General features: G+C 42.0%; 29 protein-coding genes. 13 read left to right on the forward strand and 16 right to left on the reverse strand.

From position 1 onward, the window contains the following. The first annotated feature begins 420 nt into the window (after nt 1–420). Nucleotides 421–1,713, forward strand: a complete 1,293-nt coding sequence (locus ACM0OX_RS22660) for a hypothetical protein (protein WP_414517241.1) — start codon at nt 421–423, stop codon at nt 1,711–1,713. A 1,082-nt stretch (nt 1,714–2,795) separates the two neighbouring features. Continuing rightward, entirely contained in the window at nt 2,796–3,965 is a 1,170-nt protein-coding gene (locus ACM0OX_RS22665; RefSeq protein ID WP_414517242.1) for a PAS domain S-box protein, read from the forward strand. An 11-nt stretch (nt 3,966–3,976) separates the two neighbouring features. Here the strand turns inward: ACM0OX_RS22665 and ACM0OX_RS22670 are convergent, their stop codons facing one another. Continuing rightward, on the reverse strand, nt 3,977–4,666 hold the full coding sequence (locus ACM0OX_RS22670) for a CPBP family intramembrane glutamic endopeptidase (protein ID WP_414517243.1): 690 nt from the start codon (nt 4,664–4,666) through the stop codon (nt 3,977–3,979). 833 nt (nt 4,667–5,499) lie between these two features. Between ACM0OX_RS22670 and glpK the strand changes: the two genes are divergently transcribed. Beyond that, complete coding sequence (gene glpK / locus ACM0OX_RS22675; RefSeq protein ID WP_414517266.1) at nt 5,500–7,035, forward strand: glycerol kinase GlpK; 1,536 nt, start codon at nt 5,500–5,502, stop codon at nt 7,033–7,035. A gap of 195 nt (nt 7,036–7,230) precedes the next feature. Further along, nucleotides 7,231–8,205: an N-acetyl-gamma-glutamyl-phosphate reductase gene (gene argC / locus ACM0OX_RS22680; protein WP_414517244.1), complete on the forward strand. Its 975-nt coding sequence runs from the start codon at nt 7,231–7,233 to the stop codon at nt 8,203–8,205. A 131-nt stretch (nt 8,206–8,336) separates the two neighbouring features. On the opposite strand, the gene ACM0OX_RS22685 is transcribed toward argC, so the two are convergent. From ACM0OX_RS22685 to ACM0OX_RS22710, 6 genes are all read right to left on the reverse strand, one after another. Further along, the gene (locus ACM0OX_RS22685; RefSeq protein ID WP_414517245.1) at nt 8,337–9,326 is read right to left on the reverse strand and encodes a DUF1350 family protein; all 990 of its coding nucleotides are present in this window, start codon (nt 9,324–9,326) and stop codon (nt 8,337–8,339) included. Nucleotides 9,327–9,493: 167 nt separating this feature from the next. Next, nucleotides 9,494–12,373, reverse strand: a complete 2,880-nt coding sequence (locus ACM0OX_RS22690) for an isopeptide-forming domain-containing fimbrial protein (protein ID WP_414517246.1) — start codon at nt 12,371–12,373, stop codon at nt 9,494–9,496. Between the two features lie 195 nt (nt 12,374–12,568). Next, nucleotides 12,569–16,450, reverse strand: a complete 3,882-nt coding sequence (locus tag ACM0OX_RS22695; protein WP_414517247.1) for a TonB-dependent receptor — start codon at nt 16,448–16,450, stop codon at nt 12,569–12,571. Continuing rightward, nucleotides 16,447–17,883 (reverse strand): hypothetical protein, encoded by a 1,437-nt coding sequence (locus tag ACM0OX_RS22700; protein ID WP_414517267.1) that lies wholly within the window; start codon nt 17,881–17,883, stop codon nt 16,447–16,449. The genes ACM0OX_RS22695 and ACM0OX_RS22700 overlap by 4 nt, the downstream gene beginning before the upstream one ends. A 269-nt stretch (nt 17,884–18,152) precedes the next feature. Beyond that, nucleotides 18,153–18,716 carry a hypothetical protein gene (locus ACM0OX_RS22705; RefSeq protein WP_414517248.1) on the reverse strand — a complete coding sequence of 188 codons (564 nt, stop codon included), beginning with the start codon at nt 18,714–18,716 and terminating at the stop codon, nt 18,153–18,155. A 177-nt stretch (nt 18,717–18,893) separates the two neighbouring features. Then, nucleotides 18,894–21,422: a beta strand repeat-containing protein gene (locus ACM0OX_RS22710; RefSeq protein ID WP_414517249.1), complete on the reverse strand. Its 2,529-nt coding sequence runs from the start codon at nt 21,420–21,422 to the stop codon at nt 18,894–18,896. Between the two features lie 829 nt (nt 21,423–22,251). On the opposite strand from ACM0OX_RS22710, the gene thrC (ACM0OX_RS22715) reads away from it, so the two are divergent. Both thrC (ACM0OX_RS22715) and ACM0OX_RS22720 read left to right on the forward strand, forming a co-directional pair. Then, a complete protein-coding gene (thrC, locus tag ACM0OX_RS22715; protein WP_292737139.1) occupies nt 22,252–23,562 on the forward strand; it encodes a threonine synthase in 1,311 nt (436 codons plus the stop codon). An 89-nt stretch (nt 23,563–23,651) separates the two neighbouring features. Next, nucleotides 23,652–23,927, forward strand: a complete 276-nt coding sequence (locus tag ACM0OX_RS22720) for a ubiquitin-like small modifier protein 1 (protein WP_292722931.1) — start codon at nt 23,652–23,654, stop codon at nt 23,925–23,927. Between the two features lie 260 nt (nt 23,928–24,187). On the opposite strand, the gene ACM0OX_RS22725 is transcribed toward ACM0OX_RS22720, so the two are convergent. Further along, the gene (locus ACM0OX_RS22725; protein WP_414517250.1) at nt 24,188–24,541 is read right to left on the reverse strand and encodes a hypothetical protein; all 354 of its coding nucleotides are present in this window, start codon (nt 24,539–24,541) and stop codon (nt 24,188–24,190) included. 131 nt (nt 24,542–24,672) lie between these two features. After that, nucleotides 24,673–26,340 (reverse strand): iron uptake porin, encoded by a 1,668-nt coding sequence (locus ACM0OX_RS22730; protein ID WP_414517268.1) that lies wholly within the window; start codon nt 26,338–26,340, stop codon nt 24,673–24,675. 256 nt (nt 26,341–26,596) lie between these two features. Between ACM0OX_RS22730 and ACM0OX_RS22735 the strand changes: the two genes are divergently transcribed. After that, nucleotides 26,597–28,954: a hypothetical protein gene (locus tag ACM0OX_RS22735; RefSeq protein ID WP_414517251.1), complete on the forward strand. Its 2,358-nt coding sequence runs from the start codon at nt 26,597–26,599 to the stop codon at nt 28,952–28,954. 101 nt (nt 28,955–29,055) lie between these two features. Here the strand turns inward: ACM0OX_RS22735 and ACM0OX_RS22740 are convergent, their stop codons facing one another. Beyond that, the gene (locus ACM0OX_RS22740; RefSeq protein ID WP_194041136.1) at nt 29,056–29,250 is read right to left on the reverse strand and encodes a hypothetical protein; all 195 of its coding nucleotides are present in this window, start codon (nt 29,248–29,250) and stop codon (nt 29,056–29,058) included. 885 nt (nt 29,251–30,135) lie between these two features. Between ACM0OX_RS22740 and thrC (ACM0OX_RS22745) the strand changes: the two genes are divergently transcribed. Then, complete coding sequence (gene thrC / locus ACM0OX_RS22745) at nt 30,136–31,227, forward strand: threonine synthase (RefSeq protein ID WP_414517253.1); 1,092 nt, start codon at nt 30,136–30,138, stop codon at nt 31,225–31,227. 87 nt (nt 31,228–31,314) lie between these two features. On the opposite strand, the gene ACM0OX_RS22750 is transcribed toward thrC (ACM0OX_RS22745), so the two are convergent. Further along, on the reverse strand, nt 31,315–31,776 hold the full coding sequence (locus ACM0OX_RS22750) for a hypothetical protein (RefSeq protein ID WP_414517254.1): 462 nt from the start codon (nt 31,774–31,776) through the stop codon (nt 31,315–31,317). Nucleotides 31,777–31,908: 132 nt separating this feature from the next. Here ACM0OX_RS22750 and ACM0OX_RS22755 point away from each other — a divergent pair, with 132 nt between their 5' ends. The 3 genes from ACM0OX_RS22755 to ACM0OX_RS22765 all read left to right on the forward strand — a co-directional run bounded on the left by ACM0OX_RS22755 (nt 31,909) and on the right by ACM0OX_RS22765 (nt 34,353). Then, nucleotides 31,909–32,814, forward strand: coding sequence for a YihY/virulence factor BrkB family protein (locus tag ACM0OX_RS22755; protein ID WP_414517255.1), 906 nt, complete (start codon nt 31,909–31,911; stop codon nt 32,812–32,814). An 80-nt stretch (nt 32,815–32,894) separates the two neighbouring features. Continuing rightward, entirely contained in the window at nt 32,895–33,401 is a 507-nt protein-coding gene (locus tag ACM0OX_RS22760; RefSeq protein ID WP_414517256.1) for a DUF4112 domain-containing protein, read from the forward strand. Nucleotides 33,402–33,420: 19 nt separating this feature from the next. Beyond that, nucleotides 33,421–34,353 (forward strand): alpha/beta fold hydrolase, encoded by a 933-nt coding sequence (locus tag ACM0OX_RS22765; protein ID WP_414517258.1) that lies wholly within the window; start codon nt 33,421–33,423, stop codon nt 34,351–34,353. Between the two features lie 664 nt (nt 34,354–35,017). Here the strand turns inward: ACM0OX_RS22765 and ACM0OX_RS22770 are convergent. Beyond that, nucleotides 35,018–35,530: a hypothetical protein gene (locus ACM0OX_RS22770; RefSeq protein WP_414517259.1), complete on the reverse strand. Its 513-nt coding sequence runs from the start codon at nt 35,528–35,530 to the stop codon at nt 35,018–35,020. A 338-nt stretch (nt 35,531–35,868) separates the two neighbouring features. Next, nucleotides 35,869–36,969, reverse strand: coding sequence for a D-alanine--D-alanine ligase family protein (locus ACM0OX_RS22775; RefSeq protein ID WP_414517260.1), 1,101 nt, complete (start codon nt 36,967–36,969; stop codon nt 35,869–35,871). A gap of 302 nt (nt 36,970–37,271) precedes the next feature. Between ACM0OX_RS22775 and ACM0OX_RS22780 the strand changes: the two genes are divergently transcribed. Further along, nucleotides 37,272–38,963: an NAD-binding protein gene (locus tag ACM0OX_RS22780; protein ID WP_414517261.1), complete on the forward strand. Its 1,692-nt coding sequence runs from the start codon at nt 37,272–37,274 to the stop codon at nt 38,961–38,963. A 96-nt stretch (nt 38,964–39,059) separates the two neighbouring features. Here ACM0OX_RS22780 and def read toward each other — a convergent pair whose 3' ends face one another. After that, a complete protein-coding gene (gene def / locus ACM0OX_RS22785; RefSeq protein ID WP_414517262.1) occupies nt 39,060–39,590 on the reverse strand; it encodes a peptide deformylase in 531 nt (176 codons plus the stop codon). Nucleotides 39,591–39,699: 109 nt separating this feature from the next. Further along, entirely contained in the window at nt 39,700–40,941 is a 1,242-nt protein-coding gene (locus ACM0OX_RS22790) for an HhoA/HhoB/HtrA family serine endopeptidase (protein ID WP_414517263.1), read from the reverse strand. 165 nt (nt 40,942–41,106) lie between these two features. On the opposite strand from ACM0OX_RS22790, the gene dnaA reads away from it, so the two are divergent. Beyond that, nucleotides 41,107–42,489 (forward strand): chromosomal replication initiator protein DnaA, encoded by a 1,383-nt coding sequence (gene dnaA, locus ACM0OX_RS22795; protein WP_414517264.1) that lies wholly within the window; start codon nt 41,107–41,109, stop codon nt 42,487–42,489. Between the two features lie 274 nt (nt 42,490–42,763). Here the strand turns inward: dnaA and ACM0OX_RS22800 are convergent, their stop codons facing one another. Continuing rightward, nucleotides 42,764–42,913 (reverse strand): hypothetical protein, encoded by a 150-nt coding sequence (locus ACM0OX_RS22800; protein WP_414517265.1) that lies wholly within the window; start codon nt 42,911–42,913, stop codon nt 42,764–42,766. Nucleotides 42,914–43,370: the final 457 nt, after the last annotated feature.

Below are 43,370 nucleotides of genomic sequence, written 5' to 3' on the forward strand. Positions count from 1 at the left end.
GATTTTGGTTTTATACAAAGATGTGTGTACACCGTAGCCGCTTGCGGGGAGGGGTTGGGGGTGGGGTGTTAGGGACTTTTGCAAGAGGTCTAATTATCTAGAAAATATCTCCTTAGCACAACCCAGCAAACTAACGTCAATCTTGGGTTTCGTCTCTAGTCGCCATGAAAATTACAGCCTCTCCACCACCCCGCCTAACAGTGCAATTTAGACGGGGTGATTTGTCGTAAATATTTTTGGATTAGTAATATAGTATAAAAATATACTTTAATATCAGCCACGAGAAAGACGATAAGCTAGGATTAAATTTCTGGCTGACAGTGGAATTTTGAGAGTGTCAACCAAATTCTTTCTGTTGTTGCCAAAACCGGATGCTCCCCACTCACACCCCCTATTTTTCTTGAAAATATCTGAAAATATATGAAATTTAGAACCTGCAAATATTCTTTCGCACTCATCCTAGTCAGCTTCGGTTTTGTGCAGATAGCTGATGCTCAAACTCCTGTAGCTGCAACCTCCAAGCTATCTCAAGAAGTTTCTGTACTTCGGAAACAGGGCCCAAAAGGGTTAGAAGTATTTCTTAAATCCCATGCTAATACGTTAAATACCGCTTCTTCAGGAGCAGTTCTACCTTCCCCTGCACTTCGGGTAGCTTTAGATGAACTTTGTCAACAACGGGACTGTTACGCCTCTCGTTTATATTGGTACACTGATATAGAACAAGCCAAAGTTGCTGCTAGAACTAGTGGTAAACCCATTTTATCTCTGCGGTTATTGGGCAGGCTGGATCAAGATTTGAGTTGTGCTAATAGTAGGTTCTTCAGGGTAGCACTGTATCCGAATGTTGAAATTTCTAAGCTGCTTCAAGACCGCTTTATTTTGCATTGGCAATCAGTACGCCCTGTACCCAAAGTAACTATTGATTTTGGCGATGGACGCAAATTGGAGCGAACGATTACAGGCAATAGCATTCACTATATATTGGATGCATCAGGTCGGCCAATCGATGCTATTCCAGGATTATATAGTCCCAAAGCATTTTTGCGACAGCTACAGCAGGCTGAATTAGCAGTAAAAAATTACAGTAAACTTACACCAAGCGATCGCGAGTCTTATTTAAGAAAATACCATAGCGATCGCTTAAATTCTATCCAAGCCCAATGGGTTGCAGATTTATCGCGCCTGGGTATCCAGTCTCCCCCTAAGTTGGTAGAAATTCCCAGTAATCCCAGTCAACCACCGACAGCAGAAATAGCAAGCTCTCTAGCTGTTTCTAAAATGAGAGTTGAAACGCCAATGCTAACTGCTCTCCAGTCTGGTGCTGAACGAAATCAAAACGCCTTAGCTGAAATTACTGACGAGAAAGTTTGGAACAAAATCGCTCAACTCTATGCCGCCGATGTCAAGCTAGATGGAAACAGCATTTCTTTAATTAGAGCTAAAAAGTCTCAGTCTGCCAACACTCCAAAAGATAATTTGCCGATAATAGTGAAAAATTTTGAAGCCACAATGGCTTTAGATACAGTCAGAAATGAATATATGCTGCATAGCCAAATTCATCAATGGTTTATGCAGGGTAAGCAAACCAGAAGTGTGGAAGCGCTCAATGAACAAGTATACGGACAACTATTTTTAACTCCTAGTTCTGACCCTTGGTTGGGGCTTTTCCCCAGCGATAGCTACAGCGCCATTGATAATGATGGCATTCGTTAGTAGCTCATAAACTGATGTAAGTAAAAAGGAGTGATGAGATTTTATAGCATTGACACCTCACCCATCACTCCTCATAACTTGCGCGTTGATTAGCTGTTACGCATTGTTAAATTACACCAGCTTACTACTTCATTTATCCTCTAACTAAAGAGGCGGATAATTATTAAGTTAATACGTGCTTTTGTATACAAATATTTTTAACTTATTCATATCTATCTTGGCAATTCTAGATATAGTAGTTCGACTATTGCTTGTTCTGGGTAGTTTTACTCTTGCCTATGCCAGATACTCCCATAATGAATTTGAAAATCGAAAGGCTCAGATTCCGAACTTTTGTAAGAAGTTGTGAATTTTATTAATAGACAACGTATTCAGAATCACAAATAAACTTAACTTATATTCTATGTCTTTAGTAGTAGTTGCTTGATTCTTGTGATGGAAGTTGGGGAAAGTCTTATCAGTTATTCTTAGTAACAATGGAAACAATTATCATTAGCACTAAATCATTCATTGGGGGAATGACAAAAAGGATTAAACAATGATATTCAGAAATTAAGGTTGAGATGCAGGGTTTTCCAACTGTGATATCTTATCTAATTTCTTTGCTAGTTATCATTTTGACTGGCTTATCAGTTTAGTCAAAAATAAATTAGCATAATCTTAGAACGGGAGATTTGGCACTCGTATTTAGCTGAGTTTACAAAGTTTTCCCACCAAAGGTAGAAGTAATACTTAGCAAAATAGCGTAGAATTTCTTGTAAAAAAACATCTGGGTGGCAAAAGTTATCAATGGACACTTTATAATTTGCTAGATTCAATTTACTTTGAGAATCTAGATTGAATGCTAAACATGTCATTTAAAAACTAGCCCATCTGTAGCGAATGTGGAATATAACTTGTCGAAAACCTCAAATAGATGTAGTCAAATAAATGTAGTTTTATAAGTTCAATTACATAAAAGTTGCAGTTTACAACCAGTTAAATTTATCACTCAATAAAATTAAGAATGCTGCAATTTTTATAATGATCTACCTAGTAGATTTTTTTGCTCAACCTCTGCAAGTAAGTAGCGGGGATTTAAGGTGAACATAGAAAAATTTATCCAACGCACGGAAGTATTGCACAAGCGTTTAGCAGATTTATACGAAACTGCTAGCGTACTACCTTGGATTTCCCCGGATTTGCTGCCGCAAGCTTTCAAGGAACTCTATAACACCTCAAAGATAGTACAGCTAGCGGCGGAGGAACTTGATCAGCAAAATGAGGAACTAATAAAAACACGAAATTGGCTAGAGGCAGAACGCCAACACTACCAAGATTTATTCGAGTTAGCGCCAGACGGCTATTTAGTAACTAATACAGAAGGAATCATCCAAGAAGCTAACCTCACCGCAGCTAAGTTGTTAAATGTTTCCAAGCATTTTTTAGTGGGCAAACCAATAGTTAACTTTGTCCTTCTAGAAGAACGTCAGCAAGTTCGCAACGAACTGATACAGCTATCGCAATCAGACAGAGTTAGAGAGTTATTGGTACGTTTGCAGCAACGTTATGGCGAGTTCTTTGATGCGGCTTTGACAGTGACAGTTGTCCGCCATCAACAGGGTAAGGCAATTTCTCTGCGCTGGATGGTGCGTAATATAACCGAGCGTCAGCAATTAGAATCAGCAAGAGTTAAAGACAAGAGTGACATTTTCAACAATCGCCCCCTACATGAATATGATAAAGGAGAAACTATTCCCCTCAACCCATTAGTAATTTGGTATGTTTCTCAGGGTTTGGTGAAACTCAGTACCTACTGTGAAACGGGTGAAGAAGTGCTAATCGGATTGGCAACACCAGGAATGGTTTTTGGTTCTAGTTTGACATCTTTAGACATTTACCAAGCAACAGCGCTTGCTGATGTTGACTTAGTGTCAATTTATGCAACAGAACTATCAGCTTCTGCAACACTGAGCCATACACTTCTACCAAAAATTAAGCAGCGGTTACAGCAAACAGAATCTTTTTTAGCAATTTGTGGCAGACGGCGAGTACAAGATCGCTTACAGCATCTATTACAACTTTTGAAACGAGAAGTGGGTGAAACTGTACCAGAGGGAACTCGCCTAAATGTTCGCTTTACTCACGAAGATATTGCTAGCGCTTGCTGTACCACTAGAGTAACAATTACACGATTGATGGGGAAATTGCAAGAAGAAGGTATAATCAGTTTCGACTTAAAAAAACATATTATCTTGAGAGATGTCGATTGATTACATTTTTGTTAAGCAAATATCAGTTGCCAGCCAATCATAAAAATTGCTATATCTGCAAAAACATGGCTGATGTATCCGGGCCAGATTGAGGAATAATTTAAGTAGCACCATGACCAAATCGCCCCTGCTAGAAACACCCCCAATGAGCATAATGTTGTCGCATGCCAGTCGAAGTAAGCTGCTAAACCAACAACGTGATGAATCGTAAAAAATAGTGCAGACAGTACTACAGCTAAAGGACTTGATACCAAAATTTCACATTTACGATAAACAAACCAACGCCAGACAAATTCCTCAAGCAAAGAGTTGACAAATATCCAATACACTGAACCAACTAAGTAAATCACAAAACTGTTCAATCCAACTTGTGTAGCTCGATCGCGAACATATTCAACATCTATCCATTTTGCTCCCAGTAGCCAATAAACAATCAAGATGATGCCTAGCATCAATAGCCCTAATCCGACTCCAGCCAATAAATCGCGTCTTTTAGGATATTCAAATTTTAAATTCTCTTTATCAACAAATAATAACCAAATAATGGGTAGTACCAACAACCAGATTTTAGATAATAAAGCTACTAAATGTCCTTGAAAGCCAGGGAGTATATATAGTTGAGTTGTAATACCAATACTCGGAACTGGCACAAGTAACAACAGAGCTAGTAGTGCATTATGATTTTGGTTAGCTTTTAGCATGGAGAGATTTATATTGTATTTCGATGGTTTTAACTTTTAAACCACATCTAGTTTTAAATCCATAGTTTTTATATCAAGTTAAGATGATTACTTTTAATAAAATTTATATTAACGAGGTTTACTCTCAAGACTTTCCGTGAAGGCAAGAGACGCGATGAATCGCCGTCTCTACAATAATTAGTCTTTTGTGGAGACGGCGATTTGTGTCTTGATGATGATTTTTCACATTTTTGTGAACCGTATTGGTTTACTATTAATTTTTATATGCAAACTATAAAACATGAGTATCATAATTAGACTTGAATAAAGTGACACTTTGTATATTGCCACATAAATTTAATACTAAAACTTCTATGAATTTGTGTGTAATATTCCTGCGATCGCAGCATTTTGATAATACTGTGCTGATACAGCACTTTGCAACTAAATGAGGTAAAGAACCAAGGATTCACAAATCAAATTATTCTTCTCTCTCCTGCCTCCTGCCTTCTCCCAAGGGGAGACGCTAAAAGCGATCTGCCTCCTACCTACCTCAAAACCAGGGACTTTGTGCCTCATGCAAAAGAAAATTGCTGTATATTTGTTTACACACAATTAAAATTCACAGTGTATTGCAATGTTGTGAAGGTCTGGGATTTGAGGCGGAAATCAATACTGATTGTCCTAAATACAACTTTGCGTAAAATTGTAGTATTTTCAACTTTATGGAGACGTAACGCTATGCAAACAGGGAATTCAAAATGTACCCAAAATAATGTATATGTGATTGAAGGCGTATTGCTAAAATCGCGATGTCTAGGTTGGGCTACGCCTACGCAACATTAAAAGCGGCTATGCACACATTTGGCAAAAAAATTCCATCATTGGGCTACATTTTAGCACTGGATTTAGGTACGACAGGCAACCGCGCCTTTGTATTTAACGCAGACGGCAAGATTGTTGGGCAGGCATATAAAGAATTAACTCAGTATTATCCTCAGCCAGGATGGTTAGAACATGACCCTCAACAAATCTGGCAGGATACCTGTTGGGTGATGCAAACTGCAATTGCAAATTCCCAGATTGTACCATCAGCGATCGCAGCTTTGGGACTAACTGTACAACGCGAAACCTGTTTGATTTGGGACAAAGCTACTGGTAAACCACTCCATAAAGCGATCGTCTGGCAAGATCGCCGCACTGCTCCCCTTTGCCATCAATTACAAGAGCAAGGTTACGCTGATGAAATTTACGATCGCACCGGATTAATCATTGATGCCTATTTTTCTGCTACCAAACTTAGATGGCTATTAGACAATTTTCCAGATGTTGACCTGAATAATGTCTTAGCAGGTACTATTGATAGCTGGGTATTATGGAACCTCACAGGTGGAAAAGTCCACGCCACTGACCACAGCAACGCCAGCCGTACAATGTTGATGAATCTCAAAACCTGTGAGTGGGATGAGACTTTACTGGATCTATTTCAAATTCCAGCGCATATTTTGCCCCAGATTCAGCCGAGTTTAGGAGTATTCGGAGTTACTGATGCGACTTTGTTGGGTGCTGAAATTCCCATTACTGCCATTTTAGGAGATCAGCAAGCAGCTCTATTTGGTCATGGCTGCGATCGCCCCGGTTTGATGAAATGCACTTACGGGACTGGTAGCTTTTTGGTTGCTCACACAGGAAAAAAAATTGTGCGATCTCTACGAGGGGCTACGCCTACGCACCATAAACTTATTTCGACAGTGGCATGGACACAAGCAAATACCAGCAATACTTTAGATGTCGGCTATGCCTTAGAAGGCAGTATGTTTACTAGTGGTGCTTGTATTCAATGGTTGCGCGATCGCCTGAAGCTGATTAAAACTGCTGCTGAAACTGAAGCGATGGCCAATCAGGTAAAAGATAATGGCGGAGTCTACTTTGTGCCTGCATTTAGTGGACTGGGCGCACCTTATTGGGATATGAGCGCTAGGGGAGCTTTTTTCGGCATTACCGCCAGTGTACAACCAGAGCATCTAGTTCGTGCCGTGTTGGAAGCGATCGCTTATCAAGTTCTGGAGGTGGTGCAAGCAATTAACGCATCTAGCAGTACTCCAGTTGGGCGATTAACCGTAGATGGTGGTGCTTGCGAGAATAATTTTTTGATGCAGTTTCAAGCTGATGTGTTAGGTATTCCAGTTGAACGTCCGATAATGCGCGATACCACTGTTCAGGGTGCAGCATTTGCAGCAGGTTTAGCTGTAGGATTTTGGGAGAGCTATGAAACACTGGTGGAACAACGGCAAATTGAGCGTGTGTTTGAGCCGAAGAGTGATTTCCCCTTGTCCAAATTTGGTACTTGGCAAAAAGCAGTGAAACGTACTCTAGCTTGGGAGGAGTAGCCCTTAACAAAAAACGAGTTAAAGGGAAAATTCATATCCTGAAACGGGAAGGCGAAGGAACAAATACTATCTCCTATCGAACTAATTCTGAGCTTTTTGGTGTGGATGGTGAAAGCAGGTTAATTTCATTCAAAAATCGATCGTTAAAATAACTCTTACTTTGTCAAAATATAACTTCCATATAATAAAAAACGCATGACTACTAAACCGAAGATTTTCATTGATGGAGAATCAGGAACCACAGGCTTACAAATTTACTCACGCCTGAACCAACGGGATGATATCGAGTTAGTTAGCATTGAAGCATCTAAACGTAAAGATGCAAATGAGCGAACCAAACTAATCAATGCTGTTGATGTTATCATTCTCTGCCTGCCTGATGATGCAGCCCGCGAAGCTGTTAGCTTAGTCAGTAATACTAGGGTTAAGATCCTTGATGCTAGTAGTGCCCATCGCACGGCTAAGGATTGGGTATATGGTTTCCCAGAACTAAATCCAGGACAGCGAGAGAAAATCGCCAGCGCCCAGTTTGTCAGCAATCCGGGCTGTTATCCCACAGGATTTTTAGCTTGTATCCGTCCGTTAATTGCTAAAGGACTCCTGAACAGTAACTTTCCCATCACCGTTAATGCAGTATCAGGTTACTCTGGTGGCGGAAAGAACCTGATCAAACAGTATCATACCTTCCACGAACAGCAAGCCGGGGCAGAATCACTCTACCCTTATGGCATCTACGGTTTGCAGTTTGGGCATAAGCACGTCAAAGAAATGCATCAGTATTCAGGGTTAGCATCACCGCCGCTGTTCGTACCAGCCGTGGGAGATTTTGAGCAGGGGATGTTAGTACAGATACCTTTGCCACTGGGAAGTTTAGATAATCCACCATCAGGTAAAGTTATCTATGAAGCGATCGCTGACTACTACCAAAGTGAAAAGTTCGTGCAGGTTGCTCCATTCCAAGATTCTACACTGCTCAGAGACGGAACATTTCTAGATGCGATTGCACTGAACGGTACTAATATTGTTCAGGTTTTTGTATTCGCCAATGACACCACCAAAGAAGTCTTGCTAGTTGCTCGTCTTGACAATCTGGGTAAAGGCGCATCAGGAGCGGCAGTCCAAAACCTAAACATCATGCTCGGTTTTCCAGAAGAGTTGGGATTGTCATGAAAAAGGGTTAAACGGTGAGGAGTGGGGAGCAGGGGGGCAGGGGAGCAGAGGGGCAGAGGGGCAGAGGAGCAGAGGAGCAGGGGAGAAGTTGTAGTAAGTTTTTCCTGTCTGCCTCTTGTGCCCAATGCCCATTATCTTGATTTTTCTTTCAGTTCTTCAAGCAATTGAATTACATTATGCTCAAATGCTTTGTTTCGCTCTTGAACTGATTCAATTAACGGTTTATCAAAAAGATTAACGACATACTTAGCTAGCTGAATCCCTAGAGGTCTTAAATGTCCACCTGCTAGAGTTTTCCGAAAATCTTGCGGTGGCTTTTGCAGAATATTAGTAAACCATTCACAGGTTGATTTAGCAATATTGTCTGATTTGAAACAGACTAAACCCATGATATTAAATAGCCCACTATCCTTGATTAAATGCTGGGTTTCTTCAACAGTTGGTTTCACACCCCAACCAAGATTGTCGATGATATCCGCTAAAAATTGAGGACGAATTGCACTCCCTGTGTCAGCAATGGCAGGTGCTAATAGGATAGATACCTGTCCTTTAATGAAGACACTGTTAATGTTGATATTCTTATGCACATAAGTGTAAATTAATTTTTTAACTTCATCCCTTTTTCGCGTTAGTTCATCAAAGAGAATGTTAATGTCTGCAATCACACTTTCTATCTGTGACTCATCGGAAGTTTTAAATAGTAGCTTCCGAATAAACTGTTCTCTCTCTTGAGCATCTGGAGGTAAAGCAGTAAATCCTTCTAACAGCGAGATATATTTACAGCCAAGGCTATGTCCAATCCAAGAAAAGTTTTTATCATCTAGATAGGCTTCATAATCATATCCTGCAACACTTGCCATTTTCACAAGCTCTGGCAGAATTTCATACTGTTCTCTCATGAGAAAACCAGCTTCTACATAATGGTTAAAAGTAAAATTAAATGGCAAAAGAATAATTGTATATCCCTGCTCGAATAGAGATTGAAGCAGATAACGATAAAAAAGCATAGGGCCAAATGTACCAAAGAAAGCCCCAGCAATAAATTGAATTACCCCTTTAGGCTTTGGATGTAAAGCAACCCAACTGTGAGAAACTGGTTTAAATCTCAGTTTTAAATTCATATTTACCATGACTTATTTGTAGGTATATGCTGAATCTCCAAACTGAAGTTATTGCTTTTCGGATTATTCAAAAGATTTTTTTACAAAACTGCGATCGCTTCGTTACCGAATAACCAGAACTCTCCTAATGGCCTGGCCTTAATTCCCCTAGTTAGCCGTGGTTAAAACTATTTCACCTTAGCGCGGAAGCGGACAAAACCATAAGAATTCGCTGGTGTGCCAGATCCAGTAGCTGCGGGTAGATTGGGAAAACTTGGGACTGTAATATTGACCACTACTGCCCCATTGGTGTTAGTACCACAGTATGATGGTGTACCTGAGTCATTAGCTGTATAAAAATACCCGCGATCGCTATCTCCTACATTAGTGAGATAAAGTGTAGGTGTAGTAGAACCAATAGCTAGGGCAATTCCTCGATCTGCTGCTGGTAAGCCACCATCACTAGGAGTCATGCCATTAAAAGCAGTAGGAATAAAATTAACATTATTCGGAACTAAATCGCAGAATTTCACATTAGTTGCATTACCAAGACCATTGGAAAGGAAATATATAGTGTATTCCAACTCATCTCCCGGTTTGACAGTGCCAGCATTAATTAATCCTCGCAAGTAGCCAGCAGGCCATTTAGACTCGTTATCATCAGTAGCATAAGGTTCTGGTACATAGTTACTGGCATTAGTAGCAACGTCACTGCGACCATCCACAATATCAGTTAAATCTTGGTTGTTGAGGCGGGTAATGCGTTTAATTAACAGCAATTTAGGGTTAGAATTAATAACATTTAATACTGTAAATAAAGTAGGATCGTCATCTGCTGTACTGGCAGGACTATTACCAGTATCTACACCATTATCAGTAATTTGTAAGAACGAATTACCGAGAGTAGGTGGATTATTAGTAGCACCAGCAGAGTCTGCATCTGTGAACACTGTACCAACAGTTCCTGTAGGATTATCAGGTGTGTTAAAATTAGCATTTGCTTGGTTACTAATTGGATTACCGCCATTGGCATTATTAATCGTGGCAGTAATTTTAATGGTGATAGTATCGCCTACACGCAGAGTTCCAGAATTTGTCACAGCACCAGCGCCGTTGTAACTAGGATTGAGAGTGATGTTATTTCCCGCAGTAACAGTTGAAATTACCTTACTTACAAAGGTTAACTGTGAGGGCAATGAGTCGTTAATGACAAAGTTAATTGCATCGCTATTACCTGGATTTAGGTTGGAGTAAGTGATGGTATATTCGATGCGATCGCCTACAGTCACAGTTCCGCTACTATCATTGTCTGCAAGGAAGCGAACAGATTTGCTTCCTATGACATTTGCTTGAGTGCTAGTAGTAATTACCAAGGGAGTATTGATTGCTTCACTTGGAAAATATGTCCAAGTATCTATTCCCTTATAGTCACCATAATTACTACTAAATTCATGTTCTCCTGACACACTATTAATCCCTCTAGCAGCATTACGCGGGTTAGTAGCTCCCGTACCATCTAAGTTAATCGCCGTGCCGTTAGCAGAAGTATAATTGCTGTCGTTGTAATAAACGGTCGTCGATCCAATCTGCTGTCCATTTTGATCTACAAGGTTAGGAAAAGCAGCCGGAGGGTTTTCCATTGTAATTTTAAACCCTAGCGTATTATTTTCGGCATCCAACATGGGAAAGTGATATTCACCCGACCGTGTTGTAATTATGGCATTGTATGGTAAGTTTCCTGGTCGAGGTAGGAGATTTACCCCATTTGCATCCTTTCCATTCCAAAGCACCACATTTGAGCCTAGAGATAGCACATTTTGTAGTACTCTATCGCTACTAGGGTCATAAATACCATCAGTGTTGGTGTCAATAATTATTTGATAGCTACCACTTGAACTGGCATTGAAGCTAAAATTGCCTCCCACACCCACAGAAGTTTGGTTCCCACTACCTCCATTACCCCCAGTAAACTTGAACGAAGTCGGTACTATCGGAACATTTGCTGCAATAGGAATACTCAAAGCATTGAGGGTTGCAGTGTCGGGGCGATTGAAGAAAACTAGGTGAGTAATGTCTGTTGTAGTATCAGTAACATTCGGACTTTGAACTTTTACATTGCCATAAAAGTTGAGTGTGCTGTTTGGGTCTGGCGGGGAATTGATAGAGTGATAAAGTGTAGAACCGTTACTGTCAATATATCCCCGGCTATTAGCAAAAAATATGAAGCCAAAAGGATCGACTCCATTCATGTCAGTTTCGTAACGATACCCATCTTTAGTTTGAATATAGAGCTTAGAGTTAAGTCCTAAACCAGCAGGAGCGCCATTTAGCCCAGCATTTCCTCCCATATTCATAGCGATATAGTTGGTAAATACTCGCCCTTTTTTAACACCGTTACTATCTCGAACTGTGATATCCCAAGCAGCCACTCCTGAAAGTTGAGTACCATTTGTAGGAAATACCGCCGTTGTAGTTCTTGGGGGCGGATTATTATTTGTAGCACCACTTTTATCAGGAGAATGAAATTCAACTTCGTAAATACCTGTTTCTGTAGCGACGAAACTACAAGGGGTATAGCCACCGATATTAGGTAAAGGGCCGGCCGTTTCTTTGGCAACAGTATTAATCAAACCAAAGCCATTCGTTAGAACATCACAAGAGCCATTTTGACTACCAAAGGGACTGCGGTAAACAATATCTTGTGGGTCTGAAAAACTAGTAATCACACTAGAGCCAAGATTAACTGTTTCTCCTTGTTGAACATAAACTTTGAGTATAGTTTTCCGAACAATACCTGCCAGTGCTAAATCTGACCATTCCAGGTAAGGTCTATATCCACCATCAGAAACTAACTCTTTGCTGCCTTCAGCCCAGCTAGGTTGGATACTAGTTCCGAAAATACATAAAAAAAAGCCCAAGCTACTGAGCCATAATTTTTGACGGCTAATTGTTAACGGCTTTTTCATAGTTCTTTTTAGTGGATTGTCCGCAATCAGAGAAAATTTATCATTTTCATCAATATTTACTGTGGCGATCGCTTTTAATTTATTAAGTAAATATCTCATCATTTAGTTCCAATAAAAATACATAATATGTGAGTAATGATATTGAGTTTATAAATATACAAATAGCAGCATGAAAATTAAAACGTTTTTGCACTAGATTCAAAGCGGATAAAAATCGTTACGACAATAGTATTCCCACAAGGAAGGGTTAATTCGTAAGAGACGTTCATTCCAACGTCTTTACATCAAATAACCCTTTTATATTTCACGCCTTTGTATCCCCCTCATTGCAGCCTTGAGTTTACCCACCAAAGTTTTCATCGCTGATTCCTGTGGCTGGCGCGCTACAGGTTTTTGTTGTCCAAAGCCGTCAAACAATTCATTCAGCTTAACCGTAAAGCCCAAATACGCCCCACCTGCGGAACGTGTTCCTGAGAAATCTCGGTCATCAACTTTCCCAAAGACATAACCAGCCGAAACGCGCAGGTTAGGCGTGAGGTAATAGCCTGTTTCAAGAACAAAGCCTGTCTCACTGTAGCTAGACTGACTAATTACACGAGCCTCACCCACCAAATCCCAGCTATATCCCAAACGATAGGTAGCGCGTACTTGGGCCAGATTTACTGTGCTAGTACCGGCTAAATCGTTAGCTATGTAAGAGGTACTGTTACGCAACGCATACTTCCCGTAGAATTCCCATTGCCAGTTAGGAGCGTAAATCGCTTCTAAAGCAAAGGTATGGTCTTGGGAACCCGTACCACTTCCTAACAGGATTGTGTCAGGGATAGTTGATGGATTTTGGCGATATTCATAACGCAATAAAGCATTAAATTTATCGCTATTGGGGTCGCGGTAAGCTAAACCCAACTTGAGGTTAGCAGTATCTCCCAATCCTGAAAGCTTTTGATTGGAAGAACCGGCTTGTTGATAACGTACTAAAGCTGTGAGAGCCGGAGAAATTTTACCCGCAGCACCTGCGGTAATTACTGTATTACTCCCACCAGAAGAGGAACGATGTTCATAACGGGCACTAGCTTGAAACTGCGGATTATCGCTGTATTCCAGCCCTACACTGTAGCTATCACCACCATCAAACCCGATCGCAGATGCTGCTTGACCAAAAGCGTAGGGTTGGGCATATTGTTGACCTGCCGCCGTGCGTCCAAAGAAGTTGCCAAATACGTGTTCGTAAGCAACGTTCAGCCGCAATCCCGAAGCAATAGTCCAGCGGTTATTTAGACCAATTGCACCTTGGGTAGTCACTTCGTTAGCACCACCCAAAATTGAGTAGCGACCGGTCAAGGTAGTATCCGATCCGAGTTTGTGTTCGCCGTTGACACTCAAGCTAGTGACGGAATTACCCGAATATTGACCGCTACTGTAATACTGTTGGGCTAGACTAACGCTGACACCAGGAATTACCGCCCAATTCAACCCCAAAATGGTACGGTCTGGGTAAACAGTATCTTTTTGGGAAGATAAGCTGAGTTCATTTTGGGCTTGGAAGGTCAGGTTTTTAGCAAGGGGAACTGAAAAACGCGATCGCAGTTGATCCGAATTACTACTCAAGCTACTGTCGGGGATACGGTCTTCCCGACGACGATGAATCCAATCCAAATCGATAGTGGCTCTACCTAAGCGTTGTTGAATCCCAGCGGAAATCGTCGTCAGTGAATTATCAACCTTACTACCAGGTATCGCCTCATAACGCGGTGCAAACAGTTCTTCAAAGGTATCTAGAGGTTGGGGAGCAATCCCAAAATTGTCTTCGCGATCGTATTGCGCTCTGACGTTGGTAGTTGAGGTGAGTTTAGCTGTAACCTGCGCTCCATAACGGGTTTGTCCGGGGACAAAGCTGATAGTGGAATTATTGGCAAAACCCGTATCAGCAAAGCGATAATAGGCACGACCTTGAATCCCATTAGTAATCTTTCCTTCAACTTCTAAACGGTAAGCATCACCTCTGACTTTTCCCACAACATCAGAATCATTCGTAGAATGGGCATATTCTGCGATTAACTTACCGTTATCACCCAAAGCAATCAGCGCATCTGCGCCGTAGAGTTGAAAGTCGCGTACCCCGTGATTTTCTTGAACGTAAGTTGCTCCTATCCAACTTTCCTGGTTAAGTTTGCGGGAAAGATTATATTGCAAACGACCAGCATAGATGCTCCCGTCAGAGTCTTCGCTGTCATATTGATAGCTAACAACAATCCGACGTACCAATACTTGTCCGGTTCGATCGATATCGGTACGAAGAATCGGTTCGCGGAATAATAAAGTACCGCGATCGTAGTCGATTTCGTAGTCTGGGCCTCGGTTAAGTTGTTTGCGTTCTAATACAGTCCCAGGACGATTGAGTTCTTCTAACTCGATAAAGACATTTTCACTACCTGCTTGTAATAGTCTGCGAGAGAGGAAGTAATAGCCACTAGTACCATCGGGAGCAATAGTATCTCGTTGAAACCCTTCTAAGTGGTCGCCATAGAAACCTGTAATTTGTAGGTTTCCTAAGTTGTAGTTAGCTTTAAAACCGTGGAGTTGACGGGTGATAGAAGTAAATTGCTGCGATCGCCGCGCAAATTCTTCTGTGTTATAGTCACCCCACATCGCATAATCAGGATCGGAGCCAGGGGTACGAGCTGAACGCTCAAAACGCAAAAATACACTGTCAATGGAAGGAGCAACTACATCAACTTTTGAGCTATCGCCGTAGACAGGATAGTTTTGCTCGCTGAATTGGTAAGTTCTAAACAGGCGATTATCGCAGTTGCAATCTTCATTGAGGTTACGAGAACTGTTGTATGCGCCTGTAAATAACCATTCCCCGATCGCACCAGTGGCAAATATCGCTGAATGGAAATCTAATTGGGTTCCGTTGTTTTTGTCAGGGGGGAGGAAATCACGGAAACTGCCATAATAATTTGTACCTCTAGCACCCAAACGTAAATCTATGACTCCAGTAACTAAACTCGGACGTAGTGCTGTTTCAAATTGTAGTTGGGTGAAGGCTTCTAAATCATTTGCGATCGCGCGAATTGTCACAGTTTCTGCCTTCAGTTGCGATCGCAACGTCGCTGTAAATTGCCCCGCTTTCGCCTCCACTTGAAATCCGGGTTCATCAGGCTTGAAGTCTTTCCCGACTAACTCCCCAGCAGTGGGTATGAGGGTGACAACAGCATCACGATTTGAGCGATTACCACTTGCATCGATGAGTTGACCCCGAATTGTCGCCGTAGAACGTCCATCCGCCGGGATACGAGACTCAACTGTTTCTAAAGTTAATTGCTTCGGCGCTCCCCGAACTGCGACTTGCACTGTTACAGGGGGTTCTGTTCCTCCAACAACTTGTGCAGAGATGGTGTTTGCACCTTCTTTTAACGAGACACCATACCATGTCTGCGTTACTAAATTGGTGGTAGCATCAGTTTCCGTCCGTCCTACTAAAGAAGGATCTACCAATGCGCCATTTACCCGCAACTCCACTTGACTACCAGCAGGAAACTGCACAATTACCGTACTAGCTTGTACATCTACAACACTGTCAGCCGTCGGAGTCAGGATTTTGATTGCTGTCGAGATAGGGACAGTGGGAGACACAGGAAGATTTTCATTTACCCCTTGTCCCTTTGTCCCGGTGTCCTCTACTCCTGCAATTTTGCCTAATCCTCTAGGCAAACCTACAGAAGTTGCTGGTTGAAATGGTTGTATTTCTGTTGGAGAAGCATGAAATAGTGTTTCAGTATTTTTGCGTTCGTCGTTCTTATCCTCTATTTCTGATATTTTGCCTAAGTCTCTGGGCAAATCTACAGAAGTTTCTGGTTGAAATGGTTGTATTTCTGTTTCACTTAGCTGGACATTTGGAATTTCAGGAGCCGATGCTGAAGAAGTTGAAGCAAATTCGAGAGGTGGAGAATTTAAAGCCTCTCCCTTAGAAGAAGAGAGGTTTTCCAGATGCGCTGAAAAATTAGGATCTTCGACACTCTTTTCTGCTTGCGAAGGTGAATCAGGGAAAAGGAGATTTTCACTAGTGATTTCTGCTTTGACAATTGTAGGGTACAAAACAAGGCAGAAAGCTACTGGCATCACCCCCATCAATCTCAGGTTAAATGTAGTTAAACAGTGCAGTCTGGTTTTCATTTCTTGACTGGCTCCTGAAATGTTGGGGTGACAGCGAAGTTCATGCGTACTAAGCCACCAGGCTCTAAATGCACTAAGCGAGATTGGCTATTTCGTTCGCGGAATTTTTCGTTATGAGCTAGGGTGTAACCCGCGACACTGCTGAGGTCTAGTACACCTGTGTGGTAGCCAGGTAAGGCATTAGCTAGAGAGAACAAACCATTAGGATCTGTAGTGATGCGGTTTCCATCCTCCAGAAAAATCACTGCATTGGGTACTCCAGGCTCACCACGCTGTTGTTCACCATCAAAGTTTTTATCAACAAACACCCGACCGATAATCGTGCCACAGTCAGAAACGATTCCTGGACGAATTTTCAATTGGTGGGTTGCTGGGCCATCCTTAGTACTAAAACGGTTATCAGCTCGTTGAGCATTAACGATCGCAGTGTTACGACCAGTACCACGTAGCGCATCAGTTGTTATTTGAGCCGCGTAGGCAATATTCAAGACTTTCTCTGGGGAAATTGTTACATCTGTGCGGAATGTGACTGTGTTACCGTTGCGTTCTGAAGCGATCGCGACTGGTTGACCATCTAGCTCTCCTTGCACAGATTTCGGCAAGAATTGGAATCCTAAAGGTAGGTCATCGGTGACAAATATATTACTCAAACCAGCATCAGCAAGATTTTTTACTGACAGGCGGTAGATTACCGTATCTCCAGGTTCAGCAGTAGCGCGATCGCCTGTTTTGATAATCTGTAACTGATTGGCTTGACACAAATTTGTAGTGAATTCAAAGGCTAATAAATCCAGTCCCACTGTTTCTGCGTTGGGAACTAAAACAACTGTTTGCTCTAGTCTGGTTTCACCTGTAAGACTGATTGGTTGACCATCTAAAGAACTAGCGACATATCGGACGACACCATTACCTTGTGTTCCAGTGTTAGCAAGGATTTCAATCTTGACCCGCCGCTGTTTATAGATAGAATTTGGTGGTGGATTAACTACAAAAATGTAGGTTCTACCTGGAGCGGTTTGACCCTTATTCGGATCGAGTAGGAAATTGTAGACACCCGCAGGGTTATTCGTAACGAAGTAGGGATTACTATTCTCGGTATTCGGCGATTTCCCACCAGGAACGTTGTTATTAGGAATATCTGGTAACTCTGTTCGAGTCAAAGCAACCAAACTGCCCAATTCTGTCCCCGTTGGATCGCTAGAGTTGGGTTCGTATACCCCAACTGAAAAACCTGTATAGTCAGGTAAAATTGTCCCAGCGCAACCTAAAATCCGTCCTAATGGATCGAGTAAGGGGATAGGACTAACATTAATTTGCTCAGAACTTCCTTGATATTGATCATTACTAACAGAATCTGTATAAGTATAAGTAGCTTGATTTATTAATGGCAAAGACGCAACCAGATTGTTAGTCTGTTGCGCGATCGCTGGCATAGATATAGTAGTATGCAAAAAACTTCCCAGAAGAACAGTAGCTGTTAACCGTCGCCACCAGCTACCGCTAGAAGTAATTTGCTTTTGGTTTTGAGGACGGCTCACTTACCACATCTCCTCTGAAATGTCAAGCTTGTTGTTAATAAAAGCACTTATTTATTTGGGAAAATCCAGTTAAGCTAAAACTCTTTTAAAATCTCGTTTCCAGATGGAATCTAAAAATATTCTTGATTGCGGCTCTTTTCCGAGTTAGCAAGGCGGCGTGTTAATCAGCGCACTTGGGTTTGATAAGTTGCCTTGACTGTTGTCTTCGCTGCAAGTGATGGAATTTGCAAACGGATATGGGTGTAAGCAATGGCTGGGGCTGGTTTGGTTTCCACTTTGCCGCCAGGAAGAGTAACTTTAACAGTGGGATTTTCGACGAAGCTACGTCCACCATCGATGCTGTAAATTACTTTGGCATTTTTGGCGACATTGGTAGAATTCAGTACGTAGACCATTCCTTTGGGAATAGGTTGATTAAAAGTCAAATTTTTCACTAGGCGATCGCTCTGATTTTCGCCGCTCAATGTATATCGCAATACATCTCCTGGTCGCACCACAACTTGACCTTTCAAAGGTTCCCATTTCTGGCTTTGCTTACCCTGTTGATCTTGTACCACCACTTGCTTTTCTGCTTCTAAACGCAATTGAATTTGCCCTTGAGTTTTGATATTCTGAGCAACAGCACTTTCTGAATGCCATACATTTGCAATTCCCGGAATTTGACCGACAAATGGAACTGTAACAATGAGAGCGAATGCTCCTAAACCTGCAAGAGAAACACGCTTCATATAAATAACCTCAAAAAAATTCCAGAATGTGAATTGTTGACTTATCTTTCCCAGCTTTTGCTAAGAAAGAGTCACTCTCCTATTTGCTTGCTGTTTGGGGTTGGGGATAAGGTCAAATGGTTCGCAGACTCTTCTGTACTAGAGTCTGCAAATTTCGGAGTCCCCAATCCCAACGAATTAGTTCACCTTGCGTTGAAAGGTAAATGTTCTTTGAATACCCGGTGCGATCGTGCCCGTGACAGTATCCACATACTTAGCAACATCAGTGTTTGCCGTAGTTCCAGTCTGGTCAATACCAGAGTTAGTAGCTGGATTACCACTGAAAAATTGAATGGTTGCAGTCCCGGAATCCTTAGCTGAACCAACAATGTTGCTAGTATCAATTTGACCGCTGGCATCGTTGTCTAATGCCCAGTTATTTGGGAGTTTCGTACCATCTTCAGTAATTACAACTTTGTTAGCATTCAAAATCACATTCCCAGTTCCAGATTGAGGATCGGAAATATTTGTGTACTGAATTTGGTATTCAATAATGTTTCCTGGCGCAGGCTTCTTCGGATCGATACTGAATGTGCCATCATTCCCCTGGACTACAGGCCCAGTTCCTTGTAAAACTCGTGACTGTTTCAGCAGTTTTAGGAAGCCAGTGTACACGCGATCGATAGTAATGTTAGATGAATCAAAGGTATTATCGTTGCCAGTATCCTTAATTCCATCACCGTTGGTGTCCGTCGTGTAATTGTCAATCGAAGCAGTGATGGGTACTGGGAAGCCTCTATTAATATCAGTAGATAACTGCGTACCTGGAGGTAAATCAACTTCTACACCATAGTTGACACTTGCACCAGGAGCAACGTTGGGGATTGTAATTGCTGTACCAGGTGTTGTAAACACTCCCGTTGCACTATTGTAAGTATAAACAGCAGACTGACTACCGTAAGTAATAGTCACCTTCGTATTATTCGGTAAATCTCCTATATTTGTTGGTTTAGTTGGCTCTATCTTCAAAACACCTGAGTCAGTACCACTATTCTTAACAGTGTTGGTGAAGCCAACTGATTGTGGATCAAGTGTACTACCAGGTGCTGTACCAGCAGGAACGAGAGAAGATTTGTTGGTGAAGTCGTCGTCGGTTCCACCTGACGGCCCAGTAGCATCCGGGGCATTTTGCGGCCCGTTGAGTAACGCCGAAGCAATAGGCGCTTGCACTGTGAAGACGTTCGCCTCACCACCTGTACCAGTACCACTGTTGTTATTACCTGCGTCAGTTCCAGTTTCTGGAGATGCTGGAGTATTAATATAGCCATCATCAACGTTGGCAGGCGGTAGAGTATCGGGAATACCATCACCATTGGTATCTGTACCCGTAGGAGGTGTCATACTACCTGGGGAACCGTCATAGTTGCTGGGGTTTTGGTCGCCGGAGTCGTCGTATACTGGGAAATTGCTGCTGGGTGTTTGACCAAATAATTGGGCAATGTTAGCGACGGTTAAGGGTGAAGTTGCAGTTGATTCAACGGCTAGCTGAATCGAGAAGCCATTCACCGTTGTACCAGGAGCGATGGAAGTAATGATTGCTGGATTATTGATAAAACCAACGCGAGTAACTGAGGCCAAGGCTGGTGCTGTCGTAGTCCAACTAGCTGTATTAGCATTAGTTGTAACTGGATTAGTGGTGTAGACAGTTTGCCAACCAGGAGGTGCAGTCGGTGCTACTGCTAAATCTGTACCCGCAGGAATCGCATCAGAAACCAAGATATAAGTGCCAGCAGCACCATTAACATTGATGCTTGTACCCGTCAAAGCTGATGGTGTAATTCCCTGTCCTGTGGGATCGTTGGACTCAACTCGCAAACTCAAATCGTAGGTCAATTTATCATCTGTAATCGCAGTTGTGCCAGCATTGTTATAGCCACTGCGAACCTTCAGAATGGTGGCTAAAGCATATGTCTTCACCGTTAAACCAACTTTAATTTGCTCGGTGGCGCTAGCTTCCCGTGTACCATTAACTGGTGTGCCAGATACCTCACCAGCACTACCATCGGGGTTATCTACGGTGAATATGTCACCACCATCAGGACTCCGCAGTTGGTTTTGGGCATCACCAGGAGTATTACCAAGAGTAACGGTAATGACATCATTGGTTTGAGCGCCAGATTGTACAGTTACTGGGACACGTACTAACACAGTACCGTTAACCGGAACAGAAGGTGTGTCTACGCCACCTTGAGGGACGTTTATCCAAGTTTGACCACCATCAGTGCTATATTGCAGGCTATTAACTGTACCACCATTTGGTAATGTACCAGAAACTGTACCCGGCCCAGTTGTTGTCGCTTGGTTGGGAATGTGGAATTTGGTGGGGTCATTACCTACGTTAGTCAAGGTGTAGGTGTAGATTAGTAAGTCGCCAACTGCAACATTACCGCCATTGTTATCTGTGACTCCAGAAGCTGTGACGGTGATACCAGCAACCTCTGCCACGGTGACAACGACAGTGTTAGAAGTAGCGTTGATAGTTGTCCCTGGACTGTTAGGATCTTCGTAGGTTGCTGTTGCAGTGTTACTGATAGATGTACCCGCAGTCGTTCCGTCAGCTAATACGGGTGCGAGAAATTGGAAAAGGCTACCAGTTAATAATGCTGTTGCTACTAGAAATTGGTAAAGTTTACGCTGCTTATTTACAGATTGATTTCGATTTACCATAGAAGTAGTTTGTTTGCTGAACTTGTATCTCAGATTTTGAGACAGGATAAAGTTCGGCAATCCCTTTTAAGGAATTACCGATTTATGGCTGCCCAAAACATTGAAGTTTTGGGAATGCATATTTAAGGAGTTAAATTATTGACACTCCTTGGAAATGATATTGAGACAATAACCAGAAAAACTTGTCTAGTTGTTTTACGCTTACCCTTGAGAATCAAAGCTGGCAATCGCAAATATGTGTAATTTATTACTGTATTTTGCTTAGTTAGAGATGTAAATAGCAATGTAGCTTTTAAAGCAAAAAAAATCTTCCGTATAAATAAGTAACTTCTATAGCTGTGAATGAGCCCATCAAAGCTGAAAAATTAACTTTATTGTGGCAACACACATGGCAATTTTAGTGGGTTGATTCAGATGCTAAAAGCACTAAAACTTATATATAAAAATGTTTTTGAGACTTTGTTATCAGAAATATATACTGCCCTGGAGAGTCATTTAGATCAAAAAAATTGAAAATTAACTAAGCTATCTAGATCGCTTAAATAGGATAACAATTTCAATAAATGCAAGTTTGTCATAAAAAAATGCTATTTATTCATAGCATTTTCCAGTGTTAATGCTGAATAATGGAAGCTATTTTATTTTTTCATAACATTAAAGACATACGTGTAAATACTAAAAATAGAGATTACTAGTATTAAAGTTTTACAAGAATCATTCCTCTCAATACCAAACATACCCGATAATTTTTGTCGGGTATGTTTGACTGGTATTTTTGCTCGTGTTAGTATCAGGCGACAAGTGACAGACAAACAGGGAAAGCTAGTTTATGACTCAGGCAATCAAAACCCAAACCCAAACCCAAACCAGCACTGCCTACTTTCAAGCCTTGAAGTGTAAGGAATGTGGTGCGGAATATGAACTCAAAGCCAGTAATGTTTGTGAGTTATGTTTTGGCCCGTTAGAAGTCAAATATGACTACAATGCCCTACGTCTGACTGTCACTCGTGAAACAATTCAAGCTGGGCCCAATTCAATTTGGCGCTACCGTCCCTTTTTGCCTGTTGCAACCGACAATGTTATAGATGTGGGAACTGGTATGACTCCCCTAGTTCGTTCCCACCGTCTTGCCCGTCGCCTGGGTCTAAATAAGCTTTATATAAAAAATGATGCCGTGAATATGCCCACCCTGAGCTTTAAGGATCGGGTGGTGTCAGTCGCTCTATCCAGGGCGCGGGAGTTAGGTTTCACTACTGTTTCTTGCGCTAGCACTGGTAATTTGGCAAATTCTACAGCTGCGATCGCAGCTCATGCCGGTTTAGACTGCTGTGTGTTTATCCCCGCAGATTTAGAAGCTGGTAAAATTATCGGTAGTCTAATCTACAGTCCCACCTTGATGGCAGTCAAGGGCAACTACGATCAAGTCAATCGTCTCTGTTCTGAAGTTGCTAACACACATGGCTGGGGTTTTGTCAACATTAATCTGCGTCCTTATTACTCTGAAGGTTCTAAGACGCTAGGTTTTGAAGTTGCGGAACAACTAGGCTGGGAGCTACCGGATCATGTTGTTGCTCCCTTGGCATCTGGTTCGCTGTTTACCAAAATTTATAAAGGATTCCAAGAATTTATCGAAGTTGGTTTAGTAGAAAACAAGAGCGTCCGTTTCAGTGGCGCTCAAGCTGAAGGTTGTTCGCCAATTGCCCAAGCTTTCAAAGAAGGACGCGACTTTATTAAGCCAGTAAAACCGAATACAATTGCGAAATCACTAGCGATCGGCAACCCAGCAGACGGCATTTATGCTGTGGAGTTAGCTCAGAAGACTGGTGGTAATATTGAATCAGTCAATGATGCCGAAATTATTGATGGCATCAAGCTGCTGGCAGAAACCGAAGGCATCTTCACAGAAACGGCTGGTGGTACAACCGTGGCCGTGCTGAAAAAACTGGTAGAAGCTGGCAAAATCGATCCAGATGAAACTACCGTGATTTACATCACCGGTAATGGTTTGAAAACCCAAGAAGCAATCCAAGGCTACGTTGGCGAACCCTTGACTATTGATGCCAAACTCGATAGTTTTGAACGTGCACTAGAGCGATCGCGTACTCTCGATCGCTTGGAATGGCAACAAGTTCTCGTTTAGTTAGGAGTTAGGAGTTATGAGTTTTTTATATTCATAACTCTTTACTCTTAATTTTATTCCTAACTCTCCACTCTTCACTTTTTACTTCTATGGCTGTAAAAGTTTTAGTTCCTACGACTCTTCAGAGTTTTACTAATAATCAAGCTACTTTAGAATCCAGCGGTAGCACTATTGCTGAATTGTTAGATTCCTTAGAACAAAGCTTTCCTGGTATTAAATCTCGGTTGTGCGATGAACAAGGTAAGTTACGTCGGTTTGTAAATTTTTACGTCGATAGCGAAGATATCCGCCATTTAGATGGGATAAACACAACTCTTAAAGATGGCGATGAAGTAAGTATTGTCCCAGCGGTTGCCGGTGGTTAATATACAAAACACCAAATAAGGTAGAAGCCTAACTAAACAAACCTTTGCAAGATTGCTTCGTTCCCAGTATCAGGCTGGGAACGCCCGATAATAGGGTTGCTGTCTCTCTTACTCGCGGCAGAGATAATACAGCTACTATTTCCAGATGACTATAGGTGGAAACGAGATTTTTCTGCCAAATTATGGCTTAATTGGCTTAAGTTGCCATTAATAAGCAATGCCGCACAACTTATCTTGTGGGACTGGTTTTGCTTGGCTAACTATACAGCAATTATCTGAGTAATTCTTTGTTGCCAAGATTCATTGTTATCAATAGTTAAGATAATCCGCTTGTAGGATTCATCTCGCAATTCAATGGTTAAATAATTTGTCTCTCGATTTACATACCAAAACTCTTTACCCCGGTTAGTGTAATAAGTGCCAGCCTTAATCACTCCAGGAACAAAGCTACCAGGGGCACGCAATTCTCGCCAATTACTTTGGGGTTCGGTTGTTGTAACTTGTTCAATATGCGCTAGTGATATTTGCCAAAGCTTATTCAAACGAACAGCTAGTAGTTGTTCTTTAAACGTAAATTCTATCTGCAATTTATCATCAACTATACTGAGGTTCATGATGGAACTTTTCGTAAGTAATTTTTTATCTAATATTACCCGTTAAAAAAGGGCTTTTTAATGTTTTTTGCGCCCAGTTGCGTATCATTATCTGTCAATACTTAAGTTTTATAATTTATCTGCAAGTAGAATTAAAAACTAAAAGTACTACGCAGAATGCCGATAGTCACTGAGTCACTATCTGGTGTGTTTCCAGGCTGGATAAGATGAATTATACCTGGTGTAAGACTGATATTATCTGTTAGCTGAAAACGATAAAATGCCTCAATTTGAGTGGTTGTACCTGGTTGTCCACCTGCACGTCCTAAACCTGTATTGATAAAATCAGGGACATTATTTCCTATAGGTAAATCGCTACTAGTGATTTTAGGAGGTTGACCGACATAAATTCCTCCTAAATTTCCTTTAGCAAATAAATCAGGAAAATTTAGAAACACCATATAATTTGTCGTTTCTACACTTCCCGATTGCCCAGGAATATAAGATTTAGTATAACCACCCCACGCACCTGCGCTAATGCGGGGAGAAATTTGCCAAGTAAGAGTTGCACCGACGGCGTTAGTTTGTAGCGGTGCTGATTTTCCGGTAGTGGTATTAACTGTAGTTAAGCATTCATCACCAACAAAGGTTAGCAAACAACCATCTGAAGCGTAATTGTTAACGTAATATAAACTTAAATCTAGAGTATCGGTTGGTGTCAGCAGTAATTGCACACCTGTAGTGGTGGTTCCATCAAATAAACCGCTACCTTTCCCGGGATTTCCTGGTTGATAACTAGTATAAATTGCTTGCAAACTAGCGCGTTTAGCAAATTGCCAATCAATAGCTATACCACCATGACCATATCCCATATTTAAAATTGGGTTTCTTTGGGCAAAATAAGATAATGGCCCTGTTGCAGCACTTTCTACCCGATTGGGGCCTCGGAAAGCAGCTGGCATACTTACGCCTTCTGTTCCTACCATTACTGCTAATTTATCTGTCACTAGCCAATGAAAATTTAGATCGCTTACAATCAAGCTATCTGTAGGAAATTCGTAGCCAAGAAAAACATCATTCCGAGAAACGCTATTGGTAAATCTAGGTGCAGTTTTTCCGTTACCATCTAAAAGACCTGTAAACAAGTAACTACTCGGAGTGATTTGACTAGTTAAATACAGCTGCGCTAGGGAAATAACATTAATATTTGTCCCTGCATCATCTGTATCTTTTTGTCCATCTCTAGGATTAACATCACCACGATTCTTAGTTCGTCCTTGAATGCCAACTATCAGTAGTCCACTGAGTTTAGTTGTTGTTGAGAATTGGTTGGCTTCAATTTCAGCAGTTTTGGCTTCTAAATTATCGACACGACCCCGCAAAGTTGCTAATTCAGGGGCAAATTCTGACTGTAATTTTTGTAATATTACTAAATCTTCGCGAGTGACTAAATCGCTGGTGGCTGTAGCGATTAATTCGTTGACTCTATCTAAACAAGCGTTTACACCCGCAGCAAATTCATACCGAGTTAAGGCGCGATTACCGCGATAGCTGCTATCTGGATAGCCGGCTATACAACCATAACGTTCTACCAAAGACTGCAAGGCTTGGAATGCCCAATCATTGGGTTGTACGTCCTTGAGTTGAGATACCGATGTAACTTGGGACATCGGTTCTTCTGGGGAGAGGGAGGGGGATGAGGGAATAATATTATCGCCCTTAACTCCTATCTCCTGAGTAGTTTCTGGATTGATATACTCTTGTGCTAATGCTTTTTGTGCAACTCCATTTACTCCCGCAATTAGTAACCATGCGAGCATCAAGGTTTTGCGATGACTGCGGCTAATAAATCTACCTTTCAATTTTTTACACTCTGCTCACATACTTAAGTGAAGAGTGTATTCGCGATCATCTAGGGTTCACATGGGGACATTTACGGATTTTGTCCCAAATTAGACTTAATGCTTCTGGGCAACTTTTGAAAGGGCGAGTATAACAGGGTATTGGGGAATGGGGACTGGGGACTAAGAAAGAGTTTTCTCAATCCCTAATCCTCAATTCTCTAATCCCGAATCTATGGCAAATCGTTCACGCAAGCTGAAGCCAAAAGCCTCTAAACTAAATCAACCTCGTGCTGGTGCGATGAAACGCGTCGTTAAAAAACCCCAGAAAAAGCTAAAACGAGGAAGTTGGTTGTCATCAATATTAGCGATCGCAATTATCTTAAGTAGTGCTAGTCTAATTATGGCTTTTGCCTGGATTAGTGTTCTCTTCATCTTTAATCCAGACGAAGTAAGCTGGCTAAATAAAATTTTACCTGCATGGGCACAAATCCCCCTTGGTAAACACGAACGCCCCAAAACTCTCAAACAAATTCAACTCGATTTGAGTAAAAAAAACCAAATATTTGGGGAAACTCTGCCTTTACATCAGGATGTGAAAACCTCATTTTTACTACCAGTTTTTCAACAACGTGCTAATTGTCAATCTGATTGTGAAGAACTGGTGGAACTCAGGGTTTACGAGCGCTCAGTTGAGTTAGAGTTTAAATCTCAGTCAGAAAATTACTACTATCTAGCAACTCAATTACCTATAACTGGCCCAGATGAATCTTTTTTGATTTCTTCTTTACTTGATGGAACATCAGAACCCCAGGATATCAGTACTCCCCTACCTTTAACTGAAGTGCAACGCTTTGAAGGTAAGACACCATCATCAGGGGTTTGGTTTGATTTGCGGGGTAAACGCCAACAAGGAACTAGTTCTATCCGCTACGGTTACGTCGTATACTACAATCCAGAACGCACCAATTTACTACAAATGTTGTCTTGGACTAGTCCTAATGGACAATTGCCCAAATGGCAGCAGGTAACTGGTGATGGTACAAAAGAGTTAGTTGTCGATCAAACAGTAGGTTTAGAACCGCACTTACAGGTTTACCAAGTCAAACCTTTGAAGTTATTCCTCAAACCAATTCAATTGGAGGCGATTAGCCTCAAATCCTCGACCTTCAAGGATTTTGGATATCAAAGTGCCCTGTCAATTGCTCGTAGTGGATTGTGGACACCAGCTTTTGAATGGTTGAAATTCATTAAGAAACAGCGCAAAGGAGTTTTACCAGAAGCGGCGCAAGCACAAATGGATTTGATTCGCTTGCATTCTCAACTTACTAAAACCCAAGCCCAAAAGATTTGGGCAAGTCCTAGTCAAGAAGTGCTGGCAGATTTGATTGATGGTCGCTGGGAGAAAGCTTTACAGGTGTTTGAAGCGTCGCCACATAATGCCCAAGAAATTGCTACTCTACTCAAAGCTGATAAAAAACGGTTGTGGAATCGCATAGCAGCAGCTTTGCAGGTGAACCCAAATAGACGAGAGGTGCAAGCTTGGTTCGCGTTGATTTTAGCAGTTCAGCGGGGAGAAGGACATGCTAATTCTTGGTTAAAGGCGCAACCAAAAATTACCAAAGAGAATCTTGACTATATTCAAAGTCTGTTGGCAAGACTCAATGGTGAGGGTACATCGCAAATATCCTCTATTCACCCTAGTCAGATTGTTGGTACGGTGCAACCAATTACTCAAGTTACCAACACCGAATGGCTGCAACCAAATTCCCCAGCAAATTTGAAACTTACAGATAAGCAAGTTTGGTATCAGGTGGAGGTGAGTGCATTTAATGACGGGAAACGCTGGCTAAATTTCCCCTTTGAGAATTTCAACCCCCCGAAAACTAATGCCGCCAAATTTTTCTGGAAAACTTTGGGAATCACTTCTGACCCGGAAATCCAGATTGTAGTCTGGTTGCCAAATGGAGAACAAAAAATTACTATAGCCGCTATCAAAGCGGTGCAACTACGGGGTAAAGTTTTGCGCCTATTAGCTGCTGGCCCAAAAATTCCAGATAATCAAAACGATGTTCTTCAACCCAAACCTTTAGCTTTGACAAATGCAGCACTGGAATGGGTGCAACCATCTCCTATTACTCTACGAGAGCTGCATCAACAAAATCCCCTAGGGGTGAAAGTAATGCTATCGAGTCTATGGCAATCTTTACAAAAATCCGGTGAAGTTCCGGCTGGTGCTATTCCTAGCTTTGAACAGATGCAGGAAAAATTGGGTGATTGGCCCGTTCAGGTGATTGATTTAACAAATAACGCTCAATCAGAAATAATCCTGACTATCTCACCAGAAGCAATAGCATCCTTAAATCAGGGGACATCTGAAATTCAGGGAGAAAACCCAGAGCAACGCCGCGACCGGACTATAATTTTGTCTGATGTAAATAAAGTCATTTACACCGATTTTACAGGAAATTACTTACAAAGACTCTCTGCGATCGCCAAGCTTTCAGGGGTGCAATCCTTAGCTTTACTGGTAGAAAATGCTCATAACTACAGTTTGAGGCGCTGGTCAGAGAAAAATCAGCGCTTTGAATAACGCACCCCTGACTCAAATTTCCCCTTTACTCAAATTGAAATTAAAGAGGAGAAAAGCGTAGGCGTAGCCCGTCGTAGACATCGCTATCTACAAAACTGAACTTATTCTTCTTTTTGGTTGGTTTCGGCTAAACGTTGGTGCTTCAAGTTTTCCAATTGCTGCAACAGAGAGTCTACCTCTGCTTGTAAATGCATCAATTTAGCTTGCTGATCGTCTTGATAATAAGACTTGGTTAACTTACTGACCCAGGCAGTCTGGGACTCGCGATCGGAAACACTAGATAAATAAGTAGGCATCGCTAATTAAATCCACTATTTAACTCACACCATTAGAAATATTATAATAATGCTCTTTTAAGCTTTATTACATTATTGTATATTTTCAATCAATTACTCTAATGGATTTTGGGTTCAATCATAAAAGACGGTGATTAGAATGGCTGTGTTCCAAAAAAACACTGACCCAAGTATGTAAAGCTTCCTTCCACTAGACGCTACTTAGGAATAGTTAATTTATAGTTTGTCAATTATGGTTGTACAAATGATTATCGCCGTTTTTAGGGAATTTACGCAAGAAATTATATGTAGACTATATCAAGAATTACGCTAAATTATGAAAAAACGTAGGGCGAAGCACTTGCACTTGGTGCAGTATCTCGTAGAAAGGGAGGTAGAAGGATATTCTCAAAAAGAGACAGCCTCTTAAGTATTTTCCTATCTTCACTGAAGCGAATAGGGTAGGAAAATCCACTGATATACTTGACTAAACGAAGGCACTAAAAGCGGCTTTAACCACGGATAAATCAGAACTTCAGAGAGTGATGAGGTAAGTCTGTGAATAGGGAATAGAAAAAAAGGATAGATACGTACTGAGTCTTTTTCAAAAGTCAAATAAGAGTTCTATAGATTTACAGATGACTTTTCACCTCGTCAGTATCCTCTAAGCTAATTTGTTGAAGCGAAGGTCGCCGTGGCGGTTTATGATAAATTAACGTTCTAAATAAAATAGCAAGTGAAACGCCTGCACCACAAATAATATTCTTAACAAGATTCTTTTGGATTAGGGAACTCTGAATCGGCAACTGGTAACGAAAAATCTACTTTCTTGCTCTTTCCATTTTGCACTTCCCGATCCTACCCTTTCTAAATATCCAATCCTTACATTAAGAAATTTTAAATCCCGTGACTTTGAGCCTGTCTGTTGCTACATCTCATCGCCAACCCTGGCCCGGACTGATAGAAGCCTATCGCGAATACTTGCCTGTCAGCGAAGAAACACCGATTGTCACTCTATTGGAGGGCAACACACCTCTAATACCAGCGCCAGCGATCGCAGAACGCATTGGCAGACAAGTACGGGTGTTTGTAAAATATGATGGTCTGAATCCCACCGGCAGCTTCAAAGACCGGGGGATGACTATGGCAATTTCCAAGGCCAAGGAAGCAGGGGCAAAAGCAGTAATTTGTGCCAGCACGGGCAACACCTCAGCCGCCGCCGCCGCTTATGCCAGACGGGGAGGCATGAATGCCTTTGTACTGATTCCCGACGGTTATGTGGCGCTGGGCAAATTAGCTCAAGCGTTGTTGTACGGCGCAGAAGTATTGGCAATTAAAGGTAATTTTGATCAAGCGCTAGAAATTGTCCGCGAGATGGCCGAAAGCTATCCGATCACTTTGGTGAATTCAGTCAATCCCTACCGCCTAGAAGGACAGAAAACAGGAGCCTTTGAAATTGTTGATGCATTGGGTGATGCACCAGACTGGTTGTGTATTCCCGTGGGAAATGCGGGAAATATCACAGCATATTGGATGGGATTTTGTCAATATCATCAAGCCAGAAAGTGCGATCGCTTACCCAAGATGATGGGATTTCAAGCCGCAGGAGCAGCCCCCTTGGTACACGGTCAGCCAGTGGCGCATCCTGAAACTCTAGCGACAGCAATTCGTATTGGCAACCCTGCAAGTTGGGAGTTAGCGATCGCAGCCCAAACCGCCAGTCAGGGAAATTTCCACGCCGTTACCGATGCCGAAATTCTCGACGCTTATCGACTTTTGGCAGCATCAGAAGGTATCTTCTGCGAACCTGCTAGCGCCGCTTCTGTTGCTGGGTTGTTGCAGGTGAAAGACCAAGTTCCCACAGGAGCGACAGTCGTTTGTGTTCTCACAGGCAATGGTCTAAAAGACCCAGATACAGCCATTAAACACAATCACAGTCAATTTCAACAAGGTATCGCGGCAGAACTGGGCGCAGTAGCTGAGGCAATGGGATTTTAAAGCATTGGGCATGGGGCATTGGGCATGGGGCATTGGGCATTGGGCATTGGTTATTTCTCCCTTATGCTCCCCTGCTCCTCTGATCCCCTACTCCCCCTTTCTCCCTGCCCCTGCTCGTTCGTGTGCCAAACTATCAATAGCATCACCCAAAGCAGTAGTCAGGTTATTGCGGCTTTGGGCGTGATTATCCTGCTCAGTTTTCAAAGCTTGCAAGAGGCGATCGCGTTCTTTAATCGCGGCGATCAGTTTAGCTTGCAAGTCTTCCACAGATTTTAGCTGTTCTATTTCTTGTTGCATCGCTACTGGTGTCCCAGCAGCCAGTGTATCTACTTCAAAACCTTGGAGTTTATGCAGTTCTGCCTTGAGGGAGGCGATCGTCTGTTGGGAAAGTTGGGCATCTGTACGGCGTTGTTCTGCTTCTGTGTTGTAAAGCTGACGCCATTTTTGGGCACTTTCCCAAGCTGTATCGCGCTCGTGTTGCAGCTGTGCCATCTGCTCTTTGATTACCTGGATTTCTGTCAACCACTGTTGTGTTAAATCTTCATTCATAGATTAATAGTCATTAGTTAGGAACTCTCCCCCACTTCCCACTCGGTATTCTTGCGGTAGAAAGATAGATGCGATCGCTACGCAAAATTTAGCACAGTAGTTAATCAACCCAACCAGTTTTAACTCTAAATTATGCCAAAGCCTCGTTTTTTTCGCTTCTTTCGCCATCTCAATTGGCGCACGATTAAAAAAACTTTTTCCAGAACAATCGAAAGGCGACTTTTTGGACTCGCCTCGGAAATCGCCTTTAATGCCATGTTATCGCTGTTTCCAGCAATTCTTGCTATCATCACAGCCATTGGCTTATTGGCAGAATCTTTACAAAATACCTTTAAACAACTGGCGGCACAACTAAGTCAAGTCCTACCCGAACAAGCCCTGAATCTGATTCGTGATTTTGCTACCGCAGAAATTACTAATTCCAAAAACAGTGGTTTATTTTCTCTAAGCTTTGTATTAGCAATTTGGACTGCTTCGGGGGCGGTGAGTACCGCAATGACAGCCCTCGATCAAATCCATCAAATTCCCTCAGAAAACATCCGCCCTTTTTGGAAAGCCAAACTTGTCTCTCTGGGATTAACAGTTGGGACTATGTTGCTTTTAGTATTGGCTTCTTTCTCAGTGTTTACCAGCGACTGGCTTTTGAGAATAGTAGTGCGCGAAAATAGTTCTTTAATCTTTTTGTTGCATCTTTGGCTACTGTTACGCTGGCCTTTAGCTTTAAGCATTGTTGCTGTTGCCTTTGGCTTTGTCTATCGCTATGGCCCAAGCAAGTGGAACTCAGGCACGCCAATGATGCCTGGAGCAATTTTAGCAGCTGTTTTTTGGGCAATATTGTCTGCTCTATTTCGGCTGTATGTGGCGAATTTTGGCAATTATAATAAAGTATATGGTGCTGTAGGAGCTGTGATAGTTTTAATGCTCTGGCTGTCAATGAGCGCCGCTGTTCTGTTAATTGGCGATCAGTTGAATGTGACTGTCGGTGAAGATATGCGCTTAAAAGCCCAATCGCAATCGAAAGTAAAATATTATTCGTAAATCCCTGAGAAAATGATTGCAAAAGCTCAGTAGGGGAGTAAAATATCTAACGATTCAATACAAAGTTAGCGATCGCCTCCATGCCTGATTCTCCTCTTCGATTTTCGATGATTGAACCTGATGCCAAAGCACCTACCTTGAAGCGCCTGCGTCAGTTAAGTCGGTTGCTGGATAATGTTATTACCATTCCTGGTACAAAGATTGGTTTTGGTTTAGATCCAATTTTAGGACTCATACCGATTGGTGGTGATTTTTTGGGAATAATGTTTTCTAGCTACATTATTCTAGAAGCAGCACGGCTAGGCGTATCTAGAGCCACTCTAGGTAAAATGGTTTTGAACGTAATCATTGATGGCTTGGTAGGCGCTGTCCCAGTTTTGGGAGACTTTTTTGATTTTGCCTGGAGAGCTAACACTAATAATATTAAGCTCTTGGAAGAATACTTAAAGTTTCCCAGCGAGCAAAAGAGTGCAGACAGATGGTTTATCTTTGCCGTTTTGGCTGGATTATTGCTCATCTCCATTGTCTTAGTAGCATTGCCCGTGATTCTAATTAGAATCCTGTGGAGCGCCTTTACAGGCGGTTAAATTGTTTATTGATAAAAGAATGAAAGATTGGTGGCAAGCTACTTTTCCCAAAGGTCGGCAAAGTCTAGTTATTACTGATGCTAAAGGTTATCCTATACAAATTGCTTATGGCGAAAAAGGTAGAGGTAAACCGCTAATTTTGTTACATGGAATGGGGAGTTGGAGCTACAATTGGCGCCACAGTGTAGCAGCATTATCTAAACATTACCGAGTAATTTGTTTTGATGCCAAAGGTTTTGGTTTTTCTGAAAAACCATTGGCTCGTAAAGAACACAACGGTCATCAAGTTATTGAGTTTCAAAGAATTATTCAGGCATTATGTGACGAACCCGCAGTGATTGTGGCAGAATCTCTGGGGGGATTAGTTGCCCTTGCTCTTGCTCAAGAAAACCCACAGTTAATTGGACGGCTTATAGTAGTAAACGTGCCTGTTTTTGCCGAACAGCTACCCCATTGGTCTATGTGGTTGCTTGCCAAAACGCCCTTAGAAGTAATGCAAACAATTGACTCCTTACGTCTGGCATATTTGTTTGCACCTCTATTTAGAGAAGTTATGGCAATAGAAAGACGTGGGGTATTATTCGATCCATCAATTTTGACGCAGGAAGATATCTATTGGATAACTTACCCGTTTACTGAATTGCCTGGTACGATCGCAAAAGTTGCCGAAGAGTTACAAATAGCCGCGCGAGAAATCGAGAATTGGCAAGCAAATAAGCCAAATATGCTCACCAAAATTCAAAATAACCTGAGTGCAATTAAGTGTCCCACACTAGTTTTGTGGGGTGAGCAAGATAGTTGGTTTCCTGCTAGTCATGGTAAAAAATTACATCAACATATCCTCAATTCCAAATTACAGATTTTATCTAACTGTTGTCATGATGCCTCAACTGGGGCTTCTGAGGTGTTGAATAAAACGATTCTTGAGTTTTTACAAGATACTAACTTCTAAAGAAGAATTCATATTTTAATGGGAATATCCAAATCTACCAAAACACTTCACAATGACGTGCGAGTGTTTCAACAATAATTACGAATTACGAATTACGAATTACGAATTAGATAAAAAGAGAGTGGGAGGAAGCATATCAGTCAGCTTTCAAACTCCCACTCTACCATTTGCTGCTGAAGTGAACAGGAATGTATACAGACGTTACCCGTTACTTGGGGGCTAATGCGTAGTTTAACAACAACGCCTGCACGCATTGAATATTCCTGTTGCAGCAAATGCCAAACCTGATTATTGAATTTATTTACTGAGATAAATACTCTGCAAATAATTGTTAGAGATAGCTTTTTGTTTTTGTAACCCACTTAGTAAATAGTGTTTTACAAAATAAATTTGCTTAGGTAGTAGCCCCTGATAATCAAACCCTTGAAGTCGTTTATCTTCATACAATTTAACTTGAATTATCAAAAGCTGGTTGCCATTTTGGCAAGTTTTTAAATTTCCTAATTTGCTCATATCTAACTTTTTAAAAGCGGTTTAACCACTATATAGCGAATAAATTATTCGTACATAACAAGATTCCCGACTTCTTAGAGAAAGTCGGGAATCTAAACCAAGCTAATTGGCAAAAAGTGTTAATTTAACGGGGTTTTACTTTACCGTAATATTAATACTGGCGTAAAATGGCAGACAATGAACTATTTTTACGAAGATCCATCAAGTCTGCTAAAGGTTCTGTGCGCGTATCCAGGTGGTGTTTGTGTTCTGCTGGGAGAACAGTTACCAGATGCTTTGTTTTAGGTTGCATCTGCATAAGGGGCATTAGTTGTGGCTGTGGCACAAAAATTGGCTGACTCTTGGGAAGATTTGGTTCCAATTTTTGGTGATGCTTCTGTGCCAAGCGTACCTGATGGCGATTAACCTGCTTTTGAACTTTTTGCGGTTGCTTGGTGCGGTTAAGCACTCGGAAAATCAGCAAAGAACCACCACCACAGCTGAGAACGATCGCAGCAATCATCCATAAAGGTGTAGGATTGCTATTCTCAGAGGGCGGACTGATTGGTTCTTCAACTATAACTGGGATTTTTTCTGGTTCTTCTTGTGGCACGGGGCCAGCATTACCTAAGCTATATAAGGCAAAGGTGCCACCTCCCAGAAACATGGCTAAACACCCAGTCAACAATAGCCAAGGATGATGTGCAACCAGATATATCAGAACATTCGAGCTGTTTCTTAGTCTCGATTTCCTGTTTGTCAGCTCTGGAGTAGCCCTTTTTAATTGGGTTCGCTCGCGCTGTACACTCTGACTTTTTTCCATGATTACTTTCAGATTTGTACCCCTCTAGTCAATAAATTGTACTGGAGGAGTCAAGCATCAGGTATCCGTAACAAAGTTCAGATTTTAGTAGCTTTTTTGTAAAACATAAGCTACAAAATCTGGCTAAATTTTGCCAAAGTTCTGTATTTATTGTGACTTTTCGCCGTAATAATCTAAAATCAGTTCGCTTATTTCCTCTGTCAGCTAGGAGAATGCCTTTCAAGAGCAAGTTGAATTAACCGATCGACTAATTCTGGAAAGGGGACTCCACTATGTGCCCAGAGTTGAGGATACATACTCGTCGCAGTAAAGCCTGGTAACGTATTTATTTCGTTAATAAATACTTCTTGTGTTGCTTCCACATAGAAAAAATCTACCCTTGCTAAACCAGCAGCGTCAACAGCGGCAAAAGCTTGCAAAGCCATGTCCTGAATTTGACGAGCGATCACATCTGGAAGCTGGGCGGGGATCAGTAAATCTGCCCGACCCTCAGTATATTTAGTTTCATAATCATAAAAATCGCTGTCATAAGTAATCTCTCCAATGACAGAGGCTTGGGGTTGATCGTTACCTAAAACGGCACACTCAACTTCTCTAGCGACTACCCCAGCTTCTACAACTAATCGGCGATCGTAACTGGCAGCACTATCTAAAGCGGCTTCTAATTCTTGGCGCGATCGCACTTTGGCAATACCCACTGATGAACCCAAATTAGCAGGCTTGACAAAAGCTGGATAACCTAATGTTGCCTCAATTTCATCACACAGTTTCGGAAATACGCACGGATTAGACCAAACCTGCGATCTAGTTACCGCTTTATATTTTACCTGTGCTAGCCCCGCTTGCTCAAAAGCCATTTTCATGGCAATTTTATCCATTCCCATTGCCGAACCTAACACCCCAGAACCAACAAAAGGGACTTGCATCAAAGTCAGTAACCCTTGAATTGTTCCATCTTCACCGTTGGGGCCGTGAAGGATGGGAAACCAAACATCTACTTGGGCAACTTGAGAGGGAGATTGCCACTTACTCAGGGTTTGGGCTTGAGGGTTGGATGTCAGATTTCCAACAGATGTTGATTCTGCCGATTCCAGTAGCGGACTGCCGCTTGCTAAAACCTTTTCGGGTGCTTCTCCTGCTAGCCAGCGACCATCTTTTTGGATGTAGAAAGGCAGGATTTCGTACTTATTAGCATTTTCTCCTGCACTCAACGCCTTAGCGATCGCCCCTGCTGATTTGATTGAAACTTCATGTTCTCCCGAACGACCGCCAAACAGTAACCCCACCCGCAGCTTAGTCATTTTCGGTTCCTCGACACTTCTCAAGCAGATAGCGTATCACAACCTACAAAAATTGCCATATTTTTCTAGATTATTTTATTCCCTGTTCAAACCCTGCCCTCCATTTCTCACAGGCTTGAGGGGAAGAAGGGGCAGAGGGGAAAAACTTACTGCAACTGCTCCTCTGTCCTCTGCCTCTCTGCCTCTCTGCCTCCAATTAAAACAATCGTGTTGTCAGCTACAGTTATATTCCAGGAGAATGGGCAACAATATTGATAACTAACTAGAAATGCAGCCCTACCTGTAAAAGATGCTGCCGTTTCATGAAACCCAGAATTATTGTTTGTGGCTTAGGACGTACCGGATATAAAACCTTTCGTCTGCTGAGACACCAGGGAGCCTTCGTTGTTGGCATTCATCACCAATCTATCCCTGGCGAAACAGCAGGAGATGTGATTGTTGGAGATTTACAAGCAGCTTCTACCCTGACAGCAGCAGGCATTCAACAGGCGCACACTTTAGTCATCGCTGGTTCTAAAGATGCTCTGAATTTATCTATTATGATGCAAGCGCGGGTGCTGAATCCCCAGATTCGGATTATCAACCGTTTTTATAATACAAATTTAGGAGAGCGCCTAGATCAAAGTTTGCCAGACCATTTGAGTATGAGTGTTGTCGGATTAGCAGCACCCGTATTTACCTTTGCAGCGCTGGGAAACCGAGCGATCGGACAAATCAAATTATTTCAGCAAACTTGGCCAATTCACGAAGAATATATCGATGAAAACCACTTCTGGAGAGGTTTAAAGCTGAGTGAATTGTGGTCAGACCGATCGCGGATGCTAATTTATTACTTACCAGTCAAAGGTGAGATGGATTTGGTATCAGGGGTTATATCTGGCCAAGAAATCCAAGTAGGCGATCGCTTAATTATAGGCACACAACCCCGCATCCGTTCTCCCCGGCGATCGTTGATTAGAAAACTGCTGAAAGTTATGACTAATTTTAGGCAGTTTCAGGAACACGGGCGATCGGTAGTGGTGGGTGCAATAGCACTATTGACGGTTATTGCGATCGCTACATTCACCTATATGTCGGCTGAGTTGAGTTTGTCTCCTGTCGATGCTCTATATTTTTCTGTAGGCATGATTACAGGAGCGGGTGGAAATGACAAAGTAGTAGAAAATGCTCCTAACAGTATTAAGTTATTTACTGTTGTGATGATGCTGGTTGGAGCAGTGGTGATTGGCATTTGGTATGCCATGCTCACCGATTTTGTCTTAGGAAGCCGCTTTAAGCAATTTTGGGATGCAGCCCGAATTCCCCAGCGATCGCACTACATTGTCTGTGGCTTAAGTGGTATTGGGGTAAGAATTGTCCAGCAACTCCACGCCAGCGGACATGAAGTTGTAGTAGTTGAACCCGACTCCAACAATAAATATATCAACACCGCCCGCGAACTGGGTATTCCCGTCATTCAGGGCGATGCCAGCTTCCGCACAATACTTAAAGCCAGCAATATAGAGTCTGCCGCCGCAGTGCTGGCTGTTACTAGCAATGATGCTACCAATCTGGAAATTGCCCTCAAAGCCAAAGGTTTAACACCCACCATTCCGGTGATTGTTCATTATGCCGATCCTGATTTTGCTGGCATAGCGCAACAGCTATTTGGCTTCGAGGCCGTACTGAGTCCGGCTGAACTAGCAGCCCCAGCTTTTGCCGCCGCTGCACTAGGGGGACGCATCCTTGGTAATGGCATCACAGCCGATAGTCTTTGGGTGGCTTTTGCGACTGTGATTACAGCTTCACACGTCTTTTGCGGTCAATGGGTGAAAGATGTAGCGATGTCTGCTGATTGTGTACCTTTATACGTAGAAACAAATCACCAAACTCTTCATGGTTGGGATTTACTAGAAACTAATCTCGGTGATGGTGATGTTTTATATATGACCATGCCAGCAACGCGGCTATATCAATTATGGCGGGGCGAGCAAGTTTGCGAATCACACGCTTAAATAATTCGTAATTCGTAATTCGTAATTCGTAATTCGTAATTAAGATACACAAAATATTCTTATCTGCTCCCCTGCCCCCTTGCTCCCCGCTCCCATTTATTTGTTAACTACTCGTTGTTGATATTCTTGCTCAGTAATCATATCAAGAGTATTCTCTAAGCGATCAACAAATACGATACCGTCGAGATGGTCATATTCGTGTTGAAAAATCCGAGCGATAAAATCGGTTAATTCTTGTTTTTGTAAGTTGCCTTGAGAGTCAGTGTATTCCACTTCAATAGATTTATAGCGAGGAACTAACCCCCTAATTCCAGGAACACTTAAACAACCTTCCCAATCTTTGACAACTTCAGTTGAATGAGCAATGATTTTGGGATTAATCATGGCAGTAGGTTCCATTTCCGGGGCGTTGGGATACCTGGTATTAGGACGAGAAGCTACAATAAATAAACGATAAGATTGTGCTACTTGAGGCGCAGCAATTCCCACGCCGTTAGCTTTGGCAACAGTGGCGATTAAATCTTCAATTAATTTTTGAATCTGCTCATCTTGGATATTCTCAACCCAAGCAGCTTTTTGGCGCAATGTTGGATTGCCTAATTGAATTATTGGCGCTAATTCAGTCATGATAAAGCTCCTTTAGGTAATGGGGCATTGGGCATTGGGCATGGGGCATTGGGCATTGGAAGTAGGGAAATTTTTATAACTTCTAACTCCTAACTCCTAACTCCTAACTTCATCCTTCACGTCTAACTGGCAAAGGAGCAGGTTGAACTCCTACTTGGACAATTTGCCCATTGCGTTCCACTTCTATGGGTAATTTAGTACCGATTTTGCTCTTTTCTACTAGCTTTTGTACTTCTTCAATTTTAGTAACAGGCTGATTATTAATGCTTTTAATCACATCACCGACTCGTAATCCAGCTACAGATGCAGGCGATCGCGGCACAATCTCAACCAGCAAAACGCCGTCATCTGCTGTAAGATTTAAGCGATCGCCTGCTCTATTTTTTATTCTTTCTTTAATATCTGGTGTCAATGTCACCATCTGCACACCCAAATAAGGATGATCCACCTTACCTTTAGCGATTAATTCTTGGGCAATCCTTTGCACGGTGTTAATGGGTATAGCAAATCCCAAGCCTTGAGCGCCTCGGATAATCGCTGTATTCATTGCAATCACTTGACCGCGAGCATTGAGCAATGGCCCGCCAGAATTACCAGGGTTAATAGCAGCATCCGTTTGGATGTAATCAACCCGCTTGTCACTTGCACCGATATCGCTACTAGAACGCCCTGTAGCACTAATAATTCCAGATGTGACGGTATTATTCAAGCCTAATGGATTACCAATGGCAATTACAGCCTCTCCTGGTTGTAACGCATCGGAGTTACCCACAGCTAGAGTTGGCAGATTATTCGCATTAATTTTGATCGTTGCCACATCCGTTACCGGGTCTTCACCCAAAACTTTCCCATCAAAAGTCCGGCCATCTTTGAGTATAACAGTCACTCTATCAGCACCATCTACCACATGGGCATTGGTAACAATTTGACCGGAAGAATTAATAATAAATCCAGAGCCACTACCGCGCTCTACCCGTTGTCTAGGCTGTGGGCTTCCCTCTCCAAAAAAACGCCGGAAAAATGGATCGTTAAATTCGTCTGGTACGCGAGAAGTGATTGTGCGGGAAGAATCAATCCGAACTACCGCAGGCCCCACCTGTTGCACTACTTTCACGACAAAATTAGGATCTCCAGACGAAGAGAAAATCGGCGGGGGGACAATTACCGGATTAGGTTGTGTTGTGTTTTGGGCTTGAGTATCGCTTTGCTGATTATCAACAGTCCTAGCAGGTAGAAGAGAGCAGCTCCCTAAGAACACCACTGCTACCCCGTATGAGAGCATCCACAACCTCTGGGGTAAACCCCTAGTTTTAATTTTTTTGGGTGCTGAGTGATGGTTTGTTATCTTCATGTATCGTTGCTTCTCCCTTGTCAGTCAGTGGATGTTAGGATCTTGCCTACTGGGTATGTCCCAAAATGGTTACAACTTAAAAGCTTATTTTAGGTCTAGCGTGTCTCAATGCTAAATTAGTGCTTTCTCTTCTATTGTGACGATTAGCAGCAAAGGTGGTGGATAATGGAAATTCCCATAGAAAGTCTGTGGAGTCAGGTACTAGAGCGCCTAAAGCTTGAACTATCCCGACCCACCTTTGAAACTTGGATCAAAACTGCTAGTGCAGAGCGATTAGAAAATAATTGTTTGGTTATCCGCACTCCTAACCCATTTGCTCGTAACTGGTTACAGAAGTATTACATCAATACTATTGCTCATGTAGTCCAAGATATTCTTGGTCATCCTGTGGGAATTTACATTACTGTTGCTCAAGGTGATGAAGTTGCTCATTTTAGTGAACGAGAGGTTGCTTGGGAATCACCAAATTCCAGCAGTATTTCTGAAGCTGTCCCTAATCGCAATCATAAAACTACTGACTTAAACTCTAAATATGTCTTTTCACGATTTGTAGTTGGTGCTAACAATCGGATGGCTCATGCTGCTTCTTTGGCAGTTGCAGAATCTCCGGGTAAAGAGTTTAATCCTTTATTTTTATGCGGTGGTGTCGGCTTGGGTAAAACTCATCTGATGCAAGCTATTGGTCATTATCGCTATGCAATCTCTCCTAATTGTAAAATATTTTATGTTTCTACTGAGCAGTTTACTAATGATTTAATTACAGCCATCCGTAAGGATAGTATGCAAAGTTTTCGAGAGCATTATCGTGCGGCTGATGTTTTATTAGTAGATGATATTCAGTTTCTTGAGGGGAAGGAATATACCCAAGAGGAATTCTTTTATACTTTTAATACTTTACATGAAGCTGGTAAACAAGTTGTCATTGCTTCCGACCGTCCGCCTAACCAGATTCCTAGCTTGCAGGAACGTCTTTGTTCTCGGTTTTCTATGGGCTTAATTGCCGATATCCAAAAGCCGGATTTAGAAACGAGAATGGCAATTTTGCAGAAAAAGGCTGAGGATGAAAATATTAGTCTTCCCCGCGATGTAATTGAGTATATAGCTTCTAACTACACTTCTAATATTCGAGAATTAGAAGGAGCTTTAATTCGGGCGGTGGCTTATATTTCTATTTGGGGTTTACCGATGACGGTGGAAAATATCACACCAGTTTTAGAACCGCCTAACGAAAAAATGGCAGCTACCCCAGAAGCAATTTTAAAGGTTGTGGCGGATAATTTTGATGTTTCAATAGATGACCTCAAAAGTAACTCACGCCGAAGAGAGATTAGCTGGGCGCGTCAACTAGGAATGTATCTGATGCGCCAACACACGGCTTTGAGTTTGCCGAGAATTGGAGAGGAGTTTGGTGGTAAAGACCATACAACGGTAATCTATAGTTGCGATAAAATTAATCAACTCCAGGAGAGCGATCGCACTTTAGCACAAACAATCCGCCAACTGAGCGATCGCATCAATATGACTAGCCGTTCTCAAAAACCATCCTGAAGATTTATTTGAAGTTTTCCACAAGCAGTAGTCTGAATTATGAGTTTTGATGACTGAAGAATTAGTCAAGAATATTAAGTAACGTCTAAAAATTGATTAAATTTAACTTAGATTGTGCAAAAAACTGGGGAAAACTTGATATTCTACAGTGAAAATTTAATTGAGTATAATTACCTTGTGGAAAAACTCAAGTACTTTTCCACAAGTTTTCCACAAGGTAAACTTGCCTAATCATATATGATTTCAACAACAATTGTGGCAAGTTTTCCGCAATTTATTGGCACCCTTTTCGATGCTCATCCCCTTCCCATCGAGTCCGCAAAACCCATTCCTGAGCATCTTCATCCAATAGCGGATAGGATACCATACCCTTTAAATCGCTCCATTTGTGTTTTGGTTGCGCTTGAATGATATGTTTCTTCATAACGCTCCACTAAATGCCCATTACCGTCAATTGCTCGTCTGGAGTTAATTGCTCAATCTCGCTTAAAAATTTTTCAAGTGATGGACTCATCAACTTAACTCTTATCAACTTCTGTAAATCTTAGCTTCTTTAACTCTTGGATATATCCCATCAAGGGTTGCAAGTGCATAACTCTTTTGAGACTAACTCAAAATAGGTCAGCAAGGTATCGGCTAGAACTACGGTACAGCGCCGTTATATATGTCAAAGCTGTTTATAGGCTGGCTTTCACGTTAATTTGACACCTTTGAACATGTTGTGCGCCTACGATTATCTGTACCTCACCTTGGCGTAGCCTCTGTCTGCGACACGCTGCGCGAACGTAGAGAAGTTACAATAGACCTCTTGCAAAAGTCTCTAACACCCACCCCCAACCCCTCCCCGCAAGCGGCTATCCATTACCCGCATCTTTCTTAAC

It is taken from the genome of Nostoc sp. PCC 9305 (assembly GCF_963920915.1).
Lineage (GTDB): Bacteria > Cyanobacteriota > Cyanobacteriia > Cyanobacteriales > Nostocaceae > Nostoc.

Bases quoted from the DNA above. Each gene is read 5' to 3' on its own strand.
- ACM0OX_RS22660 (WP_414517241.1), top strand. From the start codon at position 421: ATGAAATTTAGAACCTGCAAATATTCTTTCGCACTCATCCTAGTCAGC.
- ACM0OX_RS22670 (WP_414517243.1), bottom strand. From the start codon at position 4,666: ATGCTAAAAGCTAACCAAAATCATAATGCACTACTAGCTCTGTTGTTA.
- glpK (WP_414517266.1), top strand. From the start codon at position 5,500: ATGCACACATTTGGCAAAAAAATTCCATCATTGGGCTACATTTTAGCA.
- argC (WP_414517244.1), top strand. From the start codon at position 7,231: ATGACTACTAAACCGAAGATTTTCATTGATGGAGAATCAGGAACCACA.
- ACM0OX_RS22685 (WP_414517245.1), bottom strand. From the start codon at position 9,326: ATGAATTTAAAACTGAGATTTAAACCAGTTTCTCACAGTTGGGTTGCT.
- ACM0OX_RS22690 (WP_414517246.1), bottom strand. From the start codon at position 12,373: ATGATGAGATATTTACTTAATAAATTAAAAGCGATCGCCACAGTAAAT.
- ACM0OX_RS22695 (WP_414517247.1), bottom strand. From the start codon at position 16,450: ATGAAAACCAGACTGCACTGTTTAACTACATTTAACCTGAGATTGATG.
- ACM0OX_RS22700 (WP_414517267.1), bottom strand. From the start codon at position 17,883: ATGCCAGCGATCGCGCAACAGACTAACAATCTGGTTGCGTCTTTGCCA.
- ACM0OX_RS22705 (WP_414517248.1), bottom strand. From the start codon at position 18,716: ATGAAGCGTGTTTCTCTTGCAGGTTTAGGAGCATTCGCTCTCATTGTT.
- ACM0OX_RS22710 (WP_414517249.1), bottom strand. From the start codon at position 21,422: ATGGTAAATCGAAATCAATCTGTAAATAAGCAGCGTAAACTTTACCAA.
- thrC (WP_292737139.1), top strand. From the start codon at position 22,252: ATGACTCAGGCAATCAAAACCCAAACCCAAACCCAAACCAGCACTGCC.
- ACM0OX_RS22720 (WP_292722931.1), top strand. From the start codon at position 23,652: ATGGCTGTAAAAGTTTTAGTTCCTACGACTCTTCAGAGTTTTACTAAT.
- ACM0OX_RS22725 (WP_414517250.1), bottom strand. From the start codon at position 24,541: ATGAACCTCAGTATAGTTGATGATAAATTGCAGATAGAATTTACGTTT.
- ACM0OX_RS22730 (WP_414517268.1), bottom strand. From the start codon at position 26,340: ATGCTCGCATGGTTACTAATTGCGGGAGTAAATGGAGTTGCACAAAAA.
- ACM0OX_RS22735 (WP_414517251.1), top strand. From the start codon at position 26,597: ATGGCAAATCGTTCACGCAAGCTGAAGCCAAAAGCCTCTAAACTAAAT.
- ACM0OX_RS22740 (WP_194041136.1), bottom strand. From the start codon at position 29,250: ATGCCTACTTATTTATCTAGTGTTTCCGATCGCGAGTCCCAGACTGCC.
- ACM0OX_RS22750 (WP_414517254.1), bottom strand. From the start codon at position 31,776: ATGAATGAAGATTTAACACAACAGTGGTTGACAGAAATCCAGGTAATC.
- ACM0OX_RS22755 (WP_414517255.1), top strand. From the start codon at position 31,909: ATGCCAAAGCCTCGTTTTTTTCGCTTCTTTCGCCATCTCAATTGGCGC.
- ACM0OX_RS22760 (WP_414517256.1), top strand. From the start codon at position 32,895: ATGCCTGATTCTCCTCTTCGATTTTCGATGATTGAACCTGATGCCAAA.
- ACM0OX_RS22765 (WP_414517258.1), top strand. From the start codon at position 33,421: ATGAAAGATTGGTGGCAAGCTACTTTTCCCAAAGGTCGGCAAAGTCTA.
- ACM0OX_RS22775 (WP_414517260.1), bottom strand. From the start codon at position 36,969: ATGACTAAGCTGCGGGTGGGGTTACTGTTTGGCGGTCGTTCGGGAGAA.
- ACM0OX_RS22780 (WP_414517261.1), top strand. From the start codon at position 37,272: ATGAAACCCAGAATTATTGTTTGTGGCTTAGGACGTACCGGATATAAA.
- def (WP_414517262.1), bottom strand. From the start codon at position 39,590: ATGACTGAATTAGCGCCAATAATTCAATTAGGCAATCCAACATTGCGC.
- ACM0OX_RS22790 (WP_414517263.1), bottom strand. From the start codon at position 40,941: ATGAAGATAACAAACCATCACTCAGCACCCAAAAAAATTAAAACTAGG.
- dnaA (WP_414517264.1), top strand. From the start codon at position 41,107: ATGGAAATTCCCATAGAAAGTCTGTGGAGTCAGGTACTAGAGCGCCTA.
- ACM0OX_RS22800 (WP_414517265.1), bottom strand. From the start codon at position 42,913: ATGAAGAAACATATCATTCAAGCGCAACCAAAACACAAATGGAGCGAT.